The following is a 57,671-nucleotide window of genomic DNA, read 5'->3' as shown; positions in this document are numbered from 1 at the left end:
TCAACTTTTTCACCTTTTGTATAATACTTATAGTCAATTGTTTTAATACCACAACTATATGCATAACCTTTTGTTAAAAATTTATTGAAACTTACGCTGCAAGCACCTTTTCTAGGTCCAATATAAGGAAGATTATATAATTCAAACATAGAAGAATATAATGCATCTTCTCCATCTCCTCCATGAGATAGATTTAAATAAACATCTACATCTAAGCTTTTTTCAGAAAGTAAGCCTTTTTTTACAAATGAACCTTTTTTTAAATTTAATAAATCACATTTTTTATACTCACCACTGCTAAAAAGTTTTGATTTAATTATATTTGTTGGGATATGATAAAAATCTCTATTTTCATCACAAAAGATGTAAACCAATTCTTCTTTTAATACATCTTTCATAGCTATTGCAGATACAATTGATATCTCATGCTCATAAGATATTCCACCAAAAACTATTCCTATTTTCACTATATTCTCCTATTTTTGCAACTGTTTTAATGCTTGTTTTACTAAATCGCCAGTGTTACTACCTGCACAACTTTTTAATACTTTTGATACTACATCTTTTTTAAAGCCTAAAGATTCCAATGCCAATGAAGCTTCTAAATGGATTGAAGCATCTGAATTTTCATCTTCATCTCCATCAATAATAAAGCCAGATAATTCAACTAAAATTCTACTAGCACCCTTAGGTCCAATCCCTGGTACTCTTTTCAACATAGAGATATCATTTGAACTTACAATTTGTGCAAAAGATGTAGGAGTAAAAGTTGAACATATAGCTAAAGCAACTTTGGGTCCTACTCCATTAATTTTGATCACTGTATCAAAAAGTTTTTTTTCATTTGGGTCTAAAAAGCCATATAAAGTTTGTGAATCTTCTCGTATAATATGTGTTATATTAAGTTTAACTTTACTATCAATAATTTTTGAACTACAATTCACTGATACGAATATTTCATATATAATACCGTTTACATTTAGATTTAATAATGTCGGTTCTTTTCTTTCAATTATACCTTCAATGCCTACAATCATTATTTTCCAAGTTTTTTTGATTTAATTTAATATTTTATATATAATAAATGTTTTACATTATATAATAAGCCAGCTTAATTATTAGGATATCTCGTATGTTAGAATTAATAACAAAAAAAATAAGTAACAGAATTATATTTGCACTTTTTATACTTATGTCTCTTTCAAGTCTAGTTGTAACGTATTTTACTACAGCAAAAGTAAAAGAAGATGCAATAATAACAACTAAAGAGAATTTGGATATGCTTAATACAGCAATGTTCCAAAGTTTAAGAAATGCAATGAATACAGGAGATCCTGCGCAAATTAAAAAAGCAGAAGATGAAGCTAGAACAATTAAAGGTGTAAAAAACCTAACAATAGCAAAAAGTAAACCTTTAATTGAGATGTATTCACCTGGTACAAAATTTACAAAAGATAATGATATTATTAAATCATTTGAAACAAAAGAAAATCAAATTTTAGAAGTAAATAATAATGAAGGCCACAATCTAAGAATGATTAAACCTATGATTGCAACAAATGAATGTTTACTTTGCCATGTAAATCAAAAAGAAGGTGATGTTATAGGTATTATGGACTTAACATTTTCTTTAGATGAATCAGATGATAGGATTAGTGGTTTAGTCGTGGATATACTTTTATCATCTACAATATTAGGCTGGATTACAATTGGACTTATTTTACTAATTGTAAAAAGAGCTACAAAACCAATTGAAGGGTTAAAACATGGTTTTCAAAATCTATTAAAAACTAATGATCCTAATATAAAACTTGAAATCACATCAAAAGATGAAATTGGAGAAGTTGCTAGTTTATTTAATTCATATATGGATAAAGTAAATGAAGGGTTAAAACAAGATGAAAAAGTTATTGAAGAAGCAAATGATATTTTAGAAAAAACTGGAAATGGATTCTTTGTATACCAAGTTAATGAAGTTGCAGCTAATCCATATGTAGAAGATTTAAAAAATAAATTGAATACTATGATTTTACATACTAAAGAGACACTTGATAAAATAAATATTACATTAAGAAACTATTCTGAATCAAAATTTGATTATAGAATTGATGACAAAGGTATATATGGAGACCTTGGTTCATTAACTGCTGGAATAAAATTAGTTGGTAATAATACATCTGAAATCTTGGCAATGATTATGAATACAGGTGATTCTTTAAATCAAAACACTCATACTTTATCAACGGCATCAAATAGCTTATCTGAATCATCTAATCAGCAAGCTGCATCTTTAGAAGAAACAGCGGCCGCCCTTGAAGAGATTACAGCTAATATACAAGGAAATACACAAACAACCATTGAGATGTCTAATCTAGCATCTGATGTAACAAAAGCAGCAAAAGATGGTCAACTACTAGCAAATAAAACAGCAACAGCAATGGATGAGATAAATACACAAATTAGTTCTATTAATGAAGCTATTGAGGTTATTGATCAAATAGCTTTCCAAACAAATATTCTTTCACTTAATGCAGCAGTTGAAGCAGCAACTGCAGGTGAAGCTGGTAAAGGTTTCGCTGTTGTTGCTCAGGAGGTTAGAAATCTAGCTTCTAGATCTGCTGAAGCTGCTAAAGAGATCAAAGAATTAGTTGAAAATGCTACAAGTAAAGCAGATGAAGGTAAAAAGATTTCAGATAACATGATTGGTGGATATGATGTACTAAATAAAAATATTAATTATACAATCGAAAAAATTGATTTTGTTGCAAATGCTTCAAAAGAGCAAGAAAGAGGTATTACTCAAATAAATGATGCAGTTAATACTCTTGATAGAGCGACACAACAAAATGCACAAGTAGCTGAACAAATCTCTAAAATGTCAAGTGAAATTGCCAATATGTCAAATTCACTTGTGACAGCAGCTTCGAGAGCAAACTTCTTACAGGAAGCTAGAGAAGAAGTTTGTAATGTGGATTTAGTTTATGACACAGCAAAATTAAAAGTAAATGTATTAAATATAAAAGATAGTGTTTATACAAAATTAGGTAGCTATGAAAACTGGATTGCAAAAGGTTCAGAAGAGCTTGATAAATGGATAGAAAACTATATTAAGATTAATCCAAATGCACAACACACTGCACTTGAAGACTTAAAAGTATTAAATAATAATTTAACTGTTAAATTACAGGATTTAATTGATGCCAATGCTAATAAAGAACCAAATGAGGTGTTAAATGAAAAAGCAAGGGCAATAGAAATTGAATCACTTAGAATATTTGGTACACTAAATAATCTTAAAAAAGAAGCATGCAAAAATCAATAAAGAGAGAAACTCTTTATTGATTAATTCTGCATACTTTTAATTAAAGCCTCTAACTCTTCCTCATCTAAAACTTCATTGTTTTCATCTCCTGCAATATGTTTAGCAGAACTTGCTAAATTATATTCACTAGAATCGATATTTTTATTTTCACAAACAAAATTAACCACTCTTTCAATTTTTTGTCTATGCATATCTTGATGTTGCAATAAACCAAAAGAGTTAGAGATAAAATCATTTATTTTTGATAGCTTATGAACAGGAAGTTTTAAATCATTTAACATATCGCTAACTGATTCTAAATTTTCATATATAGCCACAGAATTTTTTTCAGATTCTTTTACTACATCACATAACTCTTTTATTAGTTCTTCATAAGTCATACTCAACCTTTTTATATTAATATATAAGTTTAACTTACTTTGACTTAAAAAAATAATATAATCAAGTATGAGATTATAGCTAATTATTTAATGAATAATTTCTGCTATAAATTCTGTAGCATATGAACCTTTTGGAAGTTCAAATTGTATTTCCATCCAATTTTTATCCTCTTTATAGTTTGATTCTATATCTTTTGGAAATATCCAAGCAAATCTCCTAGCTCCATCTTCAGATATTTTTTTATCAAAATCTTTTTCTATTTCATAAGCAAAGTTTTCTGACTTTTTAACTCTTTTTCCACTTAGTAAGCCAGTTGGAACTCTGTCTCTTTCAAAAAACTTTTGAGATTCACTTTCTATATCTTCCACATAAAAAATCTTTCCATATGGATAATGACTCATTAAATCACCTATAATAACTTTAAAAGGATGCTCTTGTTTTTTCATATTAGAAACCTCTTCAAGAGGTAAAGATAGTTTTTCATAAATCTCTTTAGGCTCAAAAGCATTAACTAGTTTTGAAATCTCAATTCTTTTTGAAAGCCAATTATTAAAAAGGTAACTTTGATAAGAGTTAATATACATTTGTTTTAACTTTCTATTCTTTTCTCTAAGTTCGCCATTTATAATAGCTTCACCTTTTTTATAATTATCACCTTCTATTCCAAATCTTTGAAAACCAAAATAATTTGGCATACCAAATTGTGAAATATTTGATATTGCTTCTTCTATTTTTTTTGCATCTAAAGGTGTAACTCTTTTTAATCTAATAAAAAATTTATTCCCTTTTAAATGTCCAACTCTAATTTTATTATTATGTTTCATAACCTCTAAAATTTTGATATTTTCATGATTAAACTTTTCAAGCCTTTCTTCACAACTTTTTGGAACTGAAATGTGTTGAATAGTCATTGCATTTTTGTCTTTTAACCCTGCATAACCTATGTCTCTTGATTTACAACCTAATTGTTCAGAAAAAATCTGCACAGCAGTCCATGTTGTTAATTCTTTTTTTCTAAATTTAATTATTATATGTTCACCCTCTCCACTAAATTCATAAAGAGGAACTTCTGTAACAACAAAATCATCTTTTGTTTGCTTAAATAATACATCAATTTTAGAATGACTTAAATACCTTTGTAAATTTTCCAACTAATTTCCTTATTCAAAATGGTGATTTTTACAATCGCTTTTAAATTTACCTTTTACAGCTCTTGCAAATATGTTTAATTTTACATTGTGTTTTTTCGCAACTTTTTCAATTTTTATCCTATCTTTAGGTGAAAAAGAAAAAAGTAATTCATATTCTTCCCCTGAACAACCAATATTTTTAGAAATATAATAGAAAAACTTAAAACCCTTTTTACTTTGTTTAGACATTCTTTCCAATTCAAAAAACAAACCATCTGAAATATCCATTGAGGCATTAACATACTTTGATATTTCATAAAAAAACTTTGCTTTTAACTTTGGTTCAATAAATTTAGAAGAATCTGATATTTTCCCACCACATAATAATGTATTCAAATCCTTTTTACAAGATCCTAAATCACCCGTATAACAAAGATAATCATTTTGCTTTATTCCACTTCTTAATATAGGTTTTTTGGTTTTTGAAATTATTGTAACACTTATATCTAGTTTAGTATTAGAAATAGTATCACCACCTATTATTTCTATATTATATTTTTTTGCAACCTCTAAAAAACCAGAAGCTAAACTTTTCATATCTTTTTTTGAATAGTTTTTAGGTATTGCAACAGTCAATAAAGCATATTTTGGTTTGGCATTCATAGCAATTGCATCAGAGATATTTACAAGCATTGCTTTTTTAGCAATTTGCTTTAAACTAAACCAATCTCTTTTAAAGTGTACATTTTCAAAAAAGGCATCATTACTATAAATAAACTCACCAACAACAGCACCATCATCGCCAATTATTTTTGAGTTTTTATTAAATTGTTTTATAAAAAAATCTTCTTTATTCATGCGGAATATTACCATATTGAAACTTGTTTTCTGATATTTTTCTTAAAAGTTTTTTTTAGGAAAAATATTATCCTAAATACTTTAAAAAAATAATGGTATAATATTTTACCACATTTATTAGGAGAAAAATATGCCAAAAATTAACAAATATGTTGATATCGATACTGTTGAAAGAGAAGCAAAAAAAGATTTAATTGATAGACACTCACCATTTATTCACTGTGCTGAAACTGCAAAAGCAGGAGAGCCATTTGAAGTAACTGTAAAAATGGGTAACGAGTATACTCACCCAGATGATTTTGATCACTATATTGAGTCTGTTTCATTATTTAATGGAGAAACATTATTAGCGAAAGCTTCATATGTTCCAGGGACATTAGGAAATGTAAAAGCTCATAATACTACAACATTTACAATTATTCCAACTGGTAAGAAATTAAACTTAGTAGCACATGGTTACTGTACTAAGCATGGTATTTGGGAAGGTACACCTGTAACTGTTTCAGTTGCTGAGTAGACTCTAAATATACATGCAGAAAAAGGTAAGAAGTTTTGTACTTCTTGCCTTTTTTTATTTACAATATTTAACTTTCTCGAAAGAACAACAATAATCAACTAATGAAGTTACTTTTAATTTGTATTTTGAGTTTTGTGCAATTTGAATACTTGCAGGTGCAACATATTCAACCCAATCTTCTGCTGGTAGCATAACTTCAAGTGAACCTGAGTTTATATCAATTGTTGCTTTATTAACTGTGTTTAATTCATACTCTCCTGGTAACATAATTCCAAGTGTTTTTTTACTGCCATTTTCAAAAGTAATACTTCTACTTGTGATATTACCATCATATAAAATATTTGCCTCTTTTGCTATAGAAACATTTGTAAAATCCATCCAATTTCCCTTTAGTAAAATTAATTATAGAATAGTACCATAAAATTTATTTGAAGCAAATTTCTATTTATAATTCGCTATAATTTTTTTCAATTTTATAAATAGAAAGTTATATGCAAGGTTACATAATAGATATCAAAGCTGTTAAAGATGATGATTTAATAGTATCAATTTTAACAGAATCACACATTTATACTACATACAGGTTTTATGGGGCTAGACACTCAAATATAAATGTAGGATATAAAATAGACTTTGAATTAGAAACAAATATGAAAAGTTCTATTCCCAGATTAAAAGATGTAATTCAACTTGGTTTTCAATGGATTTTTGATAATGACAAACTATATTGTTGGCAAAGGTTTATTAAACTTTTTTATCCTCACTTAAAAGATGTAGAAACAATTGATGATTTTTATTTTAAACTATTAGACAAACTATCTCACAAGATGATTAAACAAAATCCCAAAAGAGCAATTTGCAAATCATATATCAAGTTACTTGATTATGAGGGTAGACTTCATACAGATTATCATTGTTTATTATGTGAACAAGAGATAAAAAAAGATATATCACTAGTAAGAAGTTTTATGCCCGTACATGCTTCTTGCACTTATAGTAAAAGCTTTAAATTAAAAAAAATAAAAGAACTTTATGAAGAAAAAAGAATAATATCTTTTGAGGATGAGGAAGTAGACTATTTATGGAAAATAATACTTCAAGGACTATAAGTATAAAAAGTATATAATTGATAATAATGTTATTGATTAGGATATTATCATGGATATTCAAGAAGAAAATGAATTTTTAGGATTATTAGATACAAGTAGTGAAGATTTAAATATCATTAATTTGATAGAAAAATACAATATAAAAACTGAAGATTCATTTTTATATAGTGCCACAGATGATTATAAAGCTTTAATAGATTATGTTTGTGAATTATATTTTGAACAAAAGAGTATCCCTCTTGATATAATTGAAGAGATTCTTAATAACAAAAATTTAAAATCTGTTATTATTTTAGTTATAGAAGAGAAGATGAATAATATTCTCTATGATTCAACAACAATAGTTTTTAAAGAGATTGTTACTATTGTAGACTTATTATCTTTAGGTAACAATTTTAATATTTTTGAAAACTATAACACTTATAATTTAGATAATCTATCAAGTCTTTTTAGGACTTATGAAGAGAGACTAAAAGAATTAGAAGATACTGATCAATTAGATTTTGACATTACATTTAAACAATATACCATGTTAATTGAAACAATAAATCAAGTTTGTTCTATAAACTCTATGGATGTGATTAGAAAAAAGACTATAAAACCTTTAATAGAAGTTATTAGTGAAACCATAAATCTTGTCAAATTCAACATCAAACTTTCTGAGGAAAAAATTAATATATTAAACAATATTTTAGGAAAATTACTTTTTTACTATTCACATATTCCATTTATTAATGCTTCAAATAAAGATACAAAATACCTTATAGATGAGTTTCATTTTAACTTTGAAAAAATATGTGATGGATATGAATTATCAAAAAACACTAACTTTGCAAATGAAGGAACAGTAAAAGATAACTATAAAATATTCCTAAATTCAAGTACAACATTGATTTGTAACCTTATATATAAACTTAATAGAAACTATCCAAAAGAGTTATACAATGACTTATCTTATTTTGAAGATATAATTGCTTTATATGAAGAAGAAATCACCCATACATCACTTAATAACTTTGAAACATTAGATGATTTCAATTCAATACTTCTAAGTAATTATATGTTTATTTATGATGAAAAAAGAGAAAATTTAAACTATAAAATAGTTATTGAAGATTTTTTAGATGATAAGATTGAAAACTATTCAAATACATTTATTCTTCATTCAATAGTTCTCTTTTCAAATGAAATAGATGATGAAATACTAATAAAACTTCTAAGAAAACTTATTTCAACAGAAAAATATAGAAATGATTATCATGAGTTTTTAAAATTAACAATTTGTGATGTAATAATAAAAAAATTTGTAGATACAAATAAGTTAATTTTAGATGATATATTAATCAATCAAATAATTGATTATATAAAAAAGAACAAAATAGCCTCTCACTTGATGTCAATTTATTCTAAAATATATCTAACTCTATCGGCTTATTACTCTTTATGCAATGATTTTATATCTATTGAAAAATCAAAACTTTTTTATTTTTATTATGTGAAAATAAATGGATATGATTTATTAGAGAATGAATTTGAAAAACTAAATAAAAATATTTTGCTAAATCATGGTTATAGATATTTTCAAGATTTAAAATTTGATAATATAACAATTAATGAAGATAAAGCTTTAGATATTGGTAAAAAAACACTTGAAAAATTTATTGTACAAGAAGAGATAACTTTAAAATATAATATAAATCAAAAACTCTCAAATATAATTACCCAAATTTTTACAGATGATGGGTTAAATGATGATTTATTAAATACTCATATAGAAAACTTTATCTCAAATGATATTTTCCATGGACTTACTTTTGTTGCTATAGAAGGTTTATGTCAAAATGAATGTAAACTTATAGATTTAGGTTATGAGAGAATTGATATACCACTTTTTGATAAATTTACATTAAAAATTGCTTATTCCAAAGTATACAAACATATTTTTGAAAAGATTTTCGAAAATAATATCTCATACATAAAACAAAATATTATTAATCTTATTGTTTGTTATTTAAAAAGTATCCCTATATATAATGATATAATTACAACTTTAAATAATATAGAAAAGTTAAAACTTGATTTACTAAAAAGAGATGATAAGAAATTTATTTTTATAGAGATTTATATTAAAGATTTAATGAATCTAAATAAAAAATATGGTTATGAAAAGACAAATATATATTTTAAAGAATATGCACTAAAATTAAGTGATATACATCCAATATACAGATTAAATGGACCAAACCTTGCATTAATTGTTGAAGAAGATGATGATTACAAATCAATTATAGAAAAAATTAAAAGTATTGATTTTTTAACAAAAGATGAAAATATAAAACCTGAATTGACAATTGCTGTATCATGGGGAGATAAATCTAATATAATTGAAAAATCAACTTTATCTATGAATTTTGCACAAGAGAACCATAATAAATATTATGAATTTAAATAATTAAGAGTTTAACTCTTAATTATTCATCTAAAAGTCTATCTTCTAACTTATCAATTGCAGCTTGTAAAGGTTTAGGCTCTAAGTTAAATGTTTTTGCTTTTTCTAAACCTAAAGCAATATTCTCTTCACTAAATGCATTTGTCACATTACAAACTGTTTTTATTACATTTAGAATTTTAGATTTTTCTAAATACTTTTCATCACACTTATCAAGTTCATCTACATATTCAATTACATTAATTAAATTATCGCTTAACTTCCAGTGTTTGAAAATCTTAGCTGTTATTTCAGAAGTTGTCATTCCTGTAATCTCTTTTTCTGCTTGAGCTAATGTTTTACCTGATGCAATCAATTCTTTGAACTCTTCAGTTTTTTCACTAGTATCAATAATATCTGCTAATACAAATTTTCCAGCTTCTTGTAAAAGTGCAGGTAAAACTAACTCTTCTTTTAATTCAAAAGAGATTTTATTTAACCATAAAGAAGCAAGTGTAGTAGCTAAGTTTGATGCTCTCATAAAATCATCACTGTTTATTCCATAAGCAGAAAGATTAGTTTTAAGTAAATTTTGTATTGTACCACCAATAGCAATAGAGATAGTAAAATTAATACCCAAAAGATTAATTGCTTTACTTGCTGTTTCAACCTTACTTCTAAAACCAAACATTGCAGAGTTTGACACTTTTAAAAGAGTAGATACAATTAATGCATCTTTTTCAATAATTTTTAATAATTCAAAAGCCTCTTTTTCTGGTTGTTGCCTAAACTCTTCAATCTCAATTATAGTTTTTGGTAAAGGAGGTAAAGACTCAATTTTTTCTATAATATTTTCATTCACATAAAACTCCTACAGCTATTAATATATAATTATACCAATTTATTGTTATATCAAGTATTAAACCTAAAATGCATTACATCTCCATCTTGAACAATGTAATCTTTTCCTTCTAGCCTCAATTTACCAACCTCTTTACACTTTGATTCGCCACCAAACTCAACGAAATCTTCATATGAAATAACCTCAGCTTTAATAAAACCTTTTTCAAAATCATTATGGATTACTGCAGCTGCTTGTGGAGCTTTTGTACCTTTTCTAATTGTCCAAGCTCTAACCTCAACTTTTCCTGCTGTAAAATATGATTGAAGTCCTAATTTATCAAATGATTTTTGAATAATTTGCTCAAGTCCAGATTCTTCAACACCTAAATCTGTTAAAAATTCTTTTGCTTCATCTTCTTCAAGACCTACTAATTCTTCTTCAATCTTAGCACAAAGAACAATTACATCTGCACCAACTTCAATAGCATGAGCTTTTAAAGTATCAACATATTGGTTTCCACCTTCTGCTAAAGAGTCCTCATCAACATTTGCACCATAAATAACATCTTTGTTAGATAAAAATCTAAGCTCTTTATCAAGTTGAACAAATAGATCATTTTCTTTATCTTCAAAAGTTTTTACAGGTTGTAACTCATCAATATGTTTATACACTTGTTCAGCTACAACTAGCATAGCTGCTGCTTCTTTTGAACCTTTTGATTGTTTTTTCAATTTTTCAATCTTTTTTTCAAGTTGAGAAATATCTGAATAAATAAGCTCCGCTTCAATAATTTCAATATCTCTAATAGGATTTACATCTCCCTCAACGTGAGTAACATTTCCATCATCAAAACATCTTACCATATGTAAGATAACTTCAACCTCTCTAATATTTGAAAGAAATTGGTTTCCTAAACCTTCACCTTTTGAAGCTCCTCTTACAAGTCCTGCTATATCTACAAAATCAATTGTAGAGTGCTGAATTTTATCTGGTATTACAATTTTTGCTAACTCATCTAATCTCTTATCTGGTACTGGTACAACAGCTTTGTTTGGTTCTATTGTACAAAACGGATAGTTTTGAGCCTCTGCATTTTGTGCTTTTGTTAACGCATTAAACGTTGTTGATTTACCTACATTTGGAAGACCTACGATTCCTACACCTAATCCCATTAATTTCCTTTTATTTAACTTGACAACTTAAGTTTGTCTCTATAATTTTTCTATCTAAATACACTTGGTCTGATTGAATTTCATCAATTGATACTGTAGCAGTACCTGCTTTTCTTAATACAACTCCTGTAGCAAGATTTGCAAATTCTAATGAAGTTACTAAATCATTATCTAAAGCTAAAGCAAAACCAATTGAAGCTAAAAGAGTATCTCCTGAACCTGTTACATCAAATACTTCTAATGGTACAGTTGGCAATACTGATAATTTATTGTCTTTTAATAAAGCAACACCCTCTTCAGATAGTGTAACTATAGCTTCATGGGTTTCAAATTTATTTTTTATCTCTTTTAATGCATCTAAAAGTCTATCGCTATTTTCTATTTCAATATTCGTTGCTACTGAAGCTTCATCTTTATTTGGAATAATTAAATATGCACCTTGATATTTACTATAGTCAGTACCAAATGGGTCAACAATAGTTTTAACATTGTTTTTATTTGCATATGAAATAATCTTTTGAGTAAAGTCTCTTGTCAAAACCCCTTTACCATAATCAGCTAAAAGAATTACATCATAAGCTTTAATCTTTTCTTGTAGTTTCTCAAAAAGTTTTTTAACACTATCAAAAGAGATATTATTTCTACTCTCATGGTCAAACCTAAAAATTTGTTGATTAGCAGACATAATTCTAGTTTTTTTAGATGTTTTTCTACCTTTTTGCTCTAAAAGAAAAGATTTAGTTTCAATTTCGTCCAATTTGTGTTTTAAAAGTCTAGCATTGTCATCACTTCCAACCACAGACATTACACTAACTTTTGCACCAAGTGAAGCTAAGTTTCTAATAACATTACCAGCTCCACCTAATACATCTTTTTCCTCTTTAATATCAACAATAGGTACAGGAGCATCTAAAGCTATTCTATCACAATCACCGATTAGATAAGAATCAATCATTAAATCACCAATTACTAAAATTTTTGGTTTTCTTTCTACTTTAATCATTTTTTATCCTATATTTTTAGTTAAGATTTTTAAAAAATTGCAGTGTTGCTCTAACACCTGCTCCACTTGCACCATGAGGATTATATCCCCAAGCTTTTTCTACAAATGCTGGTCCCGCAATATCTAAATGTGCCCATTTATCTTTATTTTCTTCATAAATAAAGTTATCTAAAAATAAACCTGCTGTAATTGCTCCACCATATCTTGTATTAGCTATATTACAAATATCTGCTATTTCAGATTTAATTGTTTTTCTTAAAAACCTATTGAAAGGTAAAGTTGTTGCATACTCACCAGCTTGTAAAGTATTTGCTACAATATCTCTTTTTAATACAGTATCATTTCCCATTACACCAATTGTATATTCACCAACTCCAACTACACAAGCTCCTGTTAAAGTTGCATAATCAAAGATATAATCAATATCTTCAATCTCATCTTGAGCATAACATAAACAATCAGCAAGAACTAGTCTTCCTTCAGCATCTGTATTTCTAATCTCAATAGTTTTCCCATTTTTTGCTTTTAAAACATCATCTGGTTTATAGGCATCTCCACCTATCATGTTTTCAACAGCACCAACAATACCATGGATTTCAATTGGAAGATTAAGTTTTGCAACTGCACTCATAATACCTAATACTGCACTACCACCACTTTTATCACTCTTCATAGTAACCATATAGTCAGCTGGCTTTAAAGATAATCCACCCGAATCATAAGTTAAACCTTTACCTACTAAAACAACTTTTTTCTTAGCATTTTCTGGTTTATAAGCTAAATGAATAAGTTTTGATTCATGTATAGATGCTCTACCAACACTTAGCATTGCATTCATACCATTTTTTTCTAAGTACTTTTCACCATGAATTGTACACTCTAGATTTGAATCTTTTGCAATTTTTTTAGCAAGCTCTGCCATAACTTTAGGATAACAATCAGCTGGTGGAGTATTTACAATATCTCTTGTTTTATTAACTGCTTTTGAAATAACTTTTGATTGTTCAAAAACATCTTTAATTTCATCAGTAATTTTTGGGACACAAATACTTAATTCTTGTTTTTTAGATTTCTTTTTCTTTGATTTATATTCGTTAAACTCATAAGCTCCAAGTAATGTACCCTCTACTAAAGCTTTCAAATCTAAATCTTTTAATTCAATTTTTGCACTTTTAAATTTTGTTGTTTTTAATTTTTTTATTGCAATTGAGATTGCAATAGCTATACTTTCATAATCATGTTCTTCAAACCCAACATAAATTCTTCCTATCTCAGGGAGAAACGCTATAGACTCATCTTTTTCTTCAAAACCAATATTTTCTAATATATCTTTATCTTCACAGTTTTCTAAATCATCTACAATAAAAATTTCTAATTCTGATTCTACACTTTTAAAATCATTTTCTATTAAATTAACTTTCAAAATTTTTCTCCTTTTTCTTAGTTACTTTATGAAAATAGTATACAATACTACCTCCAATCATTAAACCAAATGGTGCAGCATAATACCAATGTTCTTTTATCCAAGATAAAACAATAAGAATCTCTTCACCAAAATACCATGCAGGTACTATAGTTATTGCAGCCCACATCCAAGCAGATATAAGATTAATAAATGCAAACATTTTACCACTATATCTTGTCAAACCTATTGATATAGGAATGATTGTTCTCATTCCGTACATATATCTTTGAATAAAAATGATAGGCCAACCATATTTCATTAACAGTAAATGGGCTAATGCAAATTTTCTTCTTTGAGCTTTGAAGTTTCTATGTACATACGCTTTATTAAACCTTCCTATATAAAAATATATTTGGTCTCCAGCAAAACCACCAAGTCCAGCTACAAATATTGCAAAATAAAGATTCATATGACCAGAATGAGAAAGTAAACCTGCCATAATTAATCCAGCTTCACCCTCTAAAATACTCCAAGCAAAAAGGATTATATATCCGTATGTTTTAAGAAGATAAATAAATTTATTTTCTAAACCTTGAACTGGTGCTTCATATAAATTATAACCCAAAAATGAAATAAATATTAAAACTACTACAAAAAGTATTTTTCCTGAGTTATCTTGCAATTTTTCTAACATAATAAAACCTATTTAAAATCTAATAAGTTTTTTGCTTGAATCATATCTTTATCACCACGACCTGATAGTGTTATAACAATAACTTTATCTTTAAATTTATCTTTTGCCTTTTTAAGATAAGCAATTGCATGGGAACTTTCAAATGCTGGAATAATTCCTTCTTTTTGACTTAACCAAACAAAAGCATCTAAAGCTTCTTTATCGGTAATAGAATCATAGCTTACAACTTTTTCATCTTTTAAAAATGAATGTTCAGGTCCAATTCCTGGATAATCTAAACCAGCAGAGATAGAGTGAGCTTCTAAAACTTGTCCATTTTTATCTTGTAAAAGATAAGAGCATTGCCCATGTAAAACACCAGGCGTTCCTTTCGCTAAAGAACAACCATGTTTGTTTGTATCAATACCTAATCCACCAGCTTCAATCCCTATACATGTAGTCTCTTCATCTTCTAAAAAATGAGAAAAAGTACCTATAGCGTTTGATCCACCACCGATACATGCTACTACAAAATCGGGAAGTCTTCCCTCTTTTTCTTGTATTTGCCTTCTAGCTTCCCAACCAATAATGCTTTGAAAATCTCTAACCATCATTGGATATGGATGTGGACCTGCAACTGTACCAATTATATAAAAAGTATCTCTTGCATTTGTAACCCAATATCTAATTGCATCATTCATAGCATCTTTTAAGGTTTTACTTCCACTCTCAACAGCTATCACCTTTGCACCTAAAAGTTTCATTCTAAAAACATTAAGTTCTTGTCTTTCAACATCTTTTGCACCCATAAAAACAGTACAATCAAGACCAAGTAAAGCTGCAATTGTAGCAGTAGCAACGCCATGTTGTCCGGCTCCTGTTTCAGCTATAACTTTTGTTTTGCCCAATTTTTTAGCTAAAAGTCCCTGTGCTATTACATTATTTACTTTATGTGCACCTGTATGATTTAAGTCTTCTCTTTTTAGATAAACTTTTGCACCTATTTCTTCACTAATATTTTTAGCAAAATATAATGGTGTTTCTCTTCCTACATAATCTTTTAATAAAAAATCAACCTCTTTCCAAAACTCTTCATCAAATCTAAACTTTTTATAGTTTTCTTCCAATTGTTCTAAAATAGGCATCAGTGTTTCAGGTACATATCTTCCACCAAACTGTCCAAAATGTCCATTTTCATCTGGATCAAACTTTGAACTTTTTGGGATATAGTAGTTTTCTTTCATTTTCTCTTCTTTATATATCTAATACAGAATAAACTTTTGTATGTTTTTCAATTTTCTTTACGCCATCTAAAAAAGTAAGGTTTAATATAAAACAAGCTTCAATTAGATTTGCATCTATTTTTTTAATAAGTTTAGAAGCTGCAGTTGCTGTTCCACCTGTAGCTACTAAATCATCAATTAATAATACATTTGGATTTTTTTTAGGAAAAGCATCAAGATGAATTTCAACCTCATCATAGCCATACTCTAACTCATATTTTTCACATACTGTAGTACTAGGCAATTTCCCTTTTTTTCGTACAGGAACAAACCCAATATTTAATCTATCAGCTAATGCAGCACCAAAAATAAACCCTCTAGAATCAATACCTGCTACATAATCCAAATTATAAGATTTGTATCTATCTTCTAAATGGTCCATCAAAGTACTGTATGCTTCTTTGTTGTTTAAAAGGGTTGTTATATCTTTAAAAACTATTCCCTCTTTTGGGAAATCTTGAATATCTCTTATTGAATTATTAATTAAATTTTTATCTTCTTCACTTAATCTCATTGCAACTCTTTCTTTATAATCAAATCTTCTTAAAAGGATGAATATTTTACCTAAAAATATATTATGTTTGTCTAATAACTATGATTTAATAATATTTTTTACATCTTTGATACTATTACAAACATAATTAGCTATAGAATCCTTATCATCAAAGTGATGACCAGATTTTACTTGAATTGTATTTTTTATATTTGCATTCTTTGCACATAAGATATCTGATTTTTTATCTCCAATAAGCCACGATGTGGATAAATCAACCTCATGTTTTTCTAAAATATTATCTATCATGCCAGTTTTAGGTTTTCTGCAATTGCAATTATCTTCAGGTCCATGAGGACAGAATTCAACCTGACTAATATAAATCTTCTGTTGTTCTAATTGGTCTAGCATCCAATTTGTTAACTTATTATAATCGTTAATAGTATAATAACCTCTTGCTATACCAGACTGATTAGTGATAATAAAAAGTTTATATCCAAGATTTTGTAAATATATTAAGGAATCAAATAAAGAATCAACAAATTCGAACTCTTCTATTTTATAAGTGTAATCTTTTTCAACATTTACAACACCGTCTCTATCTAAAAAAACTGCTTTTTGCATATATTGCCTTTTTCATTTGATATATGCATTTTATCCAATTTAAATTAAATCAATCTCTTGTGTGGTAATTCCTCTATTTACTAATTCTGAACATACATCTCCTGCATCTTCAATTACAGTTAAAGATATCTTTTTATCAATTATTAAAAGTTCTAAACATTTATTTTCATCTTCAAAAAAAGTTATCTTCTTATTTTCAATCTTCCAATTTTTAGAGTTTAAAGTTATTACATCACTTATATTATCAATTTTTCTATTTATCAAATAAGAACTTTGTAAGGAGTTTATTGTTGAGATCACATCCCTTTGTATAGTAGAAGCTAAAGCTTGATTCCGAGTATTCATATATTTTGGTATTGCAAAAGTAGATATAATTCCTATTATTACTATTGCAAAAATTAATTCCATTAAAGAAAAAGCAGGTTTCATTTCTTTCCTTTAGTTAAATAATTAATAATATTATAATATTAAATAACTTAACTAAAGATAATTTAAGAAATTACTTTAAAGAATATTAGGCATATCAATATTTGTTTCTTTATTTGTATCAGCGACTGACTCAAATACTACCTCTATTGGGGCATCGTTTGCATTCTCTTTATCTACAAATCTTGTATATTGTTTTTGGAAATCTAATTTAACAGTTCCGATAGGACCATTTCTTTGTTTACCAATAATTATTTCAGCCTCTTCTACAGGTTTATTAACAAACTTAGATTTGTACTCTTCCCCTTTATCTGATGCCTCTTTCTCTTTTCTAGCTTCTTCTCTCTCTTTATATACATCATCCCTATATACAAACATAATAATATCGGCATCTTGCTCAATAGCTCCAGATTCTCTAAGGTCAGAAAGCATTGGTCTTTTATCTGGTCTATTTTCAAGTCCCCTATTTAACTGAGACAAAGCAATAATTGGAATTTTCATCTCTCTTGCAAGCATTTTAAGCCCCCTTGAGATATCTGAAACCTCTTGGTGTCTATCTTTATTTCCAGTTCCCTGCATAAGTTGAAGATAATCAATAATTACCATTGAGATATTATTATCCTCATTTTGTGCAAGTTTTCTAACCCTTGCTCTTAATTGGTTAATATTAACACTTCCACCATCATCAACAAAAAGTTTCTTTTTATTTAAATCTTCAAAAGCACCATTTAGATTAGACCATTGGTTATCGTCCATATCACCTTTTCTAAGGTTTTGTAAAGGGATTGATGTTTTAGCTGCAAGCATCCTTAACATAAGTTGTTCTGCAGGCATCTCTAGTGAGAAAAATATTACACCCTTTCCTGCCTCAACATTTTTAAGACACATATTTAATACAAGTGCTGTTTTACCCATAGCAGGACGTGCTGCGATAATTACTAAATCCCCTTCATTAAAACCTGTTGTTCTCTTATCAAGATCATAAAACCCTGTAGTTTCCCCAATTAGGTGTTTATTTCCTAACTCTTTCATTTTTTTAATATAAGAAAGAGTATCACCTGTAATTAGATTCATATCTTTTAATTCAGAAGTTGCACTATCAGTTGAAATTTTATAAAGTTCTCCTTGAACTGTATCTAAAGCTTCATTTGCTGTAACTTCATCTTCAATTGCGACTTTTTTAATTGTTGTTGCTAAAGTTGCAAGTTCTCTTTTTACAGAACCATCTTTTATCTCTCTAACATATGCTAATGTATTTGTAATTGGATTTGCTGAAAGTATTTCTAATAGTATTGAATCTTCTACATCTTTAGAGTCAACTCTTTTTCTAATAAACTCTTCATCAATAGGCATATCTGAATTATGTAATTTAACCATTACATCAAATATTTTTTGGTGTGCAGGAAGATAAAAATCTTTAGGTTTCAATACTCCTAAAACATCTTCTAACTCTTCTGGGTTAAAAAGTATTGAACTTAAAACGGCTCTTTCAATATTTACACTATATATACTATCCATCTATTCTCCATAACAATTAAGGATAAAATTGTAACTAAATTTATTTACAAGTAAGTTTATAAGAAAAAAAAGAGTAGAGATTAGCTATTTTTTTTAGCTTCAATCTCTACTTCTTCCAAAAATCTATTAAGAAGTTTATCTGTAGGAAGTTTTGCTATAGTCTCACCTTTTTTTATAATAAGACCAACACCTTTTCCATATGCTATTGCTACATCTGCCGCTTTTGCTTCACCTAAAGCATTTACAACACACCCCATTACTGAAACATTAAGTGGTGTTTTTATATGTTTCGTTTTTTCTTCTACCTGGGCAACTGCACTAACTAAGTCAGCTTCTATTCTTCCACAAGTTGGACAAGAGATAATATTTAATCCCTCTTTGGTAAGTCCTGCATCTTTTAAAATTGCACGTCCCACTTCAATCTCTTTTTCAAGTTCCCCTGTAATAGAAACTCTTAAGGTATCCCCTATTCCATCAAGAAGTAAACTTCCTAAGGCTATTGAAGATTTTATTGTCGAGTGAAATAAAGTCCCTGCTTCCGTTACACCTAAATGAAAAGGGTAATTATTCATAGGTCTTAATAATCTATATGCTTCTACAGTTCTTTGTACATCACTTGCTTTAAGTGATACTTTTATATCCTCAAAACCTAAATCTTCAAGATATTTAATATTATAATCAGCACTCTCAACCATACCACGTGCTGTCTGACCATATTTATTTTCAAATTGTGACTCTAAAGAACCACAGTTTACACCAATTCTAATAGGAAGGTTTCTTTGCTTACATTGCTTTACTACCTCTGCAACTCTTTGCTTATTCCCTATATTTCCAGGATTAATTCTAATACAATCAACAACTTCTGCTGCAATTAATGCAAGTTTATGATTAAAGTGTATATCTGCAACAATTGGAAGAGTACTTTGAGCCTTAATCTCTTTTAAGGCATTTGCTGCCTCTATATCAGGTACTGCAACTCTTACAATATCCGCTCCAGCAAAATGTAATGCTTTTATTTGCTCCACTGTAGTTTCTACATCTGAAGTCTTACTATATGTCATAGATTGTACAGAAACAGGTGCATCACCACCTATTGCTACACCACCTACATATATCTTTCTTGTTGGGTATCTTTTAATGTTTTTCATAGTGGGGGAATTTTATCAAAATAAGTTTAATTATTAGTAAATATATTTTAGCTAATTTTGAATTTTAATATTAAAGTTTATTTTATTAGAAAATAAATAATTTTTTATTATAATCAAATTATTAGACATGTAGGATTTTTATGCTAAAAAATAAGTTCATTTTAAATTTTTTATTTTTTACAATTATTTCTCTTATTATATATTCAATATCGACATTTTATATTAATAAAGAAGAGAAAAAGCAATTAAGTGAAAAATATTTAAATATTTCTAATAATTTAAAAAATACCGTATCAAATCTAATTACAGATAAAAAAAATGCAACTCTAGCAATGGCAATGTCAATTGCAAAAGATAAAAAAATTGCAGAAGCACTTCTAACTAAGAAAAATACCCATGTTGATTATAAAAATTTTTCTTCAGAATTAAGAAGGACTACTAGATTTAAAAATGTTTGGTTTCAAATTATTGATAAAAATGGAAATAGTTTTTATAGAAGTTGGACAGACAAAACAACTGATTCATTAAAATTTAGAAAAGATGTACAAAAAGTAATAAAAAATAAAAAAATCTTAGCTTCCATTAGTGTAGGTAGGTTTGATATGACTTTTAAATCTATGGTTCCTATCTTTCATAATAATGATTTTTTAGGTATTTTTGAGGTAATAACTCACTTTAACTCAATCTCAAAAATTTTAGAAAACAATAAAATAAATTCTTTAGTTTTAGCAGACAAACAATTTAAAGATAAAATTATTTATCCATTTTCAAAAAAATTTTTAGATGACTATTATATCGCTAATTTGAATGCCCAAGATTCATTTATCAAATTAATAAAAAAAGAGGGTATCGAAAATATTTTAAACTTAAAAAAATACAAAATAGTTAATAATAATATTTTGACACATTTTGAAATTGTTGAGTTTGGTGAGAATTTGATTGGACATGTAATTTTATCTATAAATCTTGATAATGTAAATATACATGATATTAAAAAATTTAAAAGAAATTCACAAGCTTATGTATTTTTATTTATCTTTTTGTTTGCTCTTTTATACACTATTGTTTCTTATTACATTTACTCAAAAAGTATACAAAAACTTAATATTGAACTTGAAAATAATTTGGAAAAAATCAAAACCCAAGAAAAAAAGAATCAAATGATTCTTGATTCTCAAAAAAATATAATAGTTATTACCGATGGTTATTACATTAAAAATTCAAATAAACAACTTCTTGAATTTTTCAATTTTAAATCACTTGAAAAATTTAAAGAAAAATATGAATGCATATGTCAAACTTTTGTAGATATGAACGATAAGTATTATTTGATTGACAAAGATTATAATGGCAAAAATTGGGCTGAACATATTTTAGCAAATCCAAATGAAAAATTTAAAGCTGCAATAAAAAAAGAGGATACACTTAGACATTTTACATTAAATGTAAATTCAACTATTTTTGATGAGGAAGAGATACCTTATATAATTGTAACACTTACAGATATAACCCAAGAAATTGAACAACAAAAAAAATTAAAAGCTCTTAATGATAACCTTGAAATCATGGTAGAAAACAAAACAAAAGAGTTAAAAGAATTAAATGAATCTTTAGAAAAAAGAGTTATTGAAGAGAGTGACAAAAATAAAGAAAAAGATAGAATGCTTTTCCAACAAAATAAAATGGCAGCTATGGGTGAGATGTTAAGTAATATTGCTCACCAATGGAGACAACCTTTAGCCTCTATCTCAGCAGCAATTAGTTCTTTAAAATTACAAAAAGAGTTAGGAATAGTTGATAATAACAATTTTAATACTACTTGTGATTTAATTTTAAAAAATTCAAATTATTTATCACAAACTATTGAAGATTTTAAAAACTTTTTTAAAAAAGATAGAATAAAAAGTGATTTTTTATTAAAAAAATCTATTACAGAAAACGTCACTTTACTAAAAGATAAATTGAAACATGACCAAATAGAAGTACTTGTAAATATTGATGAGAAGATAGAACTTTTTGGATATAAAAATGAATTTCAACAAGCACTACTTAATATTATAAACAATTCTATTGATGCACTAAACTCAAATGATGAAATTAAAATAAAAGTAATAAAAATAGAATACTCAAATAAAATACTTTCTATAACTGACAGTGCAAAAGGGATAGAGGAAAAAATACTAAATAGAATTTTTGAACCATATTTTACAACAAAACATCAAAGTCAAGGTACAGGCATAGGTTTATATATGACAAGAGAAATATTAACAAAACATATGGGATTTAATGTAGATGTAGAAAATATTGATTTTGAATATAATAATGAAATATTACATGGTGCATCATTTAAAATACATCTATAAAAGTAACTATTTCCCTAATAAAATCTATTAAACTTTAATTTTGAAAAACTAAGATATAATTGCGCCATACTATACATAAGGAACCAAATGCAAAGTTTTACTGTTTTTGATATAGTAATAGTAAGTATAACTGTATTACTAGGATTGAAAGGTCTTTTAAGAGGTTTTATAAAAGAAGTTTTTGGATTAGTAGGGATAATTGGTGGTATTTTTGTAGCATCAAGGATGGCTGCTGAAATTGGAAATGCTGTTGCACCACTTTTGGCTCTTGAAAATAATGCTACAATTAAATTAATTGGATTTATTCTTGGACTTGTATTATTTTGGGCAATTGTTTATGTTCTTGGGATAATATTAAGTAAAATGTTTTCTGCTAGTGGCTTAGGATTTTTTGATAGAATTTTAGGTTTTTTATTTGGTAGTGCAAAAATATTTTTTATCTTCTCAATTATTGCATATGCATTATTTCAAGTTCAATCTTTCAAAGATTTAATGAACAATAAAATTTCTGATTCAATAACATTTCCACTTCTTGTACAAACAGGTAGTTTCATAGTTAAACTTGATGCTTCAGATTTTGTAAAAAAAGTTGAAGATTCTGTTTCTAAAGATGAAGAGATTGTAGAAGACCCAGATTTAATAGAAAAAAAATCAATTACTCAAGAGTTAACTGATACAGTAAAAGAGATGAAAGAAAAAACTGTAGAATCAGGTACAGCAGTTGTTAACAGCGTGAAAAAAACTGTTGATGAAAAAGTTAATGATATAGCTGAAACTGTAAAAGAAGATGTTGAAAAAAAGATTACAGAAAATACAAATGAAAAAGATGCTACAACAGAAGATAATAAATAAAAAGTTTAAAAGGAATTAAAGATTGTTTGAAAATAAATATATACAACAAAGAATAGAAAAAGCAAATTTTTTAAGAGAAAAAGGCGTTAATCCTTACTCAAATGAGTCATCAAGAAATACAACTATTTCAAAATATTTAAATGTAAATAGTGACCTTTTTCAAACAGAAGAAAAAAGAGATGAGAACAGAGAATATACAGTTGCAGGAAGAATTAAATTCTTTAGACTTATGGGTAAAGCATCTTTTCTTAAAATAGAAGATGAGAGTGGAATACTTCAAATTTATGTTGCAAGAGACAATTTACCAGAAGGATTTTATAATGAAATCTTTAAAAAAAGTGTTGAAGTTGGAGATATTCTTGAAGTAAGTGGTTATCCATTTATTACTAATAAAGGTGAATTATCACTTCATGTACATGGTTTAAAGATATTAACAAAATCAATCTCTCCATTACCAGAGAAATACCATGGGATTCAAGATAAAGAGTTAAGATATAGACAAAGATATTTAGACCTTATTATGAATAGTGAAGTTAGAAAAACTTTCCATGTAAGATCAAAAGTTATTAGTCTTACTAGAAGATTTTTTGAATCAAAAGGATTTTTAGAAGTTGAAACTCCAATGATGCACCCAATTCCTGGTGGGGCAAATGCAAAACCTTTTGTAACTCATCATAATGCCTTAGGTGTTGATAGATATTTAAGAATTGCACCAGAATTATATTTAAAAAGACTTATTGTTGGTGGATTTGAAGCAGTATTTGAAATAAATAGAAACTTTAGAAATGAAGGTATGGATGCAACACATAATCCAGAATTCACCTCTATTGAATTTTATTGGGCATATAAAACATATAAAGATTTAATTGAACTTACAAAAGAGTATATTGAATACCTATTTGATAACTTGGACTTACCAACAGTTCTTCCTTATGGTGATTTAAAAATAGATTTTTCTAAATTTAGTGAAGTTCCATTAATAGAGTCCCTAACAACAATTGGTGGAGTTCCAGCAGATATAACTGAAGATAAAGAAAAAATAATCGCTTACTTAAAAGAAAGAAATTTGGAAGTAAATGAAAATATGAATTTAGGACAACTTCAAGGGGAACTTTTTGATGAGTTTGTTGAAGAAAAATTAATTAATCCTACTTTTATTACAGAATATCCAGTTGAGATTTCTCCACTTGCTAGAAGATCAGATGAGAAACCACATTTAACTGATAGATTTGAATTATTTATTGCAGGTAAAGAGATTGCAAACGCCTTTAGTGAGTTAAATGACCCATTAGATCAACTAGAAAGATTTGAAGGACAAATGGAAGCTAAAGATAGTGGTGATGATGAAGCCCATGAGATGGATAAAGATTTCGTAAATGCATTATCATATGGTATGGCACCAACTGCAGGACAAGGAATTGGAATAGATAGATTAGTAATGATGCTAACAAATGAACACTCTATTAGAGATGTTTTATTATTCCCAGCTATGAAACCACTAAAAGATGAAAACTTCGATATTAACGAAGAAGAATAGAAAAGGATAGGAGTATAAAAGATGAGCTTTATAAATGAGAGAAGACTTGAAGTTGCAGATAAAGAGATATTCGATATAGTAGAAGCAGAACTACAAAGACAAACAGATCACCTAGAGATGATAGCAAGTGAAAACTTCACAAGCCCAGCAGTAATGGAAACAATGGGAAGTGTATTTACAAATAAATACGCAGAAGGATACCCATATAAAAGATATTATGGTGGATGTGAATTTGCAGATAAAGCAGAACAATTAGCAATAGATAGAGCTTGCGAGATATTTGGATGTAAGTATGCAAATGTACAACCACACTCAGGAAGTCAAGCGAATGGAGCAGTATACGCAGCATTAATTAAAGCAGGTGATAAAATTCTTGGTATGGACCTTTCTCATGGAGGACACCTAACACATGGTTCAAAACCATCTTTTTCAGGTAAAAACTACCAAGCATTCTACTATGGAGTAGAATTAGATGGAAGAATAAACTATGATAAAGTTAAAGAAATAGCTCAAATAGTACAACCAAAAATTATAGTGTGTGGAGCATCAGCATACGCAAGAGAGATAGATTTTGCAAAATTTAGAGAAATAGCTGATTCAGTAGGAGCATATCTATTTGCAGATATCGCACATATTGCTGGATTAGTAGCAGCAGGTGAACACCCAAGCCCATTTCCACATGCAGATGTAGTAACAACTACAACACATAAAACTCTAAGAGGACCAAGAGGTGGTATGATTCTATGTAATGATGAAGATATTTCTAAAAAAATAAACTCTGCAATATTCCCAGGAACACAAGGTGGACCATTAGTACATGTAATGGCAGCAAAAGCAGTAGCATTTAAAGAGATTTTAGATCCATCATGGAAAGAATACGCAAAACAAGTAAAAGCAAATGCAAAAGTACTTGGGGAAGTGATGATGTCAAGAGGATATGATATAGTATCTGATGGAACAGATAATCACTTAGTGTTAGTGTCATTTTTAAATAAAGAGTTTTCAGGTAAAGATGCAGATGCAGCATTAGGAAACGCAGGTATAACTGTAAATAAGAATACAGTACCAGGTGAAACAAGAAGTCCATTTGTAACATCAGGTATTAGAGTAGGATCACCAGCACTAACAGCAAGAGGGATGAAAGAGGAAGAGTTTACGTTTATAGCGAATAAAATTTGTGATGTATTAGATGATATTAACAATACAGATTTACAAGCTAAGATTAAACAAGAACTTAAAGAGTTAGCTAGAGATTTTGTAATTTACAACAAATCAACTTACTAAATTAAACCAAAAAGTATTAAGGATATTTTATGGAAATTAGAGGCGAAGATTTTATAAAGAAAGTTCAATTAAAACAAGAAAAAAGTGAGATTGAAGATAGATTAAATGAGATAAAAAACAATGAGTCTAACTTTGAACAACAAGAGGTACCACAACCACAACAACCCTCTTCTTCACAAAGTCAACTTGATAGAGAGATTGAGATACAAGAAGAAAGGGAATATAGCGATATTATGCTTGGGAAAAATACTTCAAATGAACAAAGTAAAAAGAAATATCTTGTTTTAGGGTTAATCCTTGTAATACTTTTTTTATTAACTATTATAGTTATTCGCCTTTTAACTAATGATTCAACATCAACTGACTCATTTACAAAAGATAGTTCAAGTGCTACACAGAATAGTATTGGCAATGAAAACATTGAAGAGCAATATCAAAAAATCATCAATGAAAAATTAAAAAATATAAAAGAAGAAAAAGAGAAAGAAGCTCAAGCAGAAGAAAAAATAGATGAAAACTTGAGTCTTGAAAAAATTGAACAAAAAGAGTTAGTTGAAGATACTAAAGTTGAAAAAACTAAACCTGATGTTTTTAATGTAAAAGAAGAGATAAAACCAACTCCTGTTAAAAAAGTTGCAAAACCTAAACCTGTTGTTAAAAAAACTCAACCTAAAGTTATCCAAAATGCCATCTCATCATCAACTAGCGCAATTACTACAAAACCAAAAGGAACTTTTGTTCAAATTGGAGCTTTCTCTAAGATGCCTAGTGCAGAATATTTAAATACCATTAAAACAAAAGGTTTTTCATATAAAGTTTATAAAGTTTCTATAAATGGAAAAGTTTTCCATAAAGTTTTAATAGGACCATACTCATCAAGAGGACAAGCAAAAAATGCGACAGATAACATTAAAAGACAATTAAATGTAACTGGTGCATTCATATTAACATATTAATAAGGTATCTAATAAATGCAATTTTTTTCTAAAGAACTTTTTCTAGATCAATTCACTCCTGTTTCGATCTACGAAAAAGTTAAAAAGCTATATAAAAATGAAATAACATTTTTATTTGAAAGTACAATCAATTCGGCAGAGGGAAACTACTCATACATTGTAATAGGTGATAGAGAAAGAGTTTGGTATCAAGATGGTATTTGCTACTATAAAAATGAAAAAAAAGAGATAAATAAAGTAGATTCTAACCCTTTAAAATTTTTACAAAAATATTATAAATCTATAGATAAAGAGTTTTATAAACAAAAATCTGAAGAGTTAGGAATTGGGCTTGTTGATGGATTTATTGGTAATGTAGGTTATGATATAGGTAAAGAGTTTGAACCTGTATTAAAAAAATATATGAATAATCTTGAAGACCAACTTCATATTCCGGACTTAGATCTTATTAGACCAAATATAATCTTAGGTTTTTCACATAAAACCTCAAAACTTGTAATGGTTACATCATTAGAAGAAAAAGCAGATGATTTAGAAAAAATTGAGGCTGAACTTTTAACACAATACTTTTTTACACCAATAAAAAAAGCTCAACTTTTAGATGAAGGAAAATTCAATTATACCAAAGAAGAGTTTTTTAAAATGGTAGAAAAATCTAAGGAGATGATTAAATCAGGAGATGTTTTTCAAATACTAATGTCAAATAGATTTATTCAAAATGCAAAAGTTGATCACTTAAGTTTTTATAGAGCACTTCGAAGTAAAAATCCTAGTCCATATCTTTTTTTCTTAGAGTTTGAAGATTTTTCAATTGCAGGAAGTTCTCCTGAAGTTATGGTAAGACTTATAGATGGACATATCCTTTTAAGACCAATTGCCGGAACACGAAAAAGAGGAAAAAATCTAGATAGAGATTTAGAACTTGAACAAGAGATGATAAGTGATGATAAAGAAAGAGCAGAACATATTATGCTTGTTGACCTTGGAAGAAATGATGTAGGTAGAGTTGCAAAACCTGGAACTGTAAAAGCAACTGAACTTATGAGAGTTGAAAGATATTCGCATGTTATGCATATGGTTTCAGATGTAGAAGCAAAAATCGATGACAAATATGACATGTTTGATCTTTTTGCAGCTACTTTTACAGCAGGGACAATGACAGGAGCACCTAAAATTAGAGCAATGGAACTTATAGCTCAATTTGAAGGGATAAAAAGAAATTTCTATTCTGGAAGTATTGCTTACTTTGGATTTGATGGAAATATGGATAGTGCAATTACTATTAGAACCACAATGCTTACAAAAGATAAAGTGATTTTCCAAGCAGGAGCAGGTGTAGTTGCAGATAGCCAACCAGAACTTGAATTTTTAGAAGTGCAAAATAAACTTGCCGCTAATATTTCAACATTAAAAGATTTATCATAAAGGAATTGTTTTGTTACTTGGAGTAAATATAGACCATATTGCCGTTTTAAGAGAAGCTAGAAAAATAAATGACCCTAATCCATTAGATGCAATATCTATTTGTAAACTAGCAGGTGCAGACCAAATTACAATACATCTAAGAGAAGATAGAAGACACATACATGACAAAGATGCAGAGATTATATGTAAACTATCACCTCTACCCGTGAATTTAGAATGTGCTATAGATGAAGAGATTATTGATATAGTATGTGATTTGAAACCAATGAGAGCAACACTTGTTCCAGAAAAAAGAGAAGAGGTGACAACTGAAGGTGGGTTAGATTTAATCACAAATTTTGATAGAATTGAAAAAGCTGTAAAAAAACTTCATAAAAATGGGATTGAAGTATCACTATTTATAGATCCAAACAAACAAATGATTGAAGCCTCATCTAAACTAAATGTTGAATGGATAGAGCTACATACTGGTTCATTTGCAAATATTTATGCAATGCTTTACAGTAATCTAGCAAATACACACCATACAATTAAAGAGTTAGAACTACCAAGAGATGAATTAAAAAAACTATTAGATAAAAGTAAAAAAGAGATTAAAAAAGCAGCTTTAAAAGCTCAAGACTTGAATTTAAAAGTTGCAGCAGGACATGGACTTAACTATCAAAATGTCACTCAAATAACTTCAATAAAAGCAATTGAAGAATTAAATATAGGACAAAGTATTATTGCCAGATCAGTATTTACAGGTTTAGAAAAAGCGATAAAAGATTTGAAAGAATTATTATAATGGAACAAAAAAAACCAACAATTGCCGTTTCTATTGGTGATTTAAATGGAATAGGTATTGAAATTGCACTAATATCTCATGAAAAAATTTCTAAATATTGTAATCCTATATATTGCATTAATAAAACAATGTTAAACAAAGCATCAAAACTACTTGAAATTAATATTCCAAAAGATTTTAAAACTTTTGATGTAAAAGGTGACTTTGAAATAAAACCAGGAAAAGTTTCAAGAAAGAGTGGAAAATATTCTTATGATTCTTTTAATGAAGCTATAAATTTGGCCAATAAAAACAAAGTTGATGCAATTACGACTTTACCTATAAACAAAGAAGCTTGGAATAAAGCAAAAATTAAATATAAAGGTCATACAGAAGTACTAAGAGACTTTTTTGGCAAAAATGCAATTATGATGTTAGGTTGTAAAAAACTTTTTGTTTCTTTATACACTGAACATATACCTTTAAAAAAAGTTGCTAAATCTATTGAAGAAGAGAGTTTAACTCAATTTCTAATTGACTTTCATAAAAGTGTAAATAGCGAAAGGATTGGTGTATTAGCTTTAAATCCACATGCTAGTGATAATGGTGTTTTAGGGAATGAAGAAGTAGAGATATTTAAAGCTATAAAAAATGCAAATAAAAAACTTGAAAAAGAGATTTTTAAAGGACCATTAGTTCCTGATACTGCCTTTTCAAAAGCCTCAAGGAAAAACTTCAAATACTTTGTAGCAATGTATCATGATCAAGGTTTAGCACCTTTAAAAGCATTATACTTTGATGAAAGTATTAATGTAAGTTTAAATTTACCAATTATCAGAACTTCAGTTGACCATGGTACAGCATTTGATATAGCATATAAAAACAATAGAAAACTAAACAGTAAAAGTTATATAAATGCAATTAAAGAGGCTATCGAGTTACAAGATAGAAAATAATGACATCTTTAGAATTTTGTCATGAACTTGAATTCTCAAAAATAAATTTTATAGAAAGAAAATTTAGAATTACCCATCCAAAAACTATACTTTTAGGTGCTCCTAAAGTAGGAAAAAGTTTTCTTATTTTTGATTATTTATCAAATTTTGAATCAAAAGAATATCTTTATATCGATTTTGATGATTATCGAAATGATAAAGAAGAAATTTCTCAAAATCTTGAAGAGTATGTTTTTAGAAATAATATAAAAGTTATAGTATTAGAAAATTTTTCATTTGATATTAAAATACCATTTTGTGATAGTGTTATAATCACTTCTAAATTACAAAAAGATATTAAAGGATATAAAACTATAAAAGTAAGTCCTTTAGATTTTGAAGAGTATTTATTGCATGATAAAAGAAATCAAAATATAACACATAATTTTAATAGTTTTTTAAAATATGGTAATCTTCCACAAACACTACAAACAGCTGAATTTAAAATATATAAAGAGTTACAAAATATTATCAAAATTATTTCAGAAGACAAGACTTCAGAAGAGATACTTAAAATATTAATATTTAATATAGATGAAAAAAAATCTTTAAATCAACTATATCTTTCACTAAAATCAAAGATGAAAATATCAAAAGATAAATTTTATGAACAATGTAAAAAATTAGAAGAAAACTTTATTATTTATTTTATATCAAAGTATAATCAAGAAAAAGCAGTAAAAAAAATATTCTTATATAATAGTGCTTTTTTCAGTGCAACAAGCTATAAAAAGAAATTTAAAAATGAATTTACTAATATTATTTTTCAAGAGCTGTTAAACAAACGAGAGCAAATATTTTATTTGGACTATATCGATTTTTATATTCCTAAAAAAAATATTGGAATTGTTTCAATCCCTTTTTTTAACTCAATGCTTATGCAATCTCAATTAAAAAAAATAAAAAAAACTGCCTTAGAATATAATATCAAAGAGCTTAATATAATCACCGTATCAAACAATGAAAATATAAACTCAAAAGAGCTTACAATTAATGTCTTACCTTTCTATGAATGGTCATTGAGTTAAGCTTTTACTTCTTTTTTAGAATTTTTTAGATATAATCGCACAACTACAAAAGGACATAAATGAGAAAGAGAGTACTTGTAAAATTTTCTGGTGAAGCACTTGCTGGTGCAGATGGATATGGTATTGACACTCAGATTTTAGACTACATTGGTAATGAAATCAAAGAGCTAGTTGATAACAATATTGAAGTTGGAATTGTTATAGGTGGGGGAAATATCATTAGAGGCGTTACAGCAGCAGCTGATGGTGTTATCAAAAGAACAAGTGCAGATTATATGGGTATGTTAGCAACAGTTATCAATGGTGTTGCTATGCAAGAAGCTTTAGAACATAAAGGACTTTCTGCAAGACTACAAACTGCAATTAAAATGGAACAAATAGCTGAACCTTATATTGTTAGACGTGCAACAAGACATCTTCAAAAAGGAAGAGTTGTAATATTTAGTGCTGGTACTGGTAATCCTTACTTTACTACAGATACAGCTGCAACACTTAGAGCAACTGAAATTGATGCATGTATGTTAATAAAAGCAACTAAAGTTGATGGTGTTTATGATAAAGATCCAATGAAATTTAGTGATGCTATAAAATTAGACCAAATTACTTATGATCAGGCATTGGAAGATCATATTAAAGTTATGGATGATACTGCAATTGCATTAGCAAAAGACAATAAACTTCCTATAGTTGTAGCAAATATGAATGAAAAAGGGAACCTACTAAAAATCATCAATGGTGATCATAGTAAGTGCTCAATTGTAAAATAAAAAAATAAGGAATTTTTAATGATGAGATTAGAAGAAAGAATGTCACAAGCTTTAAAAAAAGTAAACAATGACAGATATATTTTAGCTATTGCTGTTGGACAAAGAGCAGATGAATTAAGTAAAGGAGCTAAACCATTACTTGATAAAAATACACAAAATATGAAATATACTGATATTGCAATTGATGAGATTGCAGGTGGTTTTTTAAAAATCGAAGGTTTAGTTAATAAAGATTAGTAGTAGAGCTTCTGCTTTATTACTAATTTAGGTACTTATATGGATCCGTTTATTTTAAAAGTTCAAAGTATTAATACTTTGGATGATGCTATTGCACTACTACATAAAGAAACAAAAGTTAGCCAAAAACTTGAGGGTATAATTGATTTTGCTATCAAAGCTCATGAGGGTCAATTTAGAAAAAGTGGCGAACCTTATGTGATACACCCTATTCTTGTTGCAACTGTTGTATCACATTTTTCAAAAGATGAAGATATTATTGCTACAGCTCTTCTTCATGATGTTGTTGAAGATACAGAATACACTTTAGATTTTGTAAGAGAAAACTGGGGTGAGAATGTTGCTCATATGGTTGATGGACTAACAAAAATTGATGCTATTAGAGAGCATGAATTACCACCTTCTGATTCAAATAAAAAACTAATATCTTCAGCTATGACATTTAGAAAAATGTTAATTGCATCTATTGATGATGTAAGAGTTTTAATTGTTAAACTTTGTGATAGACTTCACAATATGTTAACACTTTCAGCATTACCTGAAAATAAACAAAAAAGAATAGCAGAAGAAACACTTGTTGTTTATGTACCTATTGCACATAGACTAGGTATTTCTACAGTTAAAAATACACTTGAAGATTTGGCATTTTTTTATATTTATCCTGAAGAGTATAAAAAAATTGATGATTTTATGATTGAGCATCAACATGCTATTCAATTAACTTTTAATAAATTTATATCTTCAACAAAAAAAGTTTTAGAAAAAAATGGTTTTGATTTAAACACTGTACAAATCAACAGTAGAATCAAACACTACTATTCTATATATTTAAAAATGCAAAGAAAAGGTGTAACAATTGATGAGATTCTTGATCTTTTAGCAATTAGAATTTTAGTGCCAGAAGATATAGATTGTTACAAAGTATTAGGTTTTTTACACCTTGCATATAAACCTTTAATTTCTAGATTTAAAGATTATGTTTCAACTCCAAAAGAGAATGGATATCAAACTATACATACAACAGTATTTTATAACTCTAAAATCTATGAAGTTCAAATTAGAACTTTTGAGATGAATAAAGTTGCAGAATATGGTATTGCTGCTCACTGGAAATATAAAAGTGGATTAAAACATCAACCAAATTTAAATTGGCTAAAATCCTTAGAATACTCAAATGACAATGTAGAAGAGTTTTATCAAGATACAAAAGATGATTTATATTCTGAAGAGATTGTTGTTTATTCTCCCCATGGAGATACTTTCAATCTGCCTAGAGGTTCAACTGCTTATGATTTTGCTTATGCTGTTCACACCGATGTAGGGAAAAATGCAGTAGAGTCTTATATAAATAAAATCAAAAAACCACTATTAACTGAACTTCACAGTTCAGATATTGTTTCAATCAAAACTGTAGATTATGCGATTCCTAGGTGTTCTTGGATTGATATGGTAAAAACAAACAGAGCAAAAAAACAGATTAGATTTTTATGTTCTCAAAGATTAAAAGAGATTGATGAGTTAACAGGTAGAAATATAATCAATACTGTTTTTTCAAAATATATGGAAAAAGTTACCTCTGTTTATAAGTTTGATTCACTTTATAAAGTACCACAAATTATTGATTACTTTAAGCATGTTAAACATGAAATTGAGAAAAAAATCATTCAAGATAGAGGATTTGTAGCTAGATTTAAAATATATACTAGTAAAATCAAAAAATTTAAATTTGACAATATGATTTTATATTCAAATTTTAGTATTAATTCTGTATCATTTGACCACTGTTGCCATCCCAAATTTGCTGATGAAATTGTAGCTTTCAAAGATGGAAATAAAGCTGTTATTCATCACAAAATGTGTGACAAGGCTTATAAACAAATTATGAGTAATGAACCAATGTTATTTTGTAAATGGACAGTAGATACACTTTATCAATATAAAATGGTAGTTAGTTTACCAAATACAAAAGGTGAGTTATCAAGATTGCTATCTTATATGAGCCAATATGAGGGATATATCTTATCTGTAGATTATGGTAGAGAAAAACATTCATACAGACAATATTGTGATATAGAGTTTGAAATTAATATCTCAAATGTAGAAGAGGTAAGAAAAATTATAGAGAAAAAAGCAAAAGTTATTGAATTTTTCTCAAAAAAAGATGCATATAATAAATAAAAAAGAGGATAAATGGAAGAGAAAATAAAAGAAGCCCTAGCAGAAATAAAAAGAGGAACTGCTGAAATTATTGATTTTGAAGGAATTGAAAAATTAATTAAAAATTATTATGAAAAGGGTGAAAATTTTTATGTAAAAGCTGGATTTGATCCAACTGCTCCAGATTTACACTTAGGACATACAGTACTAATCCAAAAAATGGCAACATTTCAAAAATTTGGTGGTATTGTACAATTTTTAATTGGTGACTTTACTGCAACGATTGGGGATCCAACAGGGAAAAGTGAAACAAGAAAAGTTTTAAGTGAAGACCAAGTTTTAGAAAATGCACAAAGTTATAAAGACCAAGTATTCAAAATCTTAGATCCTGAAAAAACAAAAGTTATGTTTAACTCAAAATGGTTAAAAGAGTTAGGAACAGGTGGACTTATTAATCTAGCATCAAACTTAACTGTAGCAAGAATGTTGGAAAGAGATGATTTTGCAAAAAGATATGCCTCAAATACTCCTATAGCAGTAAGTGAATTTACATATCCTTTACTTCAAGGATATGATTCAGTTGCAATGGGTACAGATATTGAGATGGGTGGAACTGACCAAAAATTTAATCTTCTTATGGGAAGAACTTTACAAAAAGCATATAATACAGGAAAACAACAAGCAGTTTTAATGATGCCAATTTTAGAAGGTTTAGATGGTGTTCAAAAGATGTCTAAATCTTTAGGTAACTATATTGGAGTAACTGATGCACCAAACGATATGTTTGGTAAAACACTTTCAATTTCAGATGAACTTATGTGGAGATATTATGAACTTTTATCTACAAAATCATTAAAAGAGATTGAAGAACTTAAAAATGGTGTTGAAGATGGTACACTACACCCTAAAAAAGTAAAAGAAGCTTTAGCTATGGAGATTGTTGATAGATTTCATGGTAAAGGGCAAGGGGAAATTGCGAAAGTTGAATTTGAAAAAGTTTTTGCTAAAAAAGATATTCCAACTGATATGCCTGAATATGAAATGGAAGTAGGAACTTGGATATGTCAAGCATTAGTTGATTCAAAACTTGTTAACTCTACTTCTCAAGCAAGAAGAGATGTAAAAGCAAATGCTGTTAGTATAAATCAAGAAAAAATAAAAGACGAAAAATTAAATTTAGATGCAGGTGAATACATTTTACAAAAAGGTAAAAAAAGTTTCGCTAAGATAATAATAAAATAAAAGGTTAATTTTGAAAATAGGAAAATATGAAATTAAACACCCAATCATCCAAGGTGGAATGGGTGTTGGAATAAGTTGGGATAAACTTGCTGGAACTGTGAGCCGTGAAGGTGGTCTTGGAGTTATTTCTGCGGTTGGAACTGGTTATTATAAAAGTGATGAATATGTGATAAAAACAAAAAAAGATAAACCAGTTGATGTTCTAAATTTTTATTCAAAAGATGCCTTAACTACAATAATTAAAAATGCAAGAAAAATATGTGGAGATTCACCACTAGCTTGTAATATACTTTATGCATGTAACGATTACGGAAGAATTGTAAAAGATGCATGTGAAGCTGGAATTAATATAATTATTACAGGAGCTGGACTTCCTACAAATATGCCTGAATTTACAAAAGATTTTCCTGATGTTGCATTGATTCCTATTGTTTCTAGTGCAAGAGCTTTAAAACTTATTTGTAAAAAATGGAAAAGATATAATAAACTTCCTGATGCTGTAATTGTTGAAGGACCAAAATCTGGAGGGCACCAAGGTTTTACTTATGAGCAATGTTTCCAAGAAGAATTTCAATTAGAAAATATAGTGCCAGAAGTTATAGAAGAAGCAAAAAATTGGGAAAATCCACCAATTATTGCTGCAGGTGGTATTTGGGATAAAAATGATATTGACAAATTTATGGATATGGGTTGCTCAGGTGTTCAAATGGCAACAAGATTTATTGGTACATTTGAATGTGATGCAGATGCTGAATTTAAAAAAGTATTATTAGATGCTAAAGAGGATGATATTAAACTTATGAAATCTCCTGTTGGATTGCCTGCAAGAGGGGTTAGAACAAACTTACAAAAATCGATTGAAGATGGAACTGCACCAAAAGTTGTTTGTATCTCTAATTGTGTTGCACCATGTAATAGAGGAGTTGAAGCTAAACTAGTTGGATATTGTATTGCAGATAGACTAGGAGCAGCATATCAAGGTGATAGAGATACTGGACTTTTCTTTACAGGTTCAAATGGATATAAAATAGATAAAGTAATTTCAGTTCATGAGTTAATGGAAAAACTTACAAAAGGAGAATAAAATTTTTAAAAAATTTTTTCTTCTAATAGTTTTAATTTTTTCAATCTCTACAACTGCTTTTGCTAGTCTTAGTGAAGAGTTTTCACACGCAAGAATAGGTTATCTAAAAGCAGTTTTAAACAATAATAGAGACAGCGAGATTAAAAATCTTAAAATTTTAATTGATACAGGTAAAAAACTAAAAAAAGATGTATCTAAATATGAAAAAGAATTAAAAAAATATAATGGTTCAATAGCAAAAGTAAGAAAGATTGAATCTATAAAAATATCTCAAACAAAAAAAATCCCACCAACAAAAAAAATTACAAAACCTGAAATACGAACAATTTCTGATGACTCTAAATATACAATTAAATCTGTAGAAGATAGAAACAATATGATTATTATTGATTTCAAAACAAAAATTACTAAAAATTTTGTTAGATTTCAAGAGAAAAAAGTTAAAAATGGATATCAAGATATTTACGATATTAAGGGTAACTTTAAAGATGCATATCCAACAAAATTATCTATAAATGGTGTTGATCAAATTGTAATAAAACAAGAAGATCCAAACACTCTTAGAATACTTTTTGAAGATAAAAAAAATCTAAAAACAATCTATTTTACAAATAATAATAGAGTTGTATTAAAAGTATTAGATGTAAAAGAAAATACTATAAAAAATAGTGTAAAGGTTTCAAAATCTCCAAAAGTATATAAACCTGGATTAAATAAAGTAGTTGTTTTAGATGCAGGCCATGGAGGAAAAGATTCTGGTGCAATTGGGCGTGGTAAAAAAATGTATGAGAAATATGCTGTTTTTGACGTAATGAAGTATCTAGAAGATGCCTTGAAAAGAAGAGGATATAAAGTATATATTACAAGAAACAGTGATAAATTTATAAAAGTTAGACACAGAACAGTTTTGGCAAACAAGAAAAAAGCTGATATCTTTATTTCTATTCATGCAAATGCAGCACACAAATCAAAAGTTGATAAGCTTCAAGGTATTGAAACATTTTTCCTAAGTCCAGCTAGAAGTGCTAGGGCAAAAAGAGTTGCTGCACTTGAAAATAAATCAGATATAAGAAAGATGAGTGGTTCATCTAAAAAAGCCTTTTTAGAGTCACTAAATAGACCAAGAATAACAGCTTCACACAAACTTTCAATTGATATACAAAAAAATATGTTGTATAGTGCAAGAAAAATACATAAAGATGTTGTTGATAGTGGTGTAAGAGAGGGTCCATTTTGGGTACTTGTTGGAGCCCAAATGCCATCAGTACTAATAGAGATAGGTTATATCACTCATAAAAAAGAAGGGAAAAGACTTTTTAATAAAAGATATCAAGAAGCATTAGCAGTAGGTATTGCTAATGGTATTGATTCTTATTTTGCAAAAAATCCTTGATTTGTTTTATTAGATGTTTTTGTTTTTTCTTTATTGAAGGAAGATTCTTTAAATCAAAAAATTTAACTTTTGAATTTTCCCAAGAAAGATAATTATCTAGTAGTTTATCTTCAAAAAAGTAATTTCGCAAATTTGCTATTTTAGCTGTATTTACTAACCAGACACCTACATTTTTTTCATCATTCTTTTGTTCAAAATACTCTTCAAAAAGATAAGTTTCTACTTTTATCGATGATTCTTCATGAAACTCTCTTTTTGCACACTCTTTAGGAGTTTCAGTTGATACTTGCATACCTTTTAAGCAACCCCATTTTTCTCTACTTTTTACAGATTTACACAATAATATTTTTATAGAATCTTTTTCTATTTTATATAATACTATTCCATAAGCATTTATTTTAGTCATTATAACACTCTACTTTTTTTTCTATAAATTATATATGAAACAATAAACCATATTACCATTGGTAGAAGTAATGAGAATTCAGGTTTCATAACACCACTATTTGAAAACTTGTGAAGCATAAAGAATATCCCCCATATAACAAGTGTAGCAAATATTGACATAGAAGTAAATGTACCCATATTAAAAAATCTTCTATTATATGAAACAAATACAAAAATAACTAACATCAAGGGTAAAATAAAAAATGGTATTAAAGTATCATAATAAATAGCTGCTCTAATTCTATCTGTATTTATCTCCTGTTTTGATAATAAATCTAATGCAGACAGAGCATCAAGAATTGAAAAATTTGCTTTTTCCTCATAAACATTATCAAGAATTTTTGGTTTGAATCCATCTAAAGTGTTTAAAAATTTTTCATATCTAACTTCTAGTTTTGAACTTTCAAAATTCATGTATTTTGGTTTTTTAACAACTTTTGCGTCTACTACATACCATTTGTCATTTTGAAAATAAGCTTTTTTTGCGATAATTGTTTCTACAATATCATCATTTTTTACTTTATAGATATGTATACCTTCTGCTTGTTTTTTTAATGGCAATAATTTTTTAAAGAAAACAAAATTATCGTTATACTTTAAAAATATATCAGATTTAGTATTTGTAAAATAGTTACCATCTAAAATCTTTTTCTTTTGTTCATAAGAATAAGCTAATGGTGTCATTTGAATAAAAAGTTGTAATACTAATAAAAATAAAGAGATATAAATAACAGGAGAAAAGATTTGATTCTTTTTTGCCCCTAATGAAGTAAATGCAACTAATTCATTATTTCTAATAAAAATTACAAGGGTTAATACCCAACCAAAAACTAAAGATAAAGGGAGGGTTAAAGTAAGTGTAAAAAAACTATTGTATATTAAATAAAGTAATTGTAAATTTGCAGAACTAGGTAAATTTTTTATATTTTGTAAAAAATCCATTCCTACAAAAAATAGTTCTAAGGAGATTAAAACAATTATAAAATAAAGTAAATATTTTTTTAATATATATTTTGTAAGTATACTCATTCTTATTTCAATGTAAATTTAGATTTTACTTCATTAATTGATTCTCCACTTTTAAGTGCATCAATTGCTGAAATAGTATGAGAGATTATACCTTCTAATTTATTTAATTCTTCTTTTGAAAAGTTTGATAAGACATAGTTTACAACATCTTCTTTATTAACTGGTTTACCAATACCTATTCTAACTCTAATATAATCTTTTCCAATATGCGAATCTATTGATTTTAATCCATTATGTCCACCATGACCACCACCTATTTTAAACTTTACAGTTCCAAATGGTAAATCTAAATCATCATGTATAACAATTATATCTTCAATATCAATTTTATAATACTCTTTTATAGCAACTACTGCATCACCAGAAAGATTCATATATGTTTTAGGTTTTACAAAAAGATTGTATCCTGATTTAAAAACATCAGCTTTGAAGTTTGATTTGTTTATATTTGAAGTATTTAAGTTTTTAGTCATCTCATCGATGACTAAAAAACCTATATTGTGTCTTGTTAATTCGTATTTTTCACCAATATTACCAAGACCTACAATTAAATGCATTTTAAGTTAATTACTTAGCTTTAATTACACCCACAACTGGAACTCTTGGGTCTAAGAAACATTTAACACCTTCTGGCATTTCAATATCTCTAATTAAAATTGAATCACCTGTGTCAAGTTCTTCAATTTGTAAGTTGAAAGACTCTGGTAAATTTTCAATTGTAGATTTTACAGGAATTCTTTTCTTATGGAAAATGAAAAGACCTTTGTTTTTTAAACCTTTTGGAGTACCTTCAACAGTTACTGGAACTTTATATGAAGTTTCAACACCTGGTTGTGCTACCATTAAATCTACATGTAATAAATTAGAAGTGATAGGATCTTTTTGATACTCTTGAACTACAACTTTAAGTGTATTATCACCAACTTTTACATCAAATGCGATTGTTGTTTTATTTCTTAAAAATTTAATGAATTCATTCGTTTTGAATGCAGCATTAATATTTTCTAAACCTTTTCCGTAGATGTTTGCAATTAAGTAACCATCTCTTCTTAAAGATTTAGTTCCTTGTTTTGTTATACTATCTCTTATGATACCCTCTAACATAACTTTCCTTTGTTTTAAAATTAAGAGCGTGATTATATTTAATTTTATATTAATTTTTGTTTAAGTTACTTCTTGTTTATATTTTTTATGTAATAATATAAAGATTTTAGCTCTTCATCAGTTAAAAAATATGTTGGCATAATTTTTGATTCAGTTTTATCTGCAGTCATTTTATCAATAAAAACTTCAAAACTAACATTATTTATAGCAGGTGCTATAACTGATTTTTCTATAAGATTTTTACCTTTTTTATCTTTTTGCTTATATCTTGCAATAATTACTGGCTTATTACCTTTGTCATGACATTTTACACACCCTATTCCTCTTGGGTTTTCATAAAGCATTGCACCATATTCAAATTTAGTAATAAAAGAGTTATCAATAACTTGAGAATATAAAGAAGTCACAAGAAAAAGAGAAAAAACTAGAAATTTCAATCTCTACCTTTATCATATACCATTAAATTAGATTTTCGTTTTAATGTGGTATAAAAATTTTTTAGATATTATATCAACCTAAAATTAAAAATATATGAGGCTATAAAGCAATGACACTACTAGATGGTAAATCTTTATCTAATAAAATAAAAGAAGAAGTAAGAGTTGAAGTAAAGGAACTCAAACAAGAAAAAAATATAACTCCCGGTTTAGCAGTAGTACTTGTAGGAGACGATGCAGCAAGTGCAACTTACGTAAATAGTAAACATAAAGCTTGTGAAACTGCGGGAATATATTCAGAAGTACACAAAAAACCTTCATCAACTACACAAGAAGAGTTATTAGAATTAATTGAACAAATGAATAATGACCCAAAATTAGATGGTATTTTAGTTCAACTTCCTGTTCCAAAACATATTGATACAACAACAGTACTTGAAGCGATCAATCCTTTAAAAGATGTTGATGGTTTTCACCCTTACAATGTAGGAAGAATGGTTTCAAACCTTGATGCTTTTTTACCGGCAACACCTTTTGGCGTTATGAGGATGTTTGAAGAGTACAATATAGATTTAGTTGGTAAAAATGTATGTGTAATTGGTTCTTCTGATATTGTTGGAAAACCTATGGCATCGTTACTTATAAATGCAAAAGCTACAGTAGAAGTTTGCAACTCAAAAACTAAAGACTTAAAAGCTCATACTTTAAGAGCAGATATAATTATTGTTGCAGCAGGAAGAGTAAATCTAGTAACTGAAGATATGGTTAATGAAGGTGCAATTATTATTGATGTAGGGATAAATAGACTTGAAACAGGTAAACTTGTTGGAGATGTTGATTTTGAAGCTTGTAAAGAAAAATGTTCATTTATAACACCAGTTCCAGGTGGAGTTGGACCAATGACAATTGGAATGCTACTTAAAAATACAGTAAAAGCGGCAAAACTTAGAGAAAAAAGAAAGTAATCATTATGCTAGGAAAAATTTATAGATGGTCTAGTTCATGGACTGGAACCGTTATAATTGTACTTACAATTATATTTTTTATTGCTCAAGCATTTGTAATCCCTAGTGGAAGTATGAAAAATACTCTACTTATTGGAGATATGCTTTTTGTAAAGAAATTCTCTTATGGAATACCCGTTCCTAGAATTCCTTGGCTTGAAGTGCAAGTATTGCCCGACTTTAATGACAATGGACATTTAATAGAAGGAGATAAACCTCAAAGAGGAGATATAGTAGTTTTTAGATATCCTGGTAACGATACAATTCATTATGTAAAAAGATGTGTAGCAACAGGTGGAGATATTGTTGCTTTAAAAGATAAACACCTTTTACTTCATCCAAGTGAAGGTAATGAATATGTAAAAGAGAATTACAAAGATTATCAAGTTGTAGAATTAAATAATAAACTATTCGTTGTAGATCCATATAGAAAAGATCATCCTGGAATACACAATGATCCAAGTGTTACAAAAGATGGTTTACAACCTTATCAATTATTTGATATGTTACCAATACAAATTCCAGAAGGTGAATTTTTTATGATGGGAGATAATAGAGACCATTCAAATGATTCAAGATTTTGGGGAACTGTTAAGTATAAATATATAGTAGGAAAACCTTGGTTTATATATTTCTCTTGGGATGAAAATAAACAGATAAGATGGGATAGAGTTTTTAGAACACCATCTTCAATAGAGAAAGATATGGAAGGTAAACAATTAGAAATAAATCATAAAGAGGGAATATATTAATGAAATATTTTATAGGTGCAGACCATGCAGGTATTGATATTAAAGCATATGTAAAAGAACTATTTGAAGCTAGAGGACATGAAGTTGTAGATATGGGTCCTTTTACAAAAGATAGAGTGGATTATCCAGATTTTGCAGCAAAAGTATGTAAAGAAATACTTGCAAATGAAGGTAGCAAAGGGATATTAATTTGTGGTTCAGGTATTGGTATGTCTATGGCTGCAAATAAATTTGATGGAATTAGAGCAGCACTTTGCCACAATGAGTACTCGGCAAAAATGGCAAGAGAGCATAATGATGCAAATGTACTATGTATGGGAGAAAGAGTTTCTGGATATGGTATGGTTGAAGCTATAGTTGATGCTTGGAATGAAGCTTCTTTTGAAGGTGGAAGACACGAAGGTAGAGTTGATAAAATCAATAACCTTTTTGGAAGCTGTAGAGTTTAAGAGAAAGGAAAGTTTATCTTTCCATTCTCATTAAAACCCCATCTTCATCTTCATAATATCTCTTTAAAATTTTTACTTTTTTAAATCCATACTTTTGATAAAGATTTATAGCCTTTTTATTTGAAACTCTAACTTCAAGTTGCAAATCTTTTTTCTTTAGTTTTTCTAAACTAAAATCCAATAGTTTTGTTGCAAGACCTAATTTTCTAAAATCTTCTAAAACAGCTAAAGAATAAAGTCTAAAAAATCTTTTTCTTTTTAGCCATAGTATATAACCTACTAGTTGATTGTCAACTTCAACTTTATATAAAAAGTTTTTTTCCACATGATAATAAAAACTACTTAATCTCATCATCATAATATCATCTTTGAAGATTTTATTTTCTATCTCAAAAAGTTTTTTTATATCTTTTTTAGAAGCTTTGCATATTTTCATTTTTGATATATTGTATATTTTGGTACTAATTTATTTGGTCTATACGACATCTTAACTTTTTTAAGATTCTCAAATCCCATATCATCACCAACATTTATATACTCAACACTATACTTATCTTTTAGAATATTACTAAACTCTCTAAAAATAAATTGAGCACACCCTAATATTTCAAAATCTGTTTTTTCTAATATTACACTAGCAGTATTAGCATTTATTTTTTCACCAACAGTAAAACCTTTTATCTCATCATCAATATAGATAACTAGACCTATGATTTCTAAATTTTTATAATCATTTACAAGTCTTTTTATAGCAAACCTTTCAAAATATATCCCATCTAAAAAAACTTCAACCTCTTCTTTTGGCATATATGTTGTTCTATCTTTTACCCACTTATTAAATAAATCTAAAACTGCCTTTGCATGTTTATCTATATCTAAAACTTCAATTCTGTGTTCAGGATAAATTTTTTTAAATTTATTTATCTCATTTCTTTTTGATTTATAGGAATCACCTTTTAAATCTATTAAATCATCAACTTTATAAATATAATCAACCAATTTTTTTTCAATAACAAAGTCTTTTAGCATCTCATAAATTAAAGTGCCCTCTTCTAAATAATCAACAAAACCTTCAAGAATATCTTCATGAACATACTCTATTTTTGAGTAGTTTTTATTACTATTGTGTGTATTCATTATCTCAAAACATTGTAATATTGCATCATAAGTTTTCTCTTTTTTACCAATTGGTGGTAAAAGCATAGTTAGTTCGCCTGAGTTTAAAATAAACAAACAAAAAGTCTCATTTACAATTGCATAAAATCCTGTTGCAGTTGATAGCCAAATATAATTTCCTGCAAAAGTATAATCACTAACATCTACTTTTATTAGTTGTAAATATTTGTCCATAACATCTTTTGCTCTTAAATCAAAATGTTTTAAAGTGTAGTTGCTTATTGTCAAAGTTGACATTTAATTTTTTCCTTAAATTAATATTTTTCGGAATTATACACCTTAATTTTAATTTTGCATCCAAAATTAAAAAACTTTTTTATAAGGGCCTATTTATCAATGTTATGGAATAATCAAAGCAAAAAAAAAGAGTCGTCATGCATGAACCTTGGGTAGCTTATGTAGTAGTTGGAACAGTAACTGCTTTTATGATGTTAGGTAAAAAAATGATATTTTTTGATGATTCAGATAAAGAAGACAAAAATGATAAATCCTAAAATTATAGACTATATCTTTTCCTCAGCTTCAATTCAAAGATGGAATGATTATCCCCGAATGGTTGAATTGGTTGAACTTGATAAACAAGCACATAAATTTATAATAGCTTATTTTATTGCAAAATTTGAACCAGATGTAAATTATAATCATTTAATTGAAGCTGGAATATTCGAGTTTTTAAGACGAGTAGTTGTAACAGATATAAGACCTGATGTATTTAGAAATGCCCTTCAAAAAAGAGCTAAAGAGATCAACTCTTGGGTTATTGCAAATCTCAAAACTTCACTTGAAAATATAGATAATGGACTATTTTTACAAAAATTTGAAGAGTATCTAACAAATCCAAATATATATAAAAAAGAGAGATTTATTCTAAAAGCTGCCTCATATCTCTCAACTAGATGGGAATTTTCTATTGTATATCAAACTTCTACTTTTCTTTCAGATATTGAAAGTGTAAAAAAAAGTGTTGAAGATGAGTTAGAGGATTATTATGAACTAATTGGTGTTAGAAAAATAGCTTTAAAGAAAAAGCTTGCAAAAATTGTAGATTTAAGTGGAAGACTTAGATTTCAAAAAAGATGGGCACAAACACCAAGAATACCTGAAACATCAGTTTTAGGACATATGTTAACTGTTGCAATATTTTCTTACTTTTACTCTTTAGAGGTAAATGCTTGTGAAAAAAGAATAGAAAACAACTTTTTTGTTTCACTTTTTCACGATTTACCTGAAGCTTTAACAAGAGATATTATAACTCCTGTAAAATACTCAGTTGATGATTTATCTGATATCATAGCTGAATATGAAAATAAAAAGATAAACGAAGAGATTCTTCCTAATCTTCCAGAATTTATCCACAAAGAGTTTTGTTATATTTTGGGTATGTTTGATAACTTTAAAGATGAGTTTGCAAATAGAATCTATAAAGATGGTAAAGTTGAATTTGTAGATGATATTTCAAAATACAATATGGATAGATATAGTCCAGTTGATGGAAAAGCTTTAAAACAATGTGACAAATTATCAGCCTTTGTTGAAGCTAGTTTATCTATTTCACATGGAATAAAATCAAAAGAGTTAGTAAATGGTAAAAAACAAATCATGAAAGCCTTAAAAGAGATAGAAGGTGTAGATTTTAATGCTATTGCTAAAAATATAGATGAGGAGTTTTGTACAACTGGACAAACTCAAGTAAGAATGGATTTTGATTAAAAGAGAAAATCTCTTTTAATCTAAGCTTTTAAAAACTAATTTTTAAATTTATATATGCATATCTTCCTGGGTCATTTAATAACTCAGTATTTCCTGCACCTATATACCTAATATCGTTATAAGTATTTGTCGAAGCATATGTTTTATCAAATATATTATCAACACCTAATGTTATATCAAAGTTTTTACTAATTTTATGATTATATTTAGCATTAAATACTGTATAACCACCTAATTCTTGTTCTCCATTATCAATATCGTAATTACTCCACCCTTTTGAAGCTATCATTTGAGTAATTAATTGACTATCTCCAAAATCATAACTTACTGATAAAGTCCCTTTTAATGGTGGGATTTCAGCTAAATCTCTATCTGTTTGACCTAAGATAGCTTCATCTTTTTTACCTCTTAAGTAAGATACACCATAATCAAAAATTAAGTTCTCTGAAAATAAATAATATCCTGAAACTTCCATTCCATAAATTTTTGCATCTATATTTTGAAAAGTTGTTCCATTTACATTATAGATATAATCATCTAAATTAGAATAATGAACTTTTGTTTTAATATTAAAATCACCAATAGTTTTTTCAAAACCTAAGTCAATTTCTCTATTTTTTACAGAATCTAAATTATCATTTCCTTGTACAGCACCAGTTGAACTTACTATATATAATTCTCTGGCATCAGGCACTCTTTCTGATTTACCAATACCTGCAAAAAGTTTTGTATCTGCATCGAAATTATACACTGCAAAAATATGTCCATTTAAAGCATTGTAATCTTTATCTAACATTGCTGCATTTTCAGTATCTATAGAAGTTCTATCATATCTTGTACCTATTTCTAAATCTAAGTTACCAAAACTTTTTTCATATTTTAAAAATGCTGCTTTATTTGTTGTATCAGTATCAGAAATAGAATCTCTAATATAAGAATTCATTCTATTATAGTATTTACCTTTCCAACTTCTTTCACTAGTATCTAATCCTGCTAATAAAGTTCCTTCTAATAAGTCAAAACTATTTTTTAGTTTAGTTCCCCAAATTGATGATTTCATATGGTTTGTCATCATCATTGCACCATTGTTTCTAAGTGTTGTACTCATTGGATGATCAACATCAGAGTAATAATATTCAAAATTCAACTCTTTTGAATATTCTCCTAAATCTCTTTTTGTATATTCAACTGTATAGATATTTGAATCATCGTAATCAGCATCCATTGGTGTGTTTGGATATAAAATATTATCACTTCTATTAGCGGTATATGATAATTTCAATTCTGAACTATCATCTAAATTTATAATTGTTTTTGCAAGAACTGTTTTTTTATCATAAGCTTCCATATCAGAACTTTTATATCTATTCATAGGTGGTATTCCATGATATATTTGTTGTTCGAAGAAATTATTACCATCCCCATCTCTATAAGGATCAGATTCCTCTTTTGAACCTGATAATAATACTTTTATATATTCGTTTCCACCACTTACGCTAAATGAAGTTTTTTTATAACCAAAACTTCCAAAGTTTAGATTAAAGTCTCCGCTTAACTTTTCAGTTGGTTCTTTAGTTTTTACTTTTACAAGTCCACTTAAAGTACCAAAATTTTCAACATCAAAAGGTCCCTCAACTATCTCTATACTATCTATATTATTTGTTAAAATATGAGATGTAGTAGGATCCATTCTATTAGGACAAGCCCCATAAATTTTGCTGTCATCTACTAATATATTAATATTATCTTTTTTAGCACCTCTTAAAATAATATCATTCGCAATTCCACTTCTTCTAACTAAACTCACTGATGGAATATTTTTTGTTAATGCTTCAGCTAAATCTGCAGATTTTATTTGTTCTGAGCTTACATTTTTAACAATTTTTGTATTTGCCTTTTCTTCTATAGATATAGTACCTATATCTACACTGTCTTGCGCAATAAGTATTGAAGCACAGACAAATGATAAACCAACTATTTTTTTCATCTTCATCCTTATAAATAATTTTTTGTATTTTATTTACATTGAGTTAATTAAGTGTTAATTTTTAGCTAGGCTTAAGAAAAAGCTTGTAAAAATTCTTTTTGTTTTTTATGATATACTACACAAAATACACAAAAGGATTTTTATGGCTAAAATAAATATACAGATTGATGATAAAAACCTTTCAACAGTAATGACCATTTTAAAAAATCTAAAAACAGGATTAATAAAAAATATAGAGGTTGAAGGAAAAAATAATTTGAAAGATAGATATCTATCAACGGAAAAATATAAACAAAAAATTGAAAAAAAAGTATTAGAAGATGAATTTTTACCTAAAACTACATCTACAAGTAAATATTTATCACCAGATGAATTTAAAAAAAGATTAAAAGGTAAATAATATGCAAGTAATAGTTCTAATAATCGTACTTCTTGCTATTTTAGCTTTTGCTATTTATAAAATAAATAATAAATTTGGTACAAAAGAGATTGCCATACTCTTAGCAGTAATAATTGTATCAAGTTTAGTTTTTGTTTTAATATCAAGAAATCAACAAGAAAAAGTTCCATTATTGTTTAAACAAAAATATGAAAGTGAAAAAAACATTAAAATTTCTAAATTTACTTATGAAAGAGTAAACAATAAAACAGTTTCATCAAAAACAAATTTTATTTATAATTTTGATTATATTATTTTTAAAAATAAAGAAGAGTATTTTTGTAAAATGAATAACATAAAAGTAAAAAAGATTCAAGATGAATATATATTTGAAAATTTTAATGAAGTAAAAGAAGAGTGTCAAAAAAATTAATATGTCTACTAGTTATAAAAAGTATATAAAAAATTTAAATAAAGTCTCTAAAAAATTAAAAAAACAACCTTTAGAAAAAGTTGATGAAGAGGTAAAACATCTAAAAAAATGTTTTGATATAGCTTATGATAACAATTGTTTTAAACTTTACAATTATGATAAAGAAGTGCAAGATAAATTAAAATTAAAAATGTTTAGTAAACTAACTAAACATTCAGCTTCTTTAACATTTTTAGCAATACAAATCTTAGCTGCAAATGCCATCATGTCAAAAAATAATTTCCCAAAAAGAGAATATTATTTCAAAAAAAAATGTGGTATTGCAATAAATCATTTAAGAATGAAAGGTAGTTTTGTAATATCTGAAAAGTGTAAAGGTGGATATAAACTAAATGGTGTGTTAACTTGGGCAAGTGGTTATCAAATATTTGACCATCTTTTAATAGGATTCCATCATAAAAATTCAGAGATGGAAGTATTAACAAAGTTCAAAGAAACAAAAGGTTTTAAAATAGTTGAAACACCTAAAACTTTTGTGGGGCAAGCTTTAAATACAGTAAATATAAAACTTGAAAACTTTTTTATAAAAGATGAGGATATTGTTTCAAGTAATCCAATAGGAAACTATACTAAAAATAAATCTTTATCTAAAACAGTACATTATGCTTTATATGGTTTAGGATTAGGTGCATTAGAGCATATTAATGATGAAAAATTTAAGAAAATATCAAAAAATAAGTTGAAAAAGATTAAAAAAGATTTTTTAAACTCTAGTAATGGAGAAGAATTAGACAAAATAAGAATAAAACTCTTTAATCTACTTCAAAATATAATCACTCTTTCTATGATTATTGATGGTGGAAAATCAATTTTAAAAGATAGAACTCTACAAAGATACTACAGAGAGTTAATAATGTTTAATGCTAATGGTCTTAATCAAAATATTAAAACACTATTTATTGAAGAGTATTTAAATAGATAGATGTCCTAAAACATCTATCTATTCTCCACCACCAACATTAGATTTTAATTCACCATGAACATCATTATGAGGTATTGAGTCACACATATCTTCTGCTTTGTGTAGTGCTTCGATTACCTCTTCAAGATTCTCATAAGGAATTTCAACTAAACCAGTAGTTTTACCATTTTCAAATCTATCGATTCTTACAACTGGATCACTAAATTCACCATATGGTTTCTCAATATGAGAAATATTTATTTTATCTTCTCTAAAATATTGAGCCAAAGTGATAGTTTTTACTTTAATTCTTTCTCTCATAACATCCTCCTTCTAAATCTATTATTTAAATAATAACATAAAAAAAAGAGATTTCATAATTTTTTTTATTTTTATTTTATGATTATTGTGGTTTAAAAGATTTTTTTGTTTTACAAACATGAGGGAAAAGACAGTTATCACAATCTGGATTTAATGCTTTGCAAGTGTATCTTCCAAATAAAACCATAGCTTGATGGAAAATATGTAAATCATCTTTTAGTTTTTTAACTAATTCTGCTTCAGTTTTCTCAACAGTTTTTTCATAGGATAACCCTAATCTATGTGAGACTCTAAATACATGAGTATCAACAGCCATAAGATTTGCACCTTCGAACTCTATCATAAATACATTTGCTGTTTTATTACCAACCCCTGCAAGTTTAATTAATTCTTTTTGATTATGAGGAATCTCTCCATCATAGTTTGCAATAACGCTTTGTGCCATTTTGATAATGTTTTTTGATTTATTATTAAAAAAAGAACAAGTTTTTAGTAAATCTTTTACATCTTCTAAAGAAGCATCAGCAAGTTCAAAAACACTTGGATACTTTTCAAATAAAGCAGGCGTTATAATATTTACCCTTTTATCTGTACATTGAGCACTTAAAATAATAGCTATTAATAACTCATAATCATTTTTATAATTTAGCTCTGTTACAGCATCATTGTATTTTTCAACAAATGCTTCTTTAATAACTTGGATATCTTCTTTAGTAGCTTTTTTAAGTCTTGACAAAATTTAATTCCTTTAAAATAATTTTAAAATTGTAATGAAAATTTATTAAGATAAAATTATGTATAATCTTTAACATAAGGATTATGGTATGTGCTATTTTATTATTTCTTTAATACTTTTTTTAGGTTTCCCTTTAATATTTTTTTATTATTGGCCAAGTATTAAAAGAAAATTTTTTAAAAATAAAAAATAAGGCTTACTCTTCAAATAAATTATCTATAATAGATAACCTTATATTTTCAATTTTTCATAATTTTATGATTTTTTTATTTTTTCTATCTGATCCCTTAATCTAATAGCCTCTTCAAAATTTAAATCTTTGGCAGCTTTAGTCATCTGTTTATTTAATTCAATTAATATTTTCTTTCTCTCTGATGCTGGAATTTTATTCATTTTTTCTCTTTTCCAAGCAGTATCATCATACTCTTCCATTTTTAGATTTTCATCTAATGCTCTTTTTGTAGTTTTTGGAATTATCCCATGCTCTTTATTGTATGCTTCTTGTATTGCTCTTCTTTCTTTTGTCAAATCAATAGCATATTGCATAGAATCAGTAATCTTTTTTGCAAACAAAATTACTCTTCCATTTTCATTTCTTGCTGCTCTCCCCATTGTCTGAACAAGAGAGGTTCTACTTCTTAAAAAACCTTCTTTATCTGCATCTAAAATTGCAACTAAAGAGGTTTCAGGAATATCTAATCCTTCTCTTAAAAGATTGATTCCAACTAATACATCAAACTCACCAAGTCTTAACTCTCTAATGATTTGATTTCTTTCAATAGCATCAATATCACTATGCATATATTTTACTTTTATTCCCAAATCAGAATAATATGAAGTAAGCTCCTCAGCCATCTTTTTTGTTAAAACAGTTACTAAAACTCTTTCATTTTTTTCAACAATCTTTTTTATCTCATCATGAAGTTTTTCAACTTGATATTCACTATCTATAATATCAATTATAGGATCAAGTAATCCGGTTGGTCTAATAATCTGTTTTGCTACAACTTCACTTTTTTCTAACTCTAGATCAGCAGGAGTTGCACTTACAAAAAGATATCTTGGTGATTTTTTAATAAACTCATCAAATTTTAAAGGTCTATTATCAAGTGCACTTGGAAGTCTAAATCCATAATCAACAAGTACCTCTTTTCTACTTCTATCTGCTGCATACATTCCTCTAAACTGAGGTAATGATACATGTGATTCATCAACTATAAGTAGAAATTCTTTTCCTATTTGTTCAAAATAATTTATAAGTGAATATGGAGTTTGTCCAGGTCTAAGTCCAGTTAAGTGTCTAGCATAATTTTCAATCCCTTTACACATACCTGTACCTTCAATCATCTCTAAATCAAACTCAACTCTTTGTTTTAATCTTTGATATTCAACTAATTTATCCTCTTTTTGAAAGTATTCTAATCTTTCATCAAGCTCCTCTTCAATCTCTTTAACTGCTCGACCTAAGTTTTCACTTGTAACAACAAAAGGATTAACTGAGTAAATTATTGCTTCATTTAATTCTTTTGTTTTTTCATTGGTTAAATATTCGTGTTTTGTGATTGATTCAACCTCATCACCAAAAAACTCTACTCTTATATATTCATCTTCATAATAGGCAGGAAAAATATCTATGACATCTCCATTTACTCTAAAATCAGTCCTATCAAAAAAACTATCATTCCTCTTATAACCCATTTCTACAAGTTTAAGTAAAAACTCTTTTTGAGAGTATTCAAAACCAACTTCTATTCTTTGAACCATAGCTTTGTATTCTTCAGGATTACCTAAACCATAGTTTGCTGAGACAGAAGCAATAACTATTACATCATCAAAACTAAGTAAAGAGGCTGTTGCACTTAATCTTAATCTTTCTAATTCAGCATTGATAGAAGAATCTTTTTCTATAAAAAGATCAGTTCTTGGAATATATGCCTCAGGTTGATAATAATCATAATATGAAATGAAATATTCAACATGATTATTTGGAAAAAATTGTTTAAATTCACTATAAAGTTGGGCGGCTAAGGTTTTATTATGTGTCATAATAAGAGTGGGCATTTGTGTTTTTTCTATCACTTTTGCCATAGTATAGGTTTTACCAGAACCGGTAACTCCCTCTAAAGTTGTATATTGATTCCCTTTTTTTATAGAATCACTTATTTCTTTTATAGCATTTGGTTGATCACCTGCTGGTTCATATTCGCTTTTTACTTTAAATCTACTCATTTTGGGATTATATCTAAGATTTTATTATGTGCAGTTTTATATTACAAATTGAAATATTTTATAAGCTAAATAATATCTGATTTGAATAACATACTAAAACATGCACCTTTATAAAATCTACCTTCATATTCAAACTCTTCATTATAAGCAGTTATTGTTTGCCTATGTCTTTCTCTAATAATTTTATCAACTATTGATAAGCCAAGTCCGGTACCAATTGATTTATGTTTAGTTGTAAAATATGGTTCAAAAATTCTATCTAGATTTTTTTCTAAAATACCTCCACCATTATCACAAATTTTTAATTCTAATGTTATATCATTAATCTTTTTCGTTTTAATAAAAATATACCTCTCAGAATCATCTTTATTTTCAATAAGAACATCTTTTGAATTATTAATTATATTAATCAAGGCTTGTTCTAACTCATTTTTATTCCCATCTATTTTTATAGAATCATCCGTTTTTTGTATAACTTTTATATAGTTATCATTTGTTGAAGCATATGTTAAACTTAATGAAGATTGGATTATATCTTTTATATCAATTGTTTTAAATTCTGTTGTACCTTTTATAAAGTTTTTAAAATCATCTATTGTCTCTGATAAATATCTTGCTTGATCTATAATCTTTTCTGAGAATTCTTTAATCTCTTCATCTTTTATCTTTTCTCCATATTCACTCTTAAGTCTTAAACCACTTGCACTTGTTGTAATAACACTTAAAGGTTGTCTCCATTGATGAGCTATATTACCTATCATCTCTCCCATTGAAGCAAGTTTTAAATTATTTTCAAAAAGCTTAAGAGAAGTAACATCTTTTGTAATAAATAATAATCTTTTTTTATCAGGTAAAACAGATATTGTAATATTTACCCTTACTCTTCTTCCATTTTTGCCTATAGTTACTTTTTCAAAGTTTTTAATATATCCCTCTTTTATAGCTATATCTAAAGCATTTTGAGTTTTTTCTCTATATTCAGGTGCTGTTAAACTGATAGATGATTTATTTATTAACTCATTTTTTGTGTATCCCAACATTTTTAGATAAGCTTCATTACACTCTAAAAAATTTGTTTTTAAATCGGTAATTGCTATCCCATCTTTTGATATTTTAAAAATAGTTTCAAACTCTTTTTTCTGTTTTTTAAGTTTATTTAAAAAATATAAAATTATCCCTAGGACAATTAAAAAAGCAATTAATAATTTATAAATAAGTGAATAATCTACTGTTTCTTTTACAACTAAAGGTTGAATCCATTTTGAGTGAATCTCTTTTTTTTCAATCTCTGTAATCGAATCTAAAACTTTGTTGATAATAGAGATTAAAACAGGAGAATCTTTTTGTATTAAATATTTATGTTTAAAAGTAAAATTAGTAATACCACTTATTTTTAAATTTCTTAAATGCAATTCACTCATATTGTATAAAGATGTAGCAATATGACCTACAAAAGCATCAGCCTCACCACTTTCTACCATTATTAAAGCCTCTTTTATGTCTGAAGTTGCTTGAATATTTAATTTAGGATAATTTTCTACTAAAAAGTTATAACTAGTATACCCTTTTGGAACAGCAATTGTTTTTCCAGATAGTTCATTTAAGTTTTGAATATAATTAAACTTATCTGTAGTTACAACTACCATAGGGTAGCTACTATATGTATTACTAGTAAGTCCTAATTTCATCTCTTGTGGACTAGTTCCTATACCTGGTACTATATCAATTTTTTTTTCTTTGAATTTATTTAAAACTTCCAACCAACTATCAGAAGATATGTATTTAAACTTTATTCCTGTTCTTTGTGAAATAATGTTTAAATACTCTCCCATAATTCCATTCATAGTATTATTTTCTATTATTGACAATGGTTTCCAATTTATCTCACTATATGTTAATTCAGGATTATCTTTAATAAATTCCTTTTCTTTTTCATTAAAAAATATTTTTTTATCTTGATCTAAATTATTATGATAATTATCTAAAATCCATTTTTGTTTTAAGTGTGTTATAGTAGAAAAGGGTATTGAATCTAATGTTTTATTAATAATAGAAGCTAAAATAGGATTCTCTTTACGTATACCAAACCTTAAATCTTCACTTTTTACTTCATCATGGGTAAATTCACCAACGGGTTTTATTCCTTTTAGAAGTAATCTTTCTAATCTGTAAATACTCATTGTACTACTTAAAACAGCATCAACTTTTTTATCTCTTAGTGCATAAAATTTATCATTATTAGTATCATATTCAACTATTTTTATATCTTTTTCATCTTTTAAGACATCAATTAAATAAGACTTTTTTACAATTCCTAATTTTTTACCTTTTAAAGAATTCAATCCAGTGTAAGAACCAAAATCATCATTAGCAAAAACACTTATGGGGATTTCATAATATGGTTTTGTATATAAGGTATAAGGAACTCTTTCTTTTCTATATGATAATTCACTTATTATATCTATTTGATTGTTTTTAAACTTACCAAAAACTTCTGGCCATGATCCACCAACTTTTTCGAAAGTTAAACCTGTTTTTCTTGAAATAATATCTAAAAGCTCTTGGGTAAATCCAATTTTTTTACCATTGTAAACAAAACTAAAAGGTATATATGTATCTATAGAACCAATTTTTACTTTTGGATATTTATGCATATAATCCAATTCATCTTGAGTAAATTCTATTTCACCATATACACTATCTTCAGTTTCAACTATCCAAGTATTTGCAAGTTTAAATAAAAAATTTGGCTTTAAAGAGTTTAAAGACTTCTGTAGAATTGATTGAAGAATATAATTGTCTTTACTTACAGCAAATCGTAAATCCTCTTTTTTTATAGTTCTAAACTCATCAATAGCTTTCAAAGTAATTAAAGATTGTGAATTTATTGATTTAATTCCAGAAGTATAAGATGCTAAAAAATAATCAATTTTTCCTGTTACAAGTGCTTTTGATTTTTCATCGCTTGAATTAAATTCAATAACATCTAAACCCATTTTTTCTAAATTATTTTTATAAAAAATACTTTTTGATACCCCTACTTTTTTCCCTATTAAACTCTCATTATTTATATAAGTATCATTACCTTTTGAACCAAAAATAAATGTAGGTATTTCATAATATGATTCGGTAAAAAGTGCATATTTAGAACGCTCTTTAGTATAAGATATATCTGAAATCATATCAGTTTTTCCACTTTTAAAATCATCTAATGCTTTTGACCAAGAAGATTCCTTCACTTCAAATTTTAAACCACTTACTTTAGAGATTTGACTAATTAGATCTACACTAAAACCTTTATGCTGATTGTTTGAAATATAAGAGAAAGGCTGAAAATTATTTAACATTGAAATTTTAACTGTAGGATTATTTTTAATCCAATTTTCTTCTTCTTTTGTAAATACATTATTTGCCCAAATGAAGCTGGATAAAATAAGAATTAATAAAAATTTATGCATATGTATTTTCCTAAAAATAATTATACATTATAGTACAATTATTTTTATTTTATACTGTTTAGTTATATATTAATTACTTTTTCCCCTGTTTTTTGCAGTTTGTGTCATTATTTCCAACTCTTTTTCTGCTGAAATAACAATTTTAGAATCAACTCTAAAATCAATTCTAGAGTCTCTTCCTTCATAATCAACTTTATTTAAAATTGTTTTTATTGCATTAATTCTTGCAATAAATTTATCATCACTTCTAATTATAGTCCAAGGAGATTTTTGAGTATTAGTTTCTTTCAACATTCTATATTTTTTACGAGTAAACTCATCCCATCTTTCTTGCATTTGTAAGTCTATTTCACTTAATTTCCATTGCTTTAAAGGATTTTCTTCTCTCTCTTCAAATCTTTTTGATTGCTCCTCTTTTGATACTGAAAAGTATATCTTTAAAAAATGGATTCCATGATCTATTAAATCCTCTTCAAACCTTGGAACTGTTTTCATAAAAGTTTCATATTGTTCTTCTGTACAAAATCCAAATACAGGTTCAACCATTGATCTGTTATACCAAGACCTATCAAAAAGTACAATCTCTCCACCTTTAGGAAAATGTTGAATATATCTTTGAAAATACCATTGATTTTTTTC

At 27.4% G+C, this 57,671-nt stretch carries 56 protein-coding genes (2 of these 56 only partly in view); 26 read left to right on the top strand and 30 right to left on the bottom strand.

Going from position 1 to position 57,671, the window contains the following annotated elements; translation table 11 throughout:
- A protein-coding gene (locus ACKU4C_RS03920; RefSeq protein ID WP_321314614.1) for a D-alanine--D-alanine ligase crosses the window boundary here: on the bottom strand, positions 1-467 show its start. Its footprint begins 568 nt before the window's first position; 467 of the gene's 1,035 nt are visible here — the first part of the coding sequence; it begins with the start codon at positions 465-467; its stop codon lies beyond the left edge, outside the window.
- 9 nt (positions 468-476) lie between these two features.
- On the bottom strand, positions 477-1,037 hold the full coding sequence (gene ruvA, locus ACKU4C_RS03915; protein ID WP_321314612.1) for a Holliday junction branch migration protein RuvA: 561 nt from the start codon (positions 1,035-1,037) through the stop codon (positions 477-479).
- Positions 1,038-1,132: 95 nt separating this feature from the next.
- Here ruvA and ACKU4C_RS03910 point away from each other — a divergent pair, with 95 nt between their 5' ends.
- Positions 1,133-3,322, top strand: coding sequence for a methyl-accepting chemotaxis protein (locus tag ACKU4C_RS03910; RefSeq protein ID WP_321314609.1), 2,190 nt, complete (start codon positions 1,133-1,135; stop codon positions 3,320-3,322).
- Positions 3,323-3,342: 20 nt separating this feature from the next.
- Here the strand turns inward: ACKU4C_RS03910 and ACKU4C_RS03905 are convergent, their stop codons facing one another.
- From ACKU4C_RS03905 to ACKU4C_RS03895, 3 genes are all read right to left on the bottom strand, one after another.
- Positions 3,343-3,702 (bottom strand): hypothetical protein, encoded by a 360-nt coding sequence (locus tag ACKU4C_RS03905; protein ID WP_321314607.1) that lies wholly within the window; start codon positions 3,700-3,702, stop codon positions 3,343-3,345.
- 87 nt (positions 3,703-3,789) lie between these two features.
- Complete coding sequence (truD, locus tag ACKU4C_RS03900; RefSeq protein ID WP_321314606.1) at positions 3,790-4,854, bottom strand: tRNA pseudouridine(13) synthase TruD; 1,065 nt, start codon at positions 4,852-4,854, stop codon at positions 3,790-3,792.
- A 9-nt stretch (positions 4,855-4,863) separates the two neighbouring features.
- On the bottom strand, positions 4,864-5,691 hold the full coding sequence (locus tag ACKU4C_RS03895) for a thiamine-phosphate kinase (RefSeq protein ID WP_321314605.1): 828 nt from the start codon (positions 5,689-5,691) through the stop codon (positions 4,864-4,866).
- A gap of 130 nt (positions 5,692-5,821) precedes the next feature.
- Between ACKU4C_RS03895 and ACKU4C_RS03890 the strand changes: the two genes are divergently transcribed.
- Positions 5,822-6,208, top strand: coding sequence for a class II SORL domain-containing protein (locus ACKU4C_RS03890; RefSeq protein ID WP_320033363.1), 387 nt, complete (start codon positions 5,822-5,824; stop codon positions 6,206-6,208).
- Positions 6,209-6,262: 54 nt separating this feature from the next.
- Here ACKU4C_RS03890 and ACKU4C_RS03885 read toward each other — a convergent pair whose 3' ends face one another.
- Positions 6,263-6,586 (bottom strand): pyrimidine/purine nucleoside phosphorylase, encoded by a 324-nt coding sequence (locus tag ACKU4C_RS03885; RefSeq protein WP_320033362.1) that lies wholly within the window; start codon positions 6,584-6,586, stop codon positions 6,263-6,265.
- Positions 6,587-6,699: 113 nt separating this feature from the next.
- Between ACKU4C_RS03885 and recO the strand changes: the two genes are divergently transcribed.
- Both recO and ACKU4C_RS03875 read left to right on the top strand, forming a co-directional pair.
- Positions 6,700-7,317 carry a recombination protein RecO gene (gene recO, locus ACKU4C_RS03880; RefSeq protein WP_321314602.1) on the top strand — a complete coding sequence of 206 codons (618 nt, stop codon included), beginning with the start codon at positions 6,700-6,702 and terminating at the stop codon, positions 7,315-7,317.
- Between the two features lie 49 nt (positions 7,318-7,366).
- Positions 7,367-9,769 (top strand): hypothetical protein, encoded by a 2,403-nt coding sequence (locus ACKU4C_RS03875; RefSeq protein WP_321314601.1) that lies wholly within the window; start codon positions 7,367-7,369, stop codon positions 9,767-9,769.
- 19 nt (positions 9,770-9,788) lie between these two features.
- On the opposite strand, the gene ACKU4C_RS03870 is transcribed toward ACKU4C_RS03875, so the two are convergent.
- The 11 genes from ACKU4C_RS03870 to ispG form a co-directional block, all read right to left on the bottom strand.
- The gene (locus ACKU4C_RS03870; protein ID WP_321314599.1) at positions 9,789-10,607 is read right to left on the bottom strand and encodes an HDOD domain-containing protein; all 819 of its coding nucleotides are present in this window, start codon (positions 10,605-10,607) and stop codon (positions 9,789-9,791) included.
- 50 nt (positions 10,608-10,657) lie between these two features.
- Positions 10,658-11,761, bottom strand: coding sequence for a redox-regulated ATPase YchF (gene ychF, locus ACKU4C_RS03865; RefSeq protein WP_321314598.1), 1,104 nt, complete (start codon positions 11,759-11,761; stop codon positions 10,658-10,660).
- 10 nt (positions 11,762-11,771) lie between these two features.
- The gene (rfaE1, locus tag ACKU4C_RS03860) at positions 11,772-12,764 is read right to left on the bottom strand and encodes a D-glycero-beta-D-manno-heptose-7-phosphate kinase (protein WP_321314596.1); all 993 of its coding nucleotides are present in this window, start codon (positions 12,762-12,764) and stop codon (positions 11,772-11,774) included.
- A gap of 16 nt (positions 12,765-12,780) precedes the next feature.
- On the bottom strand, positions 12,781-14,187 hold the full coding sequence (locus ACKU4C_RS03855; protein WP_321314595.1) for a leucyl aminopeptidase: 1,407 nt from the start codon (positions 14,185-14,187) through the stop codon (positions 12,781-12,783).
- Positions 14,177-14,863 carry a DedA family protein gene (locus tag ACKU4C_RS03850; protein WP_321314593.1) on the bottom strand — a complete coding sequence of 229 codons (687 nt, stop codon included), beginning with the start codon at positions 14,861-14,863 and terminating at the stop codon, positions 14,177-14,179. Before ACKU4C_RS03850 ends, ACKU4C_RS03855 begins: the two co-directional genes overlap by 11 nt.
- Before the next feature lie 8 nt (positions 14,864-14,871).
- Complete coding sequence (gene trpB, locus ACKU4C_RS03845; RefSeq protein WP_321314591.1) at positions 14,872-16,086, bottom strand: tryptophan synthase subunit beta; 1,215 nt, start codon at positions 16,084-16,086, stop codon at positions 14,872-14,874.
- A gap of 10 nt (positions 16,087-16,096) precedes the next feature.
- Complete coding sequence (locus tag ACKU4C_RS03840) at positions 16,097-16,639, bottom strand: adenine phosphoribosyltransferase (protein WP_321314590.1); 543 nt, start codon at positions 16,637-16,639, stop codon at positions 16,097-16,099.
- Between the two features lie 78 nt (positions 16,640-16,717).
- Positions 16,718-17,242: a D-glycero-beta-D-manno-heptose 1,7-bisphosphate 7-phosphatase gene (gene gmhB, locus ACKU4C_RS03835; RefSeq protein WP_321314588.1), complete on the bottom strand. Its 525-nt coding sequence runs from the start codon at positions 17,240-17,242 to the stop codon at positions 16,718-16,720.
- Between the two features lie 39 nt (positions 17,243-17,281).
- Entirely contained in the window at positions 17,282-17,671 is a 390-nt protein-coding gene (locus ACKU4C_RS03830) for a prepilin-type N-terminal cleavage/methylation domain-containing protein (protein ID WP_321314586.1), read from the bottom strand.
- Positions 17,672-17,746: 75 nt separating this feature from the next.
- Positions 17,747-19,186, bottom strand: coding sequence for a replicative DNA helicase (locus ACKU4C_RS03825; protein WP_321314584.1), 1,440 nt, complete (start codon positions 19,184-19,186; stop codon positions 17,747-17,749).
- 80 nt (positions 19,187-19,266) lie between these two features.
- Positions 19,267-20,334: a flavodoxin-dependent (E)-4-hydroxy-3-methylbut-2-enyl-diphosphate synthase gene (gene ispG / locus ACKU4C_RS03820; protein WP_321314583.1), complete on the bottom strand. Its 1,068-nt coding sequence runs from the start codon at positions 20,332-20,334 to the stop codon at positions 19,267-19,269.
- 140 nt (positions 20,335-20,474) lie between these two features.
- Here ispG and ACKU4C_RS03815 point away from each other — a divergent pair, with 140 nt between their 5' ends.
- The 15 genes from ACKU4C_RS03815 (at position 20,475) to ACKU4C_RS03745 (ending at position 38,420) form a co-directional block, all read left to right on the top strand.
- Complete coding sequence (locus ACKU4C_RS03815; RefSeq protein WP_321314582.1) at positions 20,475-22,697, top strand: ATP-binding protein; 2,223 nt, start codon at positions 20,475-20,477, stop codon at positions 22,695-22,697.
- An 87-nt stretch (positions 22,698-22,784) separates the two neighbouring features.
- Positions 22,785-23,549: a CvpA family protein gene (locus ACKU4C_RS03810; protein WP_321314581.1), complete on the top strand. Its 765-nt coding sequence runs from the start codon at positions 22,785-22,787 to the stop codon at positions 23,547-23,549.
- A 22-nt stretch (positions 23,550-23,571) separates the two neighbouring features.
- Entirely contained in the window at positions 23,572-25,086 is a 1,515-nt protein-coding gene (gene lysS, locus ACKU4C_RS03805; RefSeq protein WP_321314580.1) for a lysine--tRNA ligase, read from the top strand.
- A 21-nt stretch (positions 25,087-25,107) separates the two neighbouring features.
- On the top strand, positions 25,108-26,370 hold the full coding sequence (locus tag ACKU4C_RS03800; protein WP_321314578.1) for a serine hydroxymethyltransferase: 1,263 nt from the start codon (positions 25,108-25,110) through the stop codon (positions 26,368-26,370).
- Between the two features lie 29 nt (positions 26,371-26,399).
- A complete protein-coding gene (locus ACKU4C_RS03795) occupies positions 26,400-27,326 on the top strand; it encodes an SPOR domain-containing protein (protein ID WP_321314576.1) in 927 nt (308 codons plus the stop codon).
- Positions 27,327-27,341: 15 nt separating this feature from the next.
- Entirely contained in the window at positions 27,342-28,751 is a 1,410-nt protein-coding gene (locus tag ACKU4C_RS03790) for an anthranilate synthase component I family protein (protein ID WP_321314575.1), read from the top strand.
- Positions 28,752-28,761: 10 nt separating this feature from the next.
- Positions 28,762-29,538: a pyridoxine 5'-phosphate synthase gene (locus ACKU4C_RS03785; RefSeq protein ID WP_321314573.1), complete on the top strand. Its 777-nt coding sequence runs from the start codon at positions 28,762-28,764 to the stop codon at positions 29,536-29,538.
- Positions 29,538-30,473: a 4-hydroxythreonine-4-phosphate dehydrogenase gene (gene pdxA / locus ACKU4C_RS03780; protein WP_321314571.1), complete on the top strand. Its 936-nt coding sequence runs from the start codon at positions 29,538-29,540 to the stop codon at positions 30,471-30,473. Before ACKU4C_RS03785 ends, pdxA begins: the two co-directional genes overlap by 1 nt.
- Positions 30,473-31,540, top strand: a complete 1,068-nt coding sequence (locus tag ACKU4C_RS03775; protein WP_321314569.1) for an AAA family ATPase — start codon at positions 30,473-30,475, stop codon at positions 31,538-31,540. The genes pdxA and ACKU4C_RS03775 overlap by 1 nt, the downstream gene beginning before the upstream one ends.
- Before the next feature lie 59 nt (positions 31,541-31,599).
- Complete coding sequence (pyrH, locus tag ACKU4C_RS03770) at positions 31,600-32,307, top strand: UMP kinase (RefSeq protein ID WP_321314566.1); 708 nt, start codon at positions 31,600-31,602, stop codon at positions 32,305-32,307.
- 18 nt (positions 32,308-32,325) lie between these two features.
- The gene (locus tag ACKU4C_RS03765; RefSeq protein WP_321314564.1) at positions 32,326-32,544 is read left to right on the top strand and encodes a DNA-directed RNA polymerase subunit omega; all 219 of its coding nucleotides are present in this window, start codon (positions 32,326-32,328) and stop codon (positions 32,542-32,544) included.
- 39 nt (positions 32,545-32,583) lie between these two features.
- On the top strand, positions 32,584-34,722 hold the full coding sequence (locus ACKU4C_RS03760; RefSeq protein ID WP_321314561.1) for a RelA/SpoT family protein: 2,139 nt from the start codon (positions 32,584-32,586) through the stop codon (positions 34,720-34,722).
- 12 nt (positions 34,723-34,734) lie between these two features.
- Positions 34,735-35,943, top strand: coding sequence for a tyrosine--tRNA ligase (tyrS, locus tag ACKU4C_RS03755; protein ID WP_321314559.1), 1,209 nt, complete (start codon positions 34,735-34,737; stop codon positions 35,941-35,943).
- Between the two features lie 10 nt (positions 35,944-35,953).
- The gene (locus ACKU4C_RS03750; RefSeq protein ID WP_321314558.1) at positions 35,954-37,027 is read left to right on the top strand and encodes a nitronate monooxygenase; all 1,074 of its coding nucleotides are present in this window, start codon (positions 35,954-35,956) and stop codon (positions 37,025-37,027) included.
- A 376-nt stretch (positions 37,028-37,403) separates the two neighbouring features.
- Positions 37,404-38,420 carry an N-acetylmuramoyl-L-alanine amidase gene (locus ACKU4C_RS03745; RefSeq protein WP_321314557.1) on the top strand — a complete coding sequence of 339 codons (1,017 nt, stop codon included), beginning with the start codon at positions 37,404-37,406 and terminating at the stop codon, positions 38,418-38,420.
- Here ACKU4C_RS03745 and ACKU4C_RS03740 read toward each other — a convergent pair.
- The 5 genes from ACKU4C_RS03740 to ACKU4C_RS03720 all read right to left on the bottom strand — a co-directional run bounded on the left by ACKU4C_RS03740 (position 38,383) and on the right by ACKU4C_RS03720 (position 41,437).
- Complete coding sequence (locus tag ACKU4C_RS03740; protein ID WP_321314555.1) at positions 38,383-38,826, bottom strand: NUDIX domain-containing protein; 444 nt, start codon at positions 38,824-38,826, stop codon at positions 38,383-38,385. The genes ACKU4C_RS03745 and ACKU4C_RS03740 overlap by 38 nt on opposite strands.
- Positions 38,826-39,896, bottom strand: coding sequence for an LptF/LptG family permease (locus ACKU4C_RS03735; protein ID WP_321314553.1), 1,071 nt, complete (start codon positions 39,894-39,896; stop codon positions 38,826-38,828). The genes ACKU4C_RS03740 and ACKU4C_RS03735 overlap by 1 nt, the downstream gene beginning before the upstream one ends.
- Before the next feature lie 2 nt (positions 39,897-39,898).
- Positions 39,899-40,453 (bottom strand): aminoacyl-tRNA hydrolase, encoded by a 555-nt coding sequence (gene pth / locus ACKU4C_RS03730; RefSeq protein WP_321314552.1) that lies wholly within the window; start codon positions 40,451-40,453, stop codon positions 39,899-39,901.
- A gap of 10 nt (positions 40,454-40,463) precedes the next feature.
- Complete coding sequence (locus tag ACKU4C_RS03725) at positions 40,464-41,000, bottom strand: 50S ribosomal protein L25/general stress protein Ctc (RefSeq protein ID WP_321314551.1); 537 nt, start codon at positions 40,998-41,000, stop codon at positions 40,464-40,466.
- Between the two features lie 65 nt (positions 41,001-41,065).
- Positions 41,066-41,437, bottom strand: a complete 372-nt coding sequence (locus ACKU4C_RS03720) for a c-type cytochrome (protein WP_321314550.1) — start codon at positions 41,435-41,437, stop codon at positions 41,066-41,068.
- Between the two features lie 110 nt (positions 41,438-41,547).
- Between ACKU4C_RS03720 and folD the strand changes: the two genes are divergently transcribed.
- Genes folD through rpiB form a run of 3 tightly spaced genes read left to right on the top strand, consistent with a single transcriptional unit; the run spans position 41,548 to position 43,642 of the window.
- Positions 41,548-42,402: a bifunctional methylenetetrahydrofolate dehydrogenase/methenyltetrahydrofolate cyclohydrolase FolD gene (gene folD / locus ACKU4C_RS03715; protein WP_321314547.1), complete on the top strand. Its 855-nt coding sequence runs from the start codon at positions 41,548-41,550 to the stop codon at positions 42,400-42,402.
- Positions 42,403-42,407: 5 nt separating this feature from the next.
- Complete coding sequence (lepB, locus tag ACKU4C_RS03710; RefSeq protein ID WP_321314545.1) at positions 42,408-43,193, top strand: signal peptidase I; 786 nt, start codon at positions 42,408-42,410, stop codon at positions 43,191-43,193.
- Positions 43,193-43,642, top strand: a complete 450-nt coding sequence (gene rpiB / locus ACKU4C_RS03705; protein ID WP_321314543.1) for a ribose 5-phosphate isomerase B — start codon at positions 43,193-43,195, stop codon at positions 43,640-43,642. Before lepB ends, rpiB begins: the two co-directional genes overlap by 1 nt.
- A gap of 13 nt (positions 43,643-43,655) precedes the next feature.
- Here rpiB and ACKU4C_RS03700 read toward each other — a convergent pair whose 3' ends face one another.
- Together ACKU4C_RS03700 and ACKU4C_RS03695 are read right to left on the bottom strand one after the other, a co-directional pair.
- Entirely contained in the window at positions 43,656-44,078 is a 423-nt protein-coding gene (locus ACKU4C_RS03700; RefSeq protein ID WP_321314541.1) for an N-acetyltransferase, read from the bottom strand.
- On the bottom strand, positions 44,075-45,055 hold the full coding sequence (locus ACKU4C_RS03695) for a phosphatidylglycerol lysyltransferase domain-containing protein (RefSeq protein WP_321314539.1): 981 nt from the start codon (positions 45,053-45,055) through the stop codon (positions 44,075-44,077). The genes ACKU4C_RS03700 and ACKU4C_RS03695 overlap by 4 nt, the downstream gene beginning before the upstream one ends.
- A 243-nt stretch (positions 45,056-45,298) precedes the next feature.
- Between ACKU4C_RS03695 and ACKU4C_RS03690 the strand changes: the two genes are divergently transcribed.
- The gene (locus ACKU4C_RS03690; protein WP_321314537.1) at positions 45,299-46,528 is read left to right on the top strand and encodes an HD domain-containing protein; all 1,230 of its coding nucleotides are present in this window, start codon (positions 45,299-45,301) and stop codon (positions 46,526-46,528) included.
- A 28-nt stretch (positions 46,529-46,556) separates the two neighbouring features.
- Here ACKU4C_RS03690 and ACKU4C_RS03685 read toward each other — a convergent pair whose 3' ends face one another.
- The gene (locus ACKU4C_RS03685; protein ID WP_321314535.1) at positions 46,557-48,515 is read right to left on the bottom strand and encodes a TonB-dependent receptor domain-containing protein; all 1,959 of its coding nucleotides are present in this window, start codon (positions 48,513-48,515) and stop codon (positions 46,557-46,559) included.
- A 142-nt stretch (positions 48,516-48,657) separates the two neighbouring features.
- Between ACKU4C_RS03685 and ACKU4C_RS03680 the strand changes: the two genes are divergently transcribed.
- Genes ACKU4C_RS03680 through ACKU4C_RS03670 form a run of 3 tightly spaced genes read left to right on the top strand, consistent with a single transcriptional unit; the run spans position 48,658 to position 50,309 of the window.
- Entirely contained in the window at positions 48,658-48,915 is a 258-nt protein-coding gene (locus ACKU4C_RS03680) for a hypothetical protein (RefSeq protein WP_321314533.1), read from the top strand.
- Between the two features lies 1 nt (position 48,916).
- Positions 48,917-49,327 (top strand): hypothetical protein, encoded by a 411-nt coding sequence (locus ACKU4C_RS03675; protein ID WP_321314531.1) that lies wholly within the window; start codon positions 48,917-48,919, stop codon positions 49,325-49,327.
- A gap of 1 nt (position 49,328) precedes the next feature.
- Positions 49,329-50,309, top strand: a complete 981-nt coding sequence (locus ACKU4C_RS03670) for a hypothetical protein (protein WP_321314529.1) — start codon at positions 49,329-49,331, stop codon at positions 50,307-50,309.
- 18 nt (positions 50,310-50,327) lie between these two features.
- Here the strand turns inward: ACKU4C_RS03670 and ACKU4C_RS03665 are convergent, their stop codons facing one another.
- The 5 genes from ACKU4C_RS03665 to ppk2 form a co-directional block, all read right to left on the bottom strand.
- Positions 50,328-50,609 carry a hypothetical protein gene (locus ACKU4C_RS03665; protein WP_321314528.1) on the bottom strand — a complete coding sequence of 94 codons (282 nt, stop codon included), beginning with the start codon at positions 50,607-50,609 and terminating at the stop codon, positions 50,328-50,330.
- An 82-nt stretch (positions 50,610-50,691) separates the two neighbouring features.
- Positions 50,692-51,345 (bottom strand): endonuclease III, encoded by a 654-nt coding sequence (gene nth, locus ACKU4C_RS03660; protein ID WP_321314527.1) that lies wholly within the window; start codon positions 51,343-51,345, stop codon positions 50,692-50,694.
- Between the two features lie 255 nt (positions 51,346-51,600).
- Positions 51,601-53,574: an excinuclease ABC subunit UvrB gene (gene uvrB, locus ACKU4C_RS03655; RefSeq protein ID WP_321314526.1), complete on the bottom strand. Its 1,974-nt coding sequence runs from the start codon at positions 53,572-53,574 to the stop codon at positions 51,601-51,603.
- Positions 53,575-53,639: 65 nt separating this feature from the next.
- The gene (locus ACKU4C_RS03650; protein ID WP_321314524.1) at positions 53,640-57,032 is read right to left on the bottom strand and encodes a transporter substrate-binding domain-containing protein; all 3,393 of its coding nucleotides are present in this window, start codon (positions 57,030-57,032) and stop codon (positions 53,640-53,642) included.
- A 69-nt stretch (positions 57,033-57,101) separates the two neighbouring features.
- Positions 57,102-57,671 carry the 3' portion of a polyphosphate kinase 2 gene (gene ppk2 / locus ACKU4C_RS03645; RefSeq protein WP_321314523.1) on the bottom strand. Its footprint extends 327 nt past the window's final position, so 570 of the gene's 897 nt are visible here — the last part of the coding sequence; the start codon falls outside the window, past its right edge; its stop codon occupies positions 57,102-57,104.

The organism is Halarcobacter sp. (assembly GCF_963676935.1).
Lineage (GTDB): Bacteria > Campylobacterota > Campylobacteria > Campylobacterales > Arcobacteraceae > Halarcobacter.
This window is presented reverse-complemented; position numbering and strand designations above follow the sequence as displayed.

Coding starts and splice junctions, on each gene's coding strand:
- ACKU4C_RS03675 (WP_321314531.1), top strand. CDS start 48,917: ATGCAAGTAATAGTTCTAATAATCGTACTTCTTGCTATTTTAGCTTTT.
- ACKU4C_RS03760 (WP_321314561.1), top strand. CDS start 32,584: ATGGATCCGTTTATTTTAAAAGTTCAAAGTATTAATACTTTGGATGAT.
- ACKU4C_RS03735 (WP_321314553.1), bottom strand. CDS start 39,896: ATGAGTATACTTACAAAATATATATTAAAAAAATATTTACTTTATTTT.
- ACKU4C_RS03680 (WP_321314533.1), top strand. CDS start 48,658: ATGGCTAAAATAAATATACAGATTGATGATAAAAACCTTTCAACAGTA.
- ACKU4C_RS03895 (WP_321314605.1), bottom strand. CDS start 5,691: ATGAATAAAGAAGATTTTTTTATAAAACAATTTAATAAAAACTCAAAA.
- uvrB (WP_321314526.1), bottom strand. CDS start 53,574: ATGAGTAGATTTAAAGTAAAAAGCGAATATGAACCAGCAGGTGATCAA.
- ACKU4C_RS03905 (WP_321314607.1), bottom strand. CDS start 3,702: ATGACTTATGAAGAACTAATAAAAGAGTTATGTGATGTAGTAAAAGAA.
- tyrS (WP_321314559.1), top strand. CDS start 34,735: ATGGAAGAGAAAATAAAAGAAGCCCTAGCAGAAATAAAAAGAGGAACT.
- ACKU4C_RS03700 (WP_321314541.1), bottom strand. CDS start 44,078: ATGAAAATATGCAAAGCTTCTAAAAAAGATATAAAAAAACTTTTTGAG.
- trpB (WP_321314591.1), bottom strand. CDS start 16,086: ATGAAAGAAAACTACTATATCCCAAAAAGTTCAAAGTTTGATCCAGAT.
- ACKU4C_RS03800 (WP_321314578.1), top strand. CDS start 25,108: ATGAGCTTTATAAATGAGAGAAGACTTGAAGTTGCAGATAAAGAGATA.
- rfaE1 (WP_321314596.1), bottom strand. CDS start 12,764: ATGATTAAAGTAGAAAGAAAACCAAAAATTTTAGTAATTGGTGATTTA.
- ACKU4C_RS03670 (WP_321314529.1), top strand. CDS start 49,329: ATGTCTACTAGTTATAAAAAGTATATAAAAAATTTAAATAAAGTCTCT.
- lepB (WP_321314545.1), top strand. CDS start 42,408: ATGCTAGGAAAAATTTATAGATGGTCTAGTTCATGGACTGGAACCGTT.
- pdxA (WP_321314571.1), top strand. CDS start 29,538: ATGGAACAAAAAAAACCAACAATTGCCGTTTCTATTGGTGATTTAAAT.
- ACKU4C_RS03795 (WP_321314576.1), top strand. CDS start 26,400: ATGGAAATTAGAGGCGAAGATTTTATAAAGAAAGTTCAATTAAAACAA.
- pth (WP_321314552.1), bottom strand. CDS start 40,453: ATGCATTTAATTGTAGGTCTTGGTAATATTGGTGAAAAATACGAATTA.
- recO (WP_321314602.1), top strand. CDS start 6,700: ATGCAAGGTTACATAATAGATATCAAAGCTGTTAAAGATGATGATTTA.
- ACKU4C_RS03665 (WP_321314528.1), bottom strand. CDS start 50,609: ATGAGAGAAAGAATTAAAGTAAAAACTATCACTTTGGCTCAATATTTT.
- ACKU4C_RS03850 (WP_321314593.1), bottom strand. CDS start 14,863: ATGTTAGAAAAATTGCAAGATAACTCAGGAAAAATACTTTTTGTAGTA.
- ACKU4C_RS03740 (WP_321314555.1), bottom strand. CDS start 38,826: ATGACTAAAATAAATGCTTATGGAATAGTATTATATAAAATAGAAAAA.
- folD (WP_321314547.1), top strand. CDS start 41,548: ATGACACTACTAGATGGTAAATCTTTATCTAATAAAATAAAAGAAGAA.
- ACKU4C_RS03690 (WP_321314537.1), top strand. CDS start 45,299: ATGATAAATCCTAAAATTATAGACTATATCTTTTCCTCAGCTTCAATT.
- rpiB (WP_321314543.1), top strand. CDS start 43,193: ATGAAATATTTTATAGGTGCAGACCATGCAGGTATTGATATTAAAGCA.
- ACKU4C_RS03815 (WP_321314582.1), top strand. CDS start 20,475: ATGCTAAAAAATAAGTTCATTTTAAATTTTTTATTTTTTACAATTATT.
- ACKU4C_RS03890 (WP_320033363.1), top strand. CDS start 5,822: ATGCCAAAAATTAACAAATATGTTGATATCGATACTGTTGAAAGAGAA.
- ACKU4C_RS03745 (WP_321314557.1), top strand. CDS start 37,404: ATGATTATTATTGATTTCAAAACAAAAATTACTAAAAATTTTGTTAGA.
- ruvA (WP_321314612.1), bottom strand. CDS start 1,037: ATGATTGTAGGCATTGAAGGTATAATTGAAAGAAAAGAACCGACATTA.
- ACKU4C_RS03830 (WP_321314586.1), bottom strand. CDS start 17,671: ATGAAACCTGCTTTTTCTTTAATGGAATTAATTTTTGCAATAGTAATA.
- ACKU4C_RS03650 (WP_321314524.1), bottom strand. CDS start 57,032: ATGCATAAATTTTTATTAATTCTTATTTTATCCAGCTTCATTTGGGCA.
- ACKU4C_RS03695 (WP_321314539.1), bottom strand. CDS start 45,055: ATGTCAACTTTGACAATAAGCAACTACACTTTAAAACATTTTGATTTA.
- gmhB (WP_321314588.1), bottom strand. CDS start 17,242: ATGCAAAAAGCAGTTTTTTTAGATAGAGACGGTGTTGTAAATGTTGAA.
- ACKU4C_RS03765 (WP_321314564.1), top strand. CDS start 32,326: ATGATGAGATTAGAAGAAAGAATGTCACAAGCTTTAAAAAAAGTAAAC.
- ACKU4C_RS03825 (WP_321314584.1), bottom strand. CDS start 19,186: ATGGATAGTATATATAGTGTAAATATTGAAAGAGCCGTTTTAAGTTCA.
- ACKU4C_RS03910 (WP_321314609.1), top strand. CDS start 1,133: ATGTTAGAATTAATAACAAAAAAAATAAGTAACAGAATTATATTTGCA.
- ispG (WP_321314583.1), bottom strand. CDS start 20,334: ATGAAAAACATTAAAAGATACCCAACAAGAAAGATATATGTAGGTGGT.
- ACKU4C_RS03885 (WP_320033362.1), bottom strand. CDS start 6,586: ATGGATTTTACAAATGTTTCTATAGCAAAAGAGGCAAATATTTTATAT.
- ACKU4C_RS03840 (WP_321314590.1), bottom strand. CDS start 16,639: ATGAGATTAAGTGAAGAAGATAAAAATTTAATTAATAATTCAATAAGA.
- ACKU4C_RS03685 (WP_321314535.1), bottom strand. CDS start 48,515: ATGAAAAAAATAGTTGGTTTATCATTTGTCTGTGCTTCAATACTTATT.
- ACKU4C_RS03725 (WP_321314551.1), bottom strand. CDS start 41,000: ATGTTAGAGGGTATCATAAGAGATAGTATAACAAAACAAGGAACTAAA.
- ychF (WP_321314598.1), bottom strand. CDS start 11,761: ATGGGATTAGGTGTAGGAATCGTAGGTCTTCCAAATGTAGGTAAATCA.
- pyrH (WP_321314566.1), top strand. CDS start 31,600: ATGAGAAAGAGAGTACTTGTAAAATTTTCTGGTGAAGCACTTGCTGGT.
- ACKU4C_RS03810 (WP_321314581.1), top strand. CDS start 22,785: ATGCAAAGTTTTACTGTTTTTGATATAGTAATAGTAAGTATAACTGTA.
- ACKU4C_RS03875 (WP_321314601.1), top strand. CDS start 7,367: ATGGATATTCAAGAAGAAAATGAATTTTTAGGATTATTAGATACAAGT.
- ACKU4C_RS03775 (WP_321314569.1), top strand. CDS start 30,473: ATGACATCTTTAGAATTTTGTCATGAACTTGAATTCTCAAAAATAAAT.
- ACKU4C_RS03790 (WP_321314575.1), top strand. CDS start 27,342: ATGCAATTTTTTTCTAAAGAACTTTTTCTAGATCAATTCACTCCTGTT.